This window comes from Actinospineispora eucalypti (assembly GCF_039543365.1).
GTDB classification, from domain to species: Bacteria; Actinomycetota; Actinomycetes; order Mycobacteriales; family Pseudonocardiaceae; genus Pseudonocardia; species Pseudonocardia eucalypti.
Window position 1 is genome coordinate 278,205 of record NZ_BAABJP010000004.1, and the last position, 57,671, is coordinate 335,875.

Genomic DNA, 57,671 nt, shown 5'->3' on the forward strand with positions numbered 1-57,671 from the left:
ACGTGGCCTGCGCTCAAGGCCCCTGGCCGCGAGCCGCCTTTAGCTCTGCGTGGACATACGCAACGGCGGCTAATCGGAACCCACTTGTCGTGACAGTTGAGGTTAACGTGACGAGTGGGATGCGTGTGGAGCCTGTCGAGACGTCGGGGACCGTTCCGTGGCTTGCGCCGGGAACGAGGACCGCGCCAAGTTCTACCTGAGAGACAGTGATGATCTTGGAAAGGTCTCCGGCGATGAACTCGGCGTGCAGCGGGTCGGTGAACACGGACTACCCGGCCCATCACCCCACCGGACCAACCACGCGACCAGATGTCCGCTTCATGGAATCGGTCATCTAGGTCCACGGCGAGCGGCTGACGTGTGGCGGCCCTCGTCACGCGGCGTTGCCAACCGCCGAGCCCACGTGGGCAATTCCACGGCGGGTCCTCATCAAGTGCGACACCATTCTGGTTCGATCTCAAAAAAAGTCAGTCTCGTGTCGACCTCGATGAACCGAGCGGGCCGAACCCGACCGACACCGGTCACACCCGGTAGCAAAGCCGGCGGCCGGGAACGGAACCGCGCCAGGGCGACCATCACTCCGCCGTCCCGGTGAAATGTCCCGGCTTCGGGCGCGCTTTCAGACGCGGGCGAGCTCGATCGGCAGGCCGTCGCGCATCCGGGCGAACCCGCGCCAGAGAACCTCAGGGGCGTGACCCTCGGCCAGCCGCCACCGGTAGCGCCGCAGAACCTGGTGCATGACCGCCTTCATCTGCAGCGTGCCGTAGTGCAGGCCGATGCACTTGTGCACCCCGCCGCCGAACGGGATCCAGGCGTACTCGTGCGACTGGTCCTCCCGCCGGTGCGGGGCAAACCGCTCCGGGTCGAAGGCATCCGGGTCGGACCAGTACTCGGGCAACCGGTGGTTCACGAAGGGCGATACCACGGTCACCGTCCCGGCCGGGATCTCGTACCCCAGCACGTCCGCGTCCTCCACGGCCGTGTTCGGCAGCGCGTACACCGGCGGCAACAACCGCAGCGACTCCTTCATGACCAGCTCCAGAGCGGCCAGCCGGCCCAGCTCGGCGGCCCCGGGCCGGTCGGTGCGCAGCGTGAAGGACTCCTCCCGGCACCGTTCCTGCCACGCCGGATGTTCCGCCAGGTACCGGATCATGGTCACCAGGTTGATCGACACCGGGTCGAACGCGGCGAACATGAGAAAGACCATGTGGTTCACCACGTCCTCGTCGGAGAAGCCCTGGCCGTCCCGCCCGGTGGCCCGGCTGAGCACCGCGAACAGGTCGGACCCGCCCCGGGCGCGCACCACCGGGGTGCGGTCGGCGAACAGCTCCTCCAGCCGGCGTCGCCCGGCCATGCCTCGAGACCAGGTGCCGCCCGGGTACTCGAACCGCAAGGTCGCGCCGGCGGCCGCGACGCAACGCAGGAACGCCCGCTCGATCTCCGCCGCCTCGGCCCCGAGGCCGCCACCCATGAACACCCGCACGCTGGCCCGCAGCATCGTCGCGCGCACCGCACTCTGCGCGCGGAACCACGGCGAGGGCTTCCAGTCCGCCAGATCCTCCGCCAGCACGGTGTACAGCTGGTCGAGGTAGCCGCCGATCCGGTCCCGGGTGAACGCCTGCTCCATCAGCGCGCGGTGGGCCAGGTGCTCCTCGAAGTCGAGCATCAACAGGCCCCGGGCGAAGAACGGTCCGCCCCACAGTGACCACGCCCGGCCACTGGCGAAGAACCGGTCGCGGCCGCCCAGCACCGCCTTCGCCGCGTCCCCGCCCACGGCCAGCGCGGAGGGGTGCCCGACCAGGGTGAACCGGGAGACGGGCCCGTACCTGCGGTACCGGTCCATGTAGAAGCGGGGCGGGTTGGTGAGCAGCTGCGCGGTGTGCCCGATGATCGGCGGTCCAGCCGAACCGGGCAACGGAACCGTCCGCACTCGCGCCACACCCGCCTCTCAGGCCGCAGAACTTTACAGCAAAGGATACTTAATTACCTCCAAGGTTCGCCCGGCGGACGGGCAACGCGCCGGCACCGGCGCCGGCCGGCCCGGCCGCCCGGGCCGGCGAGGGCACGTTGACGGCACGTTGATAGGGCGTTGATACCTGGGTAGTTCCATCGCCGGCGGTAGGTCGGAAAGAGCCCGAACACAAGCTGTCGGAGTGGCTCACGCCGAAAGGGTGTACGATGCCGAACGATGCCGACCCGGTCGCGACAATTCAAGCTCTCAAGGCCGTAGGAATAGACTTCAGTGTCCGCGAGACGGACCTGAGGCAATGGCTGGAAAATAGAGAGTTCACACCGTATCCGGCCGTTGCCGAGGCCCTGCTGAAGTTGCTCGAAGGCCGCGAGCTGCGGCTACCGGTGTTCATCGACGTGATTGTCTTCAACTACGAGAACTCGCCGGGCGCACCGTCTCCGCGTCGCCTCGAGGATGTGAGATTCGCGGTCCTGGAAGTAGCGGTGGTTGACGGTTTCAATAACCGTCACGGAGAGCACAACGCCGGCTTCGGGTCATTGTTGAAGCCGCTGGACCACGGCGGGCCGGACCACAATGGGCGGGCATCCGTCGCGCTTCAGTCCTACAACTTTCCCGACCGCTATGTTCGCCACGCCAACTTTATGGGCGAGTTGACGCCCATTGTTGGCGACCTCGATCGCCGTGACGCCACCTTCGCCATGGTCCCGGCGCTGGCAATCGAGACCGCCGGGCCTTTCCTCGTGTCGTTTCAATCACTCAACCTTCCGGACCATTTCCTGCGACACCAGGGTCTGCGAATAAGGCTGGACAAGCGCACCGATGATCCAGTCATGCGCGATGACGCATCATTCTTCAGGTTCAAGGGGATGGCGGACCCCGCCGGGGCGACGTTCGAGTCTCGCAATCTTGAAAGTCACTTTCTGAGGCATCGAGACTCTCACCTCTTCGTCGAGAGGATCGACCCGCAAAGCGATCAAGATCGCAAAGATGCGACCTTCAGAATTGTTGACGGATTTCTTCCACTGCCGCCCGAGTACTGCCAGTTCTCGGAAGAGCCGTACTCCATCTATGCCGACAAGGTTCCCGTGACCGACGCCGACGTGGTCAACACGGCGCACGCGCTGCTCTATCTCGTGAACAAGGAACGCCTGCAAGCCGGCCTGCCGGCGCTCTGTTACCAGGGCAAACTCGCCGTCGCCGCGCGAGCGCACTCCGAGAACTGGGCGACCGACCCGGATCGCGGGTGCCCGCCTCACAACCCTCCGTTGGGATGTGGCCACTGGGACTCCCGGCAGGGATTCGCATGGCCCGAGGACCGCTTCAGCAGGTCGGGCTATGAACCAACCGCGACCGGCGAAAACACCCAGAACGGCGGAGGGCGGAGCGACGGTACGAACGTCGTGCCGGCCGGATGGACCTGGGGCACCCCCCAGGCCGCGGTCTACTGGTGGATGAATCACGATCCGGAAAACAACTACGCCAGGAACGGGCATCGGGCCGCTATTCTCAATCCGAACTTCAAAGATGCGGGCCCCGGTGTCGGCCGCTACGTCGATAGATTCGGCAACCGTGCGGCGACATTCACCCTGATGTTCGGAGCGCGGTGATCGGACCGTCTCATAATTTGGATGTGCAGTTATGCGCCCGCCGCAAAAGAGTGCACTTGATTGCCGCCCACTTAACCGCGCCTGGTCGGCCCACCCGGACGTGGGTAGCGTTACACCAGTGGGTGACGAGGAAGGCGTTCCCGGCCTGTGCGGACGTGACCGGGAACTTGCTGAGCTACTCGCCGCCCTGCACGCCGCCAACTCACGAACACGGGCGGTATTCGTCGGCGGCGCCGCCGGGGTGGGCAAGACACGACTCGTCAGCGAGCTGGTCGGTATCGCGCGGCAGCGCGGTACCACGGTTCTCACCGGGCATGCCATCGACATCGTCGATGCGCCGCCCTTCTGGCCGGTCGTTTCGGCGATCCGCAACGCCGCGCGATCGGAATCCGATGACGCGACCGCGTCGCTCATGAACCGGTGGCTCGCCGAACTCCCGCTGGCCGCCGGGCTGGACGACTCCGGCCTGCGCCCCTCGATTCGCCTGCTCGACTCGCTGCACCAGCTCATCGTCGAACTGGCCGCGGTGCGCCCACTGGTCCTCGTCGTCGAGGATCTCCAATGGGCCGACCGGTCGACCCGCGACCTCCTGGTCTATCTCGTGGCCAGCCTCAGCCACGAGACAGTGCTGATCATCGGGACCTACCGCGACGACAGCCCCGGGCAGGCGTCCGGGCTCAACGCCGTGCTCGCCGAGCTTCGCCGGCAACGAAAAGTGTCAGGATTGGAGCTCGGGCCTCTCACTCGGACGGCGCTGGCCGAGCTGCTTACCCGGTGGGCGCCGGGGCACCCAGGCTTGGAACCACTGGTGTGGCAGCGTTCCGCCGGCAATGCCTTCATTGCGGAGGAAACGGTCCGCGCAATTCTCGGTGGAGACACGCTGGGACTGCCGACGACATTGCGTGAGGTCGTCCTGAGCCGAATTGCCATGCTTTCACCGTCGGCGCAGAGGGTGACGCAGGCAGTGGCCGCCGGCGTCGGCCCATTGCCGCACGCTCTTCTCGCCGAAGTGCTCGACCAACCGCCGGCAGTACTTCTCGAGTCGATAAGGGAAGCGGTCAAACAGGGTATTGTCCTTGTCGACGAGGACGGAGACGGATACCGGCTGAGGCACGGCCTGATGACCGAGGTCGTCGTTGCCGATCTGCTCCCCGGCGAGCGCATCGAGATCCATCGCCGCTATGCGCTCGCCCTGTCCGGTAAGAGCGAACCAGCGCAGCCGGGGTTGGCCGCGCGGCTGGCGCACCACTGGTACGAGGCCGGCGACCCGAGCCGCGCCCTGGCGGCCACCGTCGCGGCCGCGCGGGCGTCGGAGCGGGTCCACGCGCACGCCGAGGCAACCCGGCACTGGCAGCGGGCGGCCGAACTGGTCGTTCGGGTGGCCGCGGCCCCCAGGGCCGTGCAGCGGTCGGAGTGCCTGGATAGGGCGGCCCGCGCGGCGGAGCTCGCCGGGGACCACGAGTTGGCCGTCGACATTCTCGACCAGTTGCTCTCCGGCCAGGAGACGTCCGGCGGTCTGGCCTCGGCCTTGCTCACCGCACGCAAGGCGAGCTCACTCGCCGCGGCCGGCCGAGCCCACGATGCCCGGGAGGCCTACGGCGTCGCCGTCGCGCTGCTTCCCGGGGAGGGCGCACAGGCGGAGCGTGCGCAGGTGCTCTCGGGCTACAGCGTGGCCCTCCTGCAGGCCATGGATTTCGCCGGCGCACGGACCGCCGCGTTCGCGGCGCTCACGCCGGCCCGAAGCGCCGGGGCCAGCACGATCGAGGCGAAGACCCTGGCGGTGCTGGGCTTCAGCCAGGCGTACCTGGAGGACCCGGTGGCGGGCTCGGCGGCGCTCGCCGAGGCGCTGGCCGTCGCGGAGCGGACGGGCGAACCGGCAGCGATCGGAGAGGCCCACCTACGCCGCGTGGAGCTCCTGACCGGCCCGCTGAACCAGCTGATCGACGGTGTCGAGTGCGCCCGGCAGGGCGTCGTCCGCATGCACTCCCTCGGGCTGGCGCGCACCGCCGGGGTAACCCTGCTCACCCACGCCGCGAACGCTCTCTTCCGCCTCGGGCGCTGGGACGAGGCACAAAGCACGGTTGCCGAGGCGTGGGCGCTCGCCCCCTCGGGGGCCGCAGCGCTCGAGGTGCGGTTGGCGCGCAGTCGACTCGACCTTGGCCGCGGCCGGCTGGAGGCCGCGGCGGACGATCTCGAAGCGGTAGACCTCCTCGCCCGCTCGACGGCCGGACCTCGGCACCGGATACCTCTGATCGTCCTGCTCGCCGCGCTCGAACTGTGGCGGAAGTGCCCGGCCGAGGCGCTGCGGCACATCGAGGAGGGGCTCACCGTGGCGGAGGCCGGCGCCGATGACATCTGGTCGCTCGCGCCGCTGGTCTGGCACGGAACCCGGGCGTGGGCCGACACGACAACCTCGGGCCTGCCTCCGCCCTCGCCGATCCAGATCAGGCGCCTCAAAGACCATCAGGCCGAGCTGGCACGACGCGGGAGCAACGCTGTCCCGGCGATTCGGTCGGTGGTGGAGACGTTCACGTTGATGTGTGCCGCCGAGACGGCGCGGGCCGAGGACAACCCCGATGCCGGCGCCTGGGAACGAGTCACGGAGCTGTGGGAGCGGCACCACCAGCCCTACCCGGCGGCGTACGCCCGGTTGCGGCGCGCGGAGGCGTTGTTGAGCCGGCACTCGCGCGCCGCCGCCGCATCCGACGACCTCCGGAACGCCGAACGAATCGCCCGGCGCCTGGGCGCGGAACCACTGCTGGCGGACATCGTCGACCTCGCGGCCCGCGCCCGGGTCTCCCTGGACGGGCCCGTACAGCCCGAGAGCCGGGTACCCGCCCAGAGACGCGTCGGCCGCGGCCCGTTGGACGCGCTCACCGCTCGTGAGCTCGAGGTGCTCACCGAGCTCGCCACCGGGTTGACCAACCGGGAGATCGCCCACCGGCTGTTCATCAGCGAGAAGACGGTCGGGGTGCACATCAGCCGGATCTACATGAAGATCGGGGTGCACAGCCGCGTACAGGCGAGCGCCGTGCTGCAGCGGTCACGCCCGGCGTCAAAGCCGCGGTGAGGCTTCCACCTCCGCCTCGATGAGCAGGCGCAGTTGCCGTAATGCGCGCGCACGGGTCGGCCCGATGCTCCCGACGGGGATTCCGGTCCGGCGGGAGAGCTCGGCGTAGGCGGGCGGATCGTCCTCGAACAGGAATCCGAGCAGCATGCCCGAGCGCGCCGGAAGCGACGCCATGAGCCGCCGTAGTCGTCGAGCGGTGTCGGCGTCCACCGCTCGTTGTCCGACGTTGCAGGTCGGGTCGGGACGGTCGGCCGCCGCGTCGGTGTCGAACGGACACGATCTCCGCTGATCGCTGAGGATCCGGAGGCACTCCCGCCGCGCGGTCGTCATCAACCACCCGGCCAATGCCTCCGGCTCCCGGAGCTGCCGGTGACGCTCGATCATCCGCAGCCACGTCCGCTGAGTCACATCCCGAGCGTCGGCCTCCTGGAGGCGGTAGCTTCCGATCGTCGCCGCGACGGCCGGTTCGAAGCGGTTCACGAGCTGTTCCCAGGCGTACTGGTCGCCTCCCTCCGCCCCGCGAAGCAACTCGGTCGTGGTCGGCGTCCGCGACAGCCCGGGGTCGATGGCAATCATGGCGGTTCTCCTGGCCTTCGGTCGGTTTCGACGCGAGACCAGCATTGACCGGAATGGCCGTCGAAGCGTCAGGTGAACTACCTATCTACGCCGCGATTCACACCCTACGCCGACCTACGTATTAGCCGATCGGACTGACCATCACCTTGGTCATGCCGGCGACACCACCTTCTTTCTCGAGCACGATCTCCCTGAATCGCTCTCGCCCGAACACCCGGCCGGGGAGCCCGAGGATTCGCTCAGGAACCCAGACCGATCGCTGCAGCAGCGAACGACCGGTCAAAATCTGGGCCACTTTGTACGATTCCCAGTTGAGCTTCTCCCGCACGACTTGTTCCTGCTGGTCGTCGGTCGCCGCCGCGAACGACATCGCGTCCCACCAGACACGCTCCCGGTAGTGGGCGAGGCCGGCCTCACTGATCTTCTCGTCAAGCCCTCCGAGCGCATGGTCGATCAGCGCGATTCCCTGGCCGTAATCCCTGGCCAGAACGTCCTGGATAGGACCGAGCGACCGGATGAGCAGGTTATTGACCTGGTCGTGGTCGAACTTCCGTCGGTGCAGCGCCAGGTGGCTCGCGGTGTCCCCGTGCTCCTTGAGGTTCGCCGCGACGGCGTACGGCAGGTCGTAGTTGATGTGCGCGTTGATGCCCAGGAGCGCGTTCTGCACGACCGTCGGGCTTCCCTGTACGGCGGTTCGGTGAGCGATCTTCCAGGCGCGCTCCACATCCGGGTTGGGGTCGCGTTCAAAGGTGCTGAGCGACCGGAAGTACAAGCTGGCGAACAGCCCGGAGAGTCTCGCGATCCACGGCGGATCCAGAAAGATCTGCTTCTTGTAGTCGCCGAGCTGGTTGACTGCGGCGTGCACCTCCAAGGTCATGATGTAGTAGAGCCGCAGGAATATCGCCCGATTGTCGTTGCGCTCGTGGAAGTGGTCCAGGGCGGCGCGCATGCAATGGAGGGCCTCGTCGATGTCACGAGGGCGCTGCGCGGCAATATCGGCTGAATTCATCGTTGACGCCTCATTCTGTGTTCGAAACCTCGCTCAGCCCGAGCGTCCGCTACCGGGGCTGGTTGCCACGAGCCCCACTACACCTCCCAGCGCTGTTGTCGCGAGCGCCAGCGGACCTTCCGCGGCCTTTCCCTGGTAAAGCAGTAGAAAGGCCATGAAGCCAAAGATGAAAATGGCTGCCGCGAGAGTCGCGACGACTATGTACCAGAGGGTCTGTCTCGTTTTCCGATCCGGTGTGCCGAGGAGGCCGTCGGCCACTTCCGCCCGCTGCTCCGTGGCTAGCGCGTTGACCGCCGCTACCGCGGCATCCTTCTGTTGTTTCGGGGTGTCCAGGTTTCGCACGACGGTTGCGACCAGGTCCTGCTGCTGCGCCGGCTCCAGTTTCTGCGCCGCGAGGTCCGCCAAGGACGCCGCCGACTCCGCTCCCAGCAGGTCCGCATGCTCAGTTGGGCGCTGGTCCGGCCGCGTGGACCCGTTTCCCTGTTCCGGCATGGCTGCCTCCTCTCGATCGTCCGCGGTGTGCTGACCGTTCAGGGGGTCGGGTCCGGTTCGTGCTGGACCCCGACCGATCCGGGTGGGGAGTTGTCGGGGCAGCCGTCGCTGATCCACTGACGGATGAACGAGACCCGTTCGGCGGGCACGGGCGGGCGAAGTCGCGGCATCCGGGTGCGGGGTACGGGGTCGGACAGGCGGGCGATGAGCGGCGCCGCGTCGGGGTCGGCGACGACGCCGCCCTGGTCCTCCATGACGGGGGGCGTGCCGAAGAACCGCAGGGCGAGGAACCCATCGCGGGTCGTCCCGGCCCAGAGGTTCCCGTGGCGGCCGATGGTGAACCCGCGCACGGCCTCCTCGAGGATCGTGACCACCTTCGCGAAGCCGGTGGGGAGGTTTTCGGGCGGGATCCCCTCGCCCCGGGCGAGCGAGGACATGACCGCTTGCGCCCGGAGGTCCGATTCCACCATGTGCTCGAGAAACGGCTCGGCGTCGATGGGCGGGAGCTCCTCGCGGACGAGCCGCACCGAGGCGAGGGAGACGTCCAGGTGCCTGCGCCAACGTTGTTCCTCGCCGTCCGGCAGGTTCAGGGTGTACGGCAGCTCGAACGGCGGACCCGCGTGGGTGCCGGTGGCGGGTTCCTCCTTGGGCAGGTTCACGAGCTTGCCGGCGATCTTGCCGAGGTACCGCATCTCGTCGAACGCGCCGACCAGCAGCAGTCCGCGCGCCGTGCGGTCGCCGAGGCGCGGGCCGGGTGCGGAGGAGTACACGGGTTGGTCCAGCAGCAGGAAGTGCGCCAGCTGTTGCAGCAGCATCCGGTAGCGGAGGTTGAACAGCCGCGCCCACGCCCGCGCTCGCCGGTGGGTGATTCGGCCCGGGTCGAGTTCCTGCCCCGCCCCCGGCGGGCTGGTGTTCGGGTTGGTCGCCACGGGGTGGGCGACCTGCGCGCCGGCGTCGACCAGCGTCGAGACCCTCTTGTAGATCTCCAGGAACCGCTCGAAATGTGACTCGGTCCCCACCGGGCCGAGGTCGGAGCCCTCCCCCTGCTCGCCGATCTTGGAGACGGCCTTCCTCGCGGCGTCGCGCAGCGGGCCCGGGTCGGTCTCGGGGAACGACTCGACGATCAGCTTCTCGCCGGCGGCCGCCGAGCGGGGCTCGAACCCCCAGTCGTCGAACGTCGCGTGCCGCCCGCCGGTGTCCGGCCGGATGTCGGCGTCGGCGAGGCCGGTGGCGAACAGGTGGTCGAGGCGTTCGAATATGCGCCCGACGTGGCGAACCTCCTGCCCGCCGTTGGCCTTGACGGCATCCTCGCGGATCCGCTCGACGAGTTCCGCGTCCCCCGCCGACACGGTGTCCGGCAGCGGCATCGGGCTCTCCGCGATGACGTACTTGGCCAGCGAGTCGAGCGACAGGGGTTCGAGCGCGAACCTGAATGGCGAGACGTCGGTGGCGCCCGCCGACCGGTTCCGGTCGAGGTGCACCTGCCCACCGACCAGGTGCAGGAGGTTCTGCACGGTGGCCAGGTGTCCCATCTCCTCCCGCGCGATCTGGGTGAGCAGGTCACGGATCTCCCGCAGCTGCTGCTCATGGGGACCGGCGACGACCCGTACCGAGTAGGCCGCATAGAGGTACTGCACCATCAGCGCGTGCTCGATCTCGGCCGCCGCGGTGAGCAGGAAGACGGCCTCGTCGCGGGGCTCCAGCGGCGGGTCGTGCAGCGAACCGGACGGACCCGCCTCCGGTGCGACGGACGCGTTCGAGGCACCGTCGCGACCCCGCGACGGCACCGGCGTGATCGAGCCCGGGGTGAAGAACCGTGTGTCCACTGTGCGCTCCTCGGGTAGGGCGGGGCGGTCAGGCCGCGGTCCGGTGCCGGCGGCGCCAGAACGCGCTCTCGGGCCACCGCCGCTCGCGTCGGTAGTGCGCCAGACCGGCCGCCACGTGGGCGCGATGACCGGCCGCCGTGTCCGCCGCGAACGCGGCCAATGCGCCCCCGCTGTCCCGGTCGAGCACCGCCTCGGCCGCGCGGATCGCCGAGGTCAAAGCCACGGTCAGCCCCTGGCCGGAGAGCGGGTCCAGCGTTCTGGCCGCGTCGCCGACCGCGACCCAGTCGCGCCCGGCGCAGAGCTTGGCGACCCGGGCGTCGGCGGGCGCGAGATGGCACGTCGACTCCCCGACCACCTCGGCGACGAGGTGGGTGTGCGACAACGCCCGCGCGCGGAAGCGGCGACGTTCCTCGGACCCGGCCGGGAGGACGTCGGCGTCGGTGAACAACGCGGTGACCGCGCGCCCGCCGGGCAGCGCCGCCGCGTACCACCACCCCTCCGGGCATGCCTCGATGAGGGTCCTCGGGTCCGGACGGTGCGCCCGTCCGAAGCGAACCAGCCCGACCAGCCGGTCATCCCCTCGCTGAGGACCCCCGTACCTGGAGGCGACGCGAGCCCCCCGCCCGCTCGCGTCGACCAGGAATGGCGCGCAGACCGTGCCGCGTTCCCACCGCACGGTCCAGCCCGGGTGCTCGCGGTCCACCCGCGCCGCCCGGGGCAACGCCAGGATCCGGGCACCCTCGGCGCGAGCCGCGTCGAGCAGCATCGAGTCGAACCGGTCCCGATCCACATGCCACCCCGTGCCGTGCGGATCGACGATGAAGTCGTTCTCCCGGGGCCGGCCGTCTCCCCAGGACGCAACGGTGCCCGGCGACGCGAGGTGGCCGGCGGCCAGGAACGTGTCCCAGACACCCAGCGCCACCAGCGGCCGGATCACCGAGGGCGGCAGGGTCTCGCCGATTCGGGGGCGATGCCGCCGGTCACGGGTCACGAGCACCACCGATCGGCCGCCCCGGGCGAGCGTGACGGCCGCGGCGGCCCCGGCCGGACCGCCGCCCACGACCACCACATCGGCGATGACGCCCGTCGAGGTCACGGCCGCCGTCGAGTGAACTGTGGGTCCCGGTCGACCTCGACGAACACCGTCTCCGCGCCGGCCTGCCGGGGGACGATGAACCCCAGCCGCTGCACGTTGTCGACCATCTCCTGGAACGGGCCGATCGGGGCCTCCCAGTCCGCGACGCTCCCGGGAACGTCGTGCGGGTCGGTCATCACCCGGTCGGGCCGCTGCGACGGCCACCAGTCGCCCTCACAGGCCCGGAAGTCCGCCTGCCACGGCACCGCCATGATCTCGGTCAGGCAGCCGGGGTAGACCTTCCCGGTGTTGGTGCGGTCGAGGCGGAACGGCCGGGAGTAGATGTCCGGGTCCTTGAGGTTCAGGCCGCCCTCGATACCGGGGAAGAAGTTGTTCCCGGTGCAGCGCTCGAGGGCCGCGCGGTCCAGCAGCCTCGGCACGGTCTCGGCCGCCGCCGGCGCGCCGAGGTCGCTGACGAAGTCGCCCGCCACCCACTGGTCCAGGTAGGTCCGGAGGAACGCCGGGAGCTCGAACATCGTCAGATCCGGGTCCTTCACCCTGGCCGCGACCTGTGCGCGGATGCGCTGGTTGGCCGGGGCGGGATCGGCCAGTTCGTCCCACTTCAGTGGCACCAGGCCGGCCCACTGGTCCCAGTCGTCCACCCAGCGCAGCGCCACCGTCCGCTCGATCATCGGCTTGATGTGCCGGACGAAGGACGGGCGGGTCTCGGGCCGGAGCGCCCCCTTAGTGATGCCGCACTGGAACGCGATGTCGTAGAGCGACACGGTGGCGTCGATGCCCGGCGCGAAGTCGGGCGGCGCCACCACCACCCAGGCCTGCTCGTGCACCGCGACGGGCTTCTGGCCGGGCAGCGTCACCGACGCCGAGACCGGGCCGTCGGACACGTCGTCGTGCCAGCGGTCGTTGTTGGCGAAGTTGTCGAGCGGCGCGCCGGGCGGCACGGAGCCACTGGCGCCGCGGCCGCCCAGCACGATCAGCCGGCCGGCCTGGTCCGTCCGGATCTCGCCGAGGTAGACCTGCTTGCCCAGGAAGGTCCCCGCCAGGGTCTCCGGCCCGTGGTCGGCGCCCGCGACGGTCACCGGCCGGGGGCTCCTGATGACCAGGCTGTCGCGGTTGGCCACGGTGCGGTTGCGCCGCGCCGCCGGACCGGCGACGTGGTCGAGCGCGGCCTTGCGGTTCACCAGGTCGACGCTCCACTCCACGTGGGCCTCGGCCCCGACCTCGCCGATCAGCTCCAGGTTCCCCGAGATGTCCTGCTCGTACTCGAACACCCGGAACCGGGCCGCCTGGCGCTTGATGCGGCCGTCCTTCTTGTAGGCGGTCACCGCCGTTTCCGCACCGCCCGGGCCGATCTCGACGCCCGGTGAGCCAGGGATCTCCGGACCGAGGAAGAACGCGGACTGGTGGTTGCCGACGCGGGCGACCCCGATCGCGGGGTGGATCTTGTAAACCGTGCCCATGGTTCTTCTCCCTCAGGAATCGGTGTGTCGGATCGTGAGCGACCGCCCCGCGGCCGAAGGGACTCTCAGGACGGTCGCCTCGACGGAGTCCGCGAACGGCCGGGAGAACGGGTACCCCATGTCGCGGGTGTCGGGATAGCGGTCGACCGCGCCGCAGAAGCTCATCGAGCCGCATTCGGCCGACGGGCGCACCAGGTCCCGGACCGCGTTCGAGCAGAACACGACCAGCCGGTACGGCATGCCGTCCTCGGTCCCGCGGGGCAGCAGCAGCGTGTAGGGCCAGCCGCGGTCGCAGTAGTCGGGATCGTTCGGGTCGGCCGCGCCGTCCAGGACGGACTGCGGGTCCGGCGGAAGGGCCAGCGCGCGCGCCGGCTTGTGGTGAGTCACGAAGATCGCCAGCGCCTGTGCGACCAGCCCCGCGGCTCGATCATCGTCGGCATTGAGGGTCCTCTCCGGGTTCGCCGACCTCCGGTCAGCGTGTGAGCTGGGTGATCTGGCTTTCCGAGTGGCCGTCGACGGTGACCCGCAGGAGGAAGCTGCCGGAAACCGGCCGGCCGGCCGCGTCGGTGGCGTCCCACCGCGCCGTGCGGCGGCCCGGCACCGGCTCCTTCTCGTCGACCAGCCGGCGCACGTGCTCGCCGAAGCGGTCCCAGAGGTCGACGGTGAGTTGCTCGGCGCCATCGGGCACCGACAGCGACACGGTGAGTGGCACCCCGGTGCGCAACGGGGCGTTGTCGTCCAGCAGCAGCAGTTCCTGCTGTGGCGCGACCGGTCGAGGCGCCGCTACCGGTTCGGCCGAGTAGCGGTACACCGTTCGGCCCGAGGCGTAGCCGACGGACCGCGGGCCCCGGAAGAACCGGAACCGGTTGATGAACCGGCCGATCTCGTTGGCATTGCGCCAGGTGGCGCCGCCGTCGGTGGTCGCGCTGCTGAAGCCCTCCTGGAAGGTGTCGGAGCCCCAGCCACCGACCCAACCGGTCTGCTCGTCCAGGAACCCGATGCCCTCGAGGTTCGCGTTGCCCTGCTGGTCGTGGACCTCGATACGTGTCCAGGTGCTACCGCCGTCGGTGGTCTTGAGCACCGCCGCCCGGACGAAGCTCTCCAGCGCGACGTAGCCGACCCGGTCATCGAGGAAGTGGATCTTCCATCCCCACTCGCCGAGCGGGAGCTCGGCGTGCAGCGGGGCCAGCTGGTCGGTCCAGGTGCGACCGCCGTCCTCGGTGCGCAGCACCACCGCGCGTACGTCGTCGCGCGTCGGGTTCGGGACCGTTGCCCGCCCGCCCACGACCCACCCGTGGTCGGCATCGGTGAAAAGGGTGTCGACCAGCAGCGAAGCGTGCTGGGACATGTCCCACGCCTGCCAGGTGGCCCCGCCGTCCACGGTGCGCATCATTCGCGCCGGCCGGTCCGGGTAGTTCGTGCCGGAGGCGTACACGACCTCGCCGTCGACCACCGAGAGGCCGCAGACCGCCGACGGCGCGAGCGGCGGGAGGTCGCCGACCAGGTTCCAGGTCAGGCCGCCGTCGGAGGTCTCGTACAGGCGTCGACCCGCGGTGAGCGTCCCGACCCAGCCGCGCGACGGGTCGGCGAAACCCACGCAGCGGAGGTACACCCCCGGTGCGTGGAACTGCTCCTGCCAGGTGTCGAAGCCGTCCGTGGTGTGCAGGATCTGGCCGTTGCTGTTCACCGCCCAGCCTTCGCGCGGATCGAGGAACCAGATGTCGTCCGTGCGCGAGCTGGCGATGGGAGCGTTCGTCGTGTGCCAGGTCGGCGCCACGCTCGGCACATCGCTGTCGGGGCAGCCGTCGTCGATCCACCGCTCGATCTCGGCGATGGCCTCCGCCGGCACCGGCTCCCGACCGGAGGGCATCCGGTTGAACGTCGCGTCCGGCGGCGGCTCGGGCAGGTCGGCGCCGAACGGGGCCTGCCCCTTCAGCGCGCGCACGAGGTTCGAGCCGGCACCGTCGCCGACGACCACGAGGTCGTTGCCGAACACCGTGGTCGTGACGAACTCGTCGCGGGTGGTGCCGCGCCAGAACGCGCCATGGAACCCGACCGGCGCGCCCGGCCCGCCGACCGCCCCGTCGAGGATCTCGAGCACCCGCTGGAATCGGTTCATGACTGCCCCCGGCCGCCGTCGGAATCTGGGTTCATCAGGAGGAGCGCTTGCGCTTGCCGCTTGATACCTGTCGGGGGCGATCGGCACCCGCGCCGTTCACGAAGATCGTCCGGGTGGCGTCCTCGACCGGCTGGGCGGTGCGCAGGCCACAGTCCTGCAGCGTGTGCTGGTGAAGCAGCACGGAGTCCGGTGACGGAGCGATCTCGCGCCAGGCGAAGCAGGCCCTGATGATCGCCTGGTTGGCGCCGCCGCTCACCGTCCGGTCCGCGCGCACCAGCGCCCGCAGCACGTCGTGGTAGGTGAGGAAGTCCGGGGAGAGCGATCCCCAGGTGACGGCGAGCAGGCGGCCGAGGTAGTCGCGCGCGTTGAGCAGCGCCCGCTCGAACTCCTTCTCCTGCCCCTGGTAGGCGGCCTCGAAGTCGGCCTGGATCTGCCGCAGGTCGGTCACGCTGCCCGGTAGCTGCGTCGACCGGTCACGCAGGTCGGCCGTGATCAACCCGTTCTGGACCAGCTCCTGCTGGAAGACCTCGACCATGGTGTCGAAGATCGCCCCGGTCAGCGGGAGCGACCGCTCGTGCGGCTCGGGTCCTACGTCCGACATGCGCCTGGAGTTGAACGCCACGCGGATCTGCCGGCTGTCCGACAGCTCACCGACCCGGTCGAGCCCGTTGACCGTCAGCAGGTTGCCCTTGGTCGTCCCCAGGAGGTGCTTGACGAAGCTGTCGAAGTGCAGCAGAGCGACGATCGCGGTGAGGTCGCCACTGGACTCCTGCATCCCGCCGTAGTCGATGCCCTCATCCAGCGGGCTCGACGGCACCCCGACCTCGCTGAACACGATGCTGTGGCCCAACTCGTGCGCGAGGACGTCGAAGTTCTGGCAGTAGGGCCTGGTGTGGTCGATCGTGCCGCCCGGGGTTCGTCCGTAGCCGAACTCGAGGAAGCCGAACCCGGACTGCGCGTTGTCCCACTCGATGAGGGGGATCAGTTCCAGCCGCGAGAAGGTGGCGTCGAAGTGCCATTCGAGGTGGTGCCCGAAGTAGTCCTCGAAGATGTCGAGGACCCGCCGGACGGTCGCGTACATCGTCGCGGCCGAGAACTCGCGGCTGTCCGGGTCGAGGTGGGTGAAGTGGCCGTCAGGGCCCGGTGACACCGGTGGACGGGCCGGGCCACGATAGGGCGGCCGGGTCAGCCGGTTGTAGGGAAGCTTCTCGACGGCGTCGACGACGAACATGCGGTCGTCGGCGGGGCCTGGCTGCATCTCGGCCGGAGGCACCGAGACGATGACTTCCTCCGGCTCGGGGAAAACCGGGGTTCCATCGTCCTTCGTCAGGAATCTGGGCTGCGGGAAGATCAGGAACCGGGTGCCGACGTTGGCTAGTTGGGCATCGAGTTGCTGCGACATCACGGTCTCCTTCTTGGGGGCTCTCGGGTCTTCCCGGTCCTAAGAGCCGCCGCGACCCCCGGCTGATACAGCGTTGGGCCGGCTCGGACGACATCGCTCGCGGACCCGGATCACGGCTCCGCCGGCGGGCATCTGGCCGTTGACGTATCTGCGGGCCGCCGTTCCGCCTCTTCCTGAGGCCCGACATCGCGGGACGAGCAGAAGGGAACGCTGGAGATGGCTGATCAGGAGTGGGTGTACCGAAACTTCACCCCGGCGGAGGGAGCGACAGCCGCGATCAACTTCTTGAACCAACCCGAACGGCAAGGCGGCGGCGAGGCGAGTGCATCGCTTCGAAACGATCAATCTGTCGGGGTTTTCTATCTTGCGCCGGGCAGTTTGGGCAGCGGGACCCAGCAGGAATGGATCTATCGGGAATTCACCGCCGCCGAGGGACCACAAGGCGCCGCGAACTTCCTGAACCAACCCGCACGGCAGGCGGCCGGAGAAGTGACGGCGACCGCTCGTGGGGACGGGTCCGTGGCGCTGTTGTACCTGGCACCGGGCAGCTTGGGCAGCGGAACCCAGCAGGAATGGATCTATCGGGAATTCACCGCCGCCGAGGGACCACAAGGCGCCGTGACCTACTTGAACCAAGCGGCGCGGCAAGGGGCCGGGGAAGTAACCGCCGTGGCCCGCAACAACGGTTCGGTCGCGCTGTTCTATCTCGCGCCGGGGAGCTTGGGAAGCTCGACCCGCCAGCAGTGGGCGTACCGCGAGTTTGCCGCAAGCGCGGGTCCCGCCGGCGCGGTCGCGTTCCTGAACCAGTCGCCGCGTCAAGGTCGTGGTGAAGCCAGCGCCTTCGCCCGGAACGACGGCTCGGTGGCCCTCTTCTATCTGGAGCCCGGAACGGGATGATCCGCGCACCGCGGGACGCCGGCTGATCACCGTCCGGTGGTACGGCGGAATGCCCGCTGGACCGGCAGAACACCGGTTCAGCGGGCATACCCCGGTGCCCGTGGAGAATCTGGTAAGACCTCAACCAGCAATTTCATGCACCTGATGTGGCCAACGCCGTTGGACAGTCACTGGCGTCGCGTCCGCGGATGACCGTTTGACGGGCTCGTATCGATCGGGTGATGCGAGTAAATTTCCCGCGCACAACGGGTGGATCCGTGGGTGTGGGTGGAGGGCTGGGTGTGGTCGAGTCCAATTACTGTCGGCGTGGCAGGGGCAAACCCTTGGTGCTGGTGCACAGCCTTGGCCAACGCTGGCAGATCTGGCGACCGGTGATAGATCAACTCGCGGAACACCACGACGTAATCGCGGTTGATCTGCCCCGAATGGGCCGGGCCCCTGTCCCCCACACCGCCAGCGAAGATGGCATTCGCGCCTTCGGCATCCAATCGCTGAAACGAGTCTTCGAACGTCTCGAGGTACGCCGTCCACACGTCGCCGGCTGTGGGCTCGGCGGGATGCTCGCCGTCGGCGCCGCCACCACGGGGATCGTGTCCTCCGCAACCGCGCTGTCGCCAACCGGTTTCTGGACGCCCGGACAACGCTGGTGGGTCATCACGCACCTACGCATGTTCCGGGCCGCCGCCCGTCTGGCTTTGGCCACTGATCCGCCGCTGGCCGAGATCAGCTTCGTGCGCAACCTGATCATCTCTCGGCTGTGCGTACGTCCGAAGCGGATGGACCTCGCCGAAGCGCTCGCCAACCTGGCCGCCATGCGCGATACGCCGGCGTTCAGCGAGGCCATGGCCAGTGCCCGCCAGTTTCAGTGGAAAAGTGAACCCAAGCCGGTAGTTCCCCTCACCGTGGCCTGGGGAGCGCAGGACAAAATGATCTCGCCCAGCCAAATGGTCAATGCCCGGCTCCGGCTGCCGGCCGCCGACTTTGCCCGGCTTCCCGGCTGCGGACACCTATCGATGATCGATGACCCCGAAATGGTCGCCTGGGTCATTCTGCGCAACTGCGCGCGAGGCGAAGACCGACTCACCACCCACCCGCCGTTGAGCTGACACCACGTCGGCCAGGTTCAGCTCGAGGTGGGGAAGAAGAAAGTTCGACGAGTACGAACCAGGCCACGCTCGAACTCGTACCAGTCGGCGAAGGCTATTTGAATCATGTCGCCGTTACGCAACACTCCGCTGAAAGTTCCCCAGCAACAACCTACGGACTCGCTCGCTATGATCGCACGAACATCATGTTCCCCGGCGCTGATCTGGCGAGTCGTCTTGTAGAAGTCAACGAATTCCGTTCGACCGTTCATTTCTGAATATCCAGGTCGACTGTAGAAAACAGCTGGGCTGAGGAGGCCCCGCAGAGCATCCCAGTTCCGGCGATCAATAGCTCGGTATATCGCCATTATTGTGCCCTCTATGTCGGTCACCCGCGCGTCGCTCACAGCGCGGCGACGGCTTCGAGCTCGACGTGCACGACCGGGCTGACGAAGGCCGCGACCAAGGTCGTGCGGGCCGGCCCAGGTTCTGGCCACACGGACAGGAAGACCTCGTTCCACGGGCCGAACAGCCGCGCCGAGGACAGGTACGCGGTCAGCTTGACGACGTCGGCCACCTCAGCACCGGCCTCGGCGAGAGTCGCCTCGAGCACCCTCACCGCCTCGCGGATCTGTTGGTCGGCGGGGACGGTCCCGCCGTCGGTCATCGCCGTCAACGCGCTCGGCGAGATCAGTCCCGAGGTGAAGACGAAACCGTTGGCGGTGACGGTGGCCGGCAGCATCGGGGACTGGCCGGGCGTCCGGATCAGGCTCGGCATCGGCGATCAGCTCTCCCATTCCACCGATGAGCGATCGAGGTCGGTGATATCTCCCCGGCCCAACAGGATCAGCACGGTCTCGATCTCCCGGCGGAGCAGCTCCAGTACCTGATAGGCGCCGTCCTCTCCGGCCGCGGCGATCCCGTAGGCCGAGAGCCGCCCGATCAGCACCGCGTCCGCCCCGAGGGCGACCGCCTTCACCACGTCGCTGCCCCGCCTGATGCCGCTGTCGAGCACGATCGCGCCTCGGCCGCGCGCGGCGGCGGCGATCGGTTCGAGGGCTTCGATCGTCGAGCGCACACCGTCGAGCTGACGCCCGCCGTGGTTGGACACGATCACTCCGGCGGCACCCGCGTCGAGCGCCGCGACCGCGTCCTCGGCGGTCAGGATGCCCTTGGCCAGCCACGGCAGCGGGTAGTCGGCGAGCAGCTCGCTGAGCTTGTCCCAGGTCCAAGCCGGCTGCGTGGCCGGGTTGAGCCGCGCCAGTGCCTGCTCCATGTCGATCTCCGCGTCGGGCGGGTAGTTGCCGGAGACGACGCGCTTGTCGACCCTGAACTCGTTGAGCAGGAAATGTTCCCGCCAGCCGGGAGTCGGGCAGTCCAAGGTCAGCACCAGGCCCCGGTACCCGGCGTCCACGTACCGCTGCACCATGGACCGGAAGTTCGCCTCGGTGCCCATCGGGTGCAGCTGGCCGAATGCCGCGCCCTTCGGCGCCGCCGTCGCCAGCTGCTCGGCCGAGAACGTCCCTGCCTCCGGCACGACGCCACAGATCCCGAACCGCTCGTTGGCGCGAGCCACCGCCCGATGGCCCTCGGGATGGAAGTAGCCGTCCGAACCGAACGGTGCCGTCATCACCGGGATCCGCAGATCGACGCCCAGCAGCGACGTGGCGGTCGACGGGTGCGGTAGGCCCGACATGACCCGTGGCACGAACCGAATCCGGTCGAATGCCGACCGGTTGCGCCGGACGGTGAGCTCCGACCCGGAGCCGCCCTGCAAGTACTCGGTGATCACCCGGTCCAGACTCCACAGACCGGCCCGCTCGATCTCGCCCAGCGTGCGAAGGCGCACCTGCGGCGCCAAACCCTCGTGGCTGCTCGTCACCCTGCTCTCCTTTGAATGGCAGTCGGTGTGTTAGCCCTGCGCGACCAGGGCGCGGATTTCTCGTTCGAGGTGCGTGGTGAACGTGGCCATCTGGCCGTCGAAATAGAAGTGCCCGCCCTCGAGCACGTGTACGTAGCCGTGACCGGTGGTCAGCTCCGGCCATCCGTTGAGCAATGCCGCGGGGACCCCCGAGTCCTGCGCGCCACCGAACGCGACGATTGGGCAGCGCAGGAGCCGACGCGCACCGCTGTATTTGTATGAGGCGGTCATGACCCAGTCGGACCGGCACGCGTCGAGAATGAGGCCGAGCAGATCCGGGTCCTCCAGCGCGACCCGGTCCAGGCCGCCGCGGCCGAGCAGCCCCGCCACGAGCTCCTCGTCGCTGGGTTGGCGCAACAAGTGGCTGTAGTGCGCCGCCGGAGCCGCGGAGGGGAAGAAGCCGCCCGGCCCACGCTCCATCTGCTCCAGTTGCCAGCAGATCTCGAACCCCACGAGGCCCCCGAGGCTGTGCCCGAACACGAACAACGGTCCGGGCTCACCCGCCAGGACGGCGGCCAACGGGTTCGCCAGCTCGCTGATGTCGGTGGCGTGCTCCTCCAGGAAGCGAGTGCCGCGGCCCGGATACTGCGCGGCCACGAGATGGATATCGTCGGAAAACCACGGTGCCCACCTCACGTATCCCTGTGCCATTGCACCTGAATGAGGCAACAGCACCAGGGTCGCAATCGCCCGCGGCGGTCGGGGACGAAGTTCCCACAGCCAGGTTCCCGCCGAATCCACCGAAACCAGGTTCTCGCTCAACTTACCGGACCCCAATCCGTCAAGAGGTAAAGGAGACTGGCAGATCCTCTATCCCCCACATGAAGTTGGATCGCATTCGCCGTACTTCCCCGACAAGTTCCATGCGGGCCACACGTTCCGCGAGAACCTGGAGCAGCACTCTCAGCTCAACCCGGGCAAGGGTGGCGCCCAAGCAGAAATGCGGGCCAATTCCGAACGTCAGATGCCGGTTGGGCGACCGACCGAGGTCGAATCTGTCCGGATCCGCGAATACCGTCTCATCACGGTTGGCCGAAGAATTCCAGATGGCAACCGCCTGGCCGGCCCGCACGAGTTCGCCGCCGACCCGCACGTCCTTGGTGGCCACCCGCATCACGTGCAACGCCGGAGCCGTGTATCTGAGGACTTCCTCGACCGCGGAGTCGATTCCCACCTCGCCGTTGCGCAGCCGCTGCCACTCGCCGGGGTGATCGATCAGCGCCAGCAGGCCCGCGGCCGAGGCGTGCCGCGTGGTCTCGTTCGCCCCGGTGAGCAACCCGTCGCAGTTCATCAGAATTTCCGCGTCCGTCAGTGGACGGCCATCCATCTCACCTTCGACGAGGGCGCTGATCACGTCGGTTCCCGGCTTGCGTCGACGCTGCTCCACAAGCTCGTTGAAGTACAGAAAGATCTCGGCGTGTGCCTCGGTCCTCTCCATCTCCCCCGCCGGGCAACGGATGCCGGCGCCGACCGACGCCCCGAAGGCCTTGCTGGTCAGCTCGATCATGTTCGAGCGATCCGATCTTGGAACGTCCATGATGTCGCAGATGATCGCCGCCGGGAGGATCGCGGCGATCTCACTGACGAAATCGACCCTCGCCTTCTCCAGCGCGGCAATCACCAACGGCTCGACCACGGAACGCATGGACGCATCGAGCGCGGAAACGACACGGGGCAGGAAAGCCGTGTTCATGACCTGCCGAAGCTGTTGATGAACCGGCAGATCGGTGACGATCAACATCTTGCCCGCCGCCGCGCTGACCGCGGCCGGATCTGAGTCGATTCGCATACCGAGCTCAGAGGTGAAGGCGTCGGTGTTCCGGTAGACCTCGAGCGCGGGCTCGTAGGCCATGACGGCCCAAAATCCGGGACCGGGCGGGTGTTCGTTCCAGAAAACCGGTGTCGTGGCGCGCAGCTTCGCCCACACCGCCACGGGGTCGCCCAGCTCGTAGAGCTCGGGATCCGCGATATCGCTAATCACTGTTCAGTGATCCTTCCGAAAGGCGAACACCTCATAAATTTCCGTACCGCTGAGCAGGTCGTCCTGCTCCAACTCCACATCGAAGCCGTGCGCCTCCAAGAGCCCGGTGAACGACTTCAGGGCACCATTGATGTCGTGCACCTCGGCGACGACCTGCCGCACCTTCGGCCAATCCTGCTCGCGGAGCCCGCGCAGCACATCCAGTTCGCTCTTTTCGACGTCCAGCTTCAATAGGTTGATGCGCTCGACGCGCCGCGCGGCGATCACATCGGAGAGGGTCTGCACCTCGCAGCCAACGACAACGCTTTCGTGCCGTCCCACGAGCATCTCCCGGACATCTTCCTCGTCAAATCCGCTGCGAGTCAGGTAAGAACGAGTCAGGGATGCCTCCGCCTCGACATCCGCATAGAAGCCGGACATCACGGTGGAGTCGGGGTAATAGGTGAGTTGGCCAATGCCCGAGCGGTCCCCGAGCGCACACCGGGTCGAGCTGGCAATTATACCGTGCATCGTCAGGTTCGCCGTGAGCGCCGAGTACGGCTCCGGCGCCGGCTCGAAGGCATGGAAGACCAGTCCCGGACACTCGAGGTGAAAGAACAACGCCGCCATGCCGATATTCGCACCAACGTCGAAAACCGTGTCGCCCGCGTTCAGGGACAGCCTTTCGTGCGCGTAACAACGTTCGGTGAAAATATCCCGGTAGAGCAGTGCCGTCTCTCCGGGGCTCAGCTGCTGAACAAACAGACCATTAGGAAGTTGCATCTCATACATGAGCACGTTACTTTCGGAGGCTTAGTGGTCGCATATCGGTCCAGTTTCTATCGACGTACGCTACGCACTCGATTTCGGTGCCGCTGTAGCCGGCGGGCCGCCACCCAACGGGCGGCGGCAGGTCGGACGGGAAGAGACCGTACTGCTCTTCTGAATTGATCAGAACTGTCCATTGCCGAGAACCGTTGTGCTCCATAGAGCTCCTCCGCTATGACGAATGCAGCTGACGCAGCACCGTGCGAAAAGTATCGTGAAACCCTCGTAGGATCTCCCGCTCATCGCTGAACTCAGCCGCGATGCGGATCGCGCCGTGCAGCCCGGCCACATCTTCAGTCAATTTCAGATGAAAGGCACCCCGGGCCGGTTCACGGTCCGAATCCGGCTCGTTCACGGACACCAAGAATCCCAGTAAAACATGCCCCGAGGAATCCGGCTCCAAATCGGCCGGGATATCTCGCGGGAAGTCATCGTGCGAATACGCCCCGACGATCCCCGATCGGACCGATGCGACCGCTGTTGCGAGGGTTGCATCATACGAAGCAACTCTCATCAATACCGTGGCCGGCGATCGGCCGGACGACTGGCCAACTCCGGTGGATGCTCCGATCACGAGCTCGCGGGCCATGACGTGGTCACCGAGTGCGACACCGAACGCGGCGACGTACACCATGAATGGCGTCACCCACTCGTCGCGGGCAAAATCCCGCACTGCTTCGACCACGCCGGGCGGCACATCGAAATCACCGAACGGAAGGCCCGCCGACAGAGGACCCGACGCACTCCACAGTGGTGGCACCTCGGAAAAGTCCCTCGGGTCGCTCAGCAAACCGCGCCAGTAGGCCCGGTCGGCTTCCGGGTCGTGCCGGTCGCGGATGGCGCGGGCCACAACATCATCGAGGAAGACCCGCAACACCGGTGACTGGAAGAGACTACTGACCGGAATCTGGACGCGCAGGGTCGAGCGAAGTCGTGCGATCAGCCTGCTGGCCAGCAAGGAATGTCCGCCCAGGCTGAAGAAGTTGTCGTCGGGGCCAACCTTTGGTACCCCGAGCGTGCCCGCCCAAAGTGCCGCGACGAGCGTGTTCACCGGATGATCGAGGGCGGACACCGGTTCCGCCGCCGGTGCCCGCTCACGCAGGGCGGCGCCGTCGAACTTCCCGTTCACGGTGAGTGGGAATGAGTCGACCCGGGAAATCGACGTGGGAATCATGTACTCGGGCAGCCGCTTCTTGAGCAGGTTGATTACCTGCTCGTCGGTACCAGCGAAATTTCCGGGCCTAACGGCTGCCACCAACTTGGCGTCGCCCTGATGAGCCTTCGCCAGGACCACCCGGGCGTCCTCGACTCCGTCAATTGTCCGCAGCGCGCTCTCGATCTCTCCGAGCTCTACCCTGCGGCCCCCGATCTTCACCTGATCGTCGATCCTGCCGCGGAACTCATAACTCCCGTCGGGGCGCTGGCGAGCAAGGTCACCCGTGCGATACAAACGGCTTCCGGCCGGCCCCCATGGATTGGGTTGAAAACGTGCGGCGGTCAAGCCGGGCCGGCCCAGGTACCCCCTGCTCACTCCGTTTCCGCCGATACACAGTTCACCAACGTCGCCCGGCGTGACCAGGTGTCCCATGGCGTCGACCAGATAGACGCTGCAGCCGCTCCGTGCACGACCTATGCCGGGCTCCTCGGTGAACCGCGTCAGCACCTCGGAGAGGGTGGCCCACACGGTCGCTTCCGCCGGCCCGTATGCGTTCGAGACCGGCACCGTCCTGGACCAACGCTTGGCCAGGGACGCATCGAGCCGCTCCCCCACCGAGATGACGCTCGTAAAACGCATTTCCGACGGATCGAGCACATCAAGGATGGAGGGCACGAGCGTCGCGACGCAGTTCTCGATGCCGGACAAGTCATCGGGGCTGTCGGCGTAGTGCAACGGAGCACCGTGACCGACCGCCATCAGCATCTCCCAGATCGATGCGTCGAAGCCGATCGGTGCAAAACCGAGAACGTTCGACCCGGCCGGGACGAGCCCGGCCTCACGTTGCGCACGAACGAGCTCAAACGCATTGCTGTGAGAGACCATCACGCCTTTGGGACGCCCCGTGCTACCCGAGGTGTAGATGACGTACGCCAGGCTGTCGGCGGACTGCTCGAATGCCGAGCTCCACGTCGGATCCGGTTCGGCGGATTCCTGGTCGATCAACACGGTCGCCAATGAGCCGGGCACCAGATTTCGGTTCTGAGTATCCGTCACCACCGAGGTGAGGTCGGCGTCCCTGGCCATCCAGTCAAGCCGCTCGACGGGATTCGCCGGGTCGAGCGGCAGGTAGGCCCCACCGGACCGCAATACGCCGAAGAAGGAAACGACCAGATCCACGGACCGCCGTACGCACACTCCGACCGGCGTTTCGGGACGCACGCCTCGAGACCGCAGCAAACCCGCCAACCGAGTGGCACGGCGATCAAGCTCACGATATGTGAGTGACTCATTTCTATCGCGCACCGCGATGTCCGTCGGCCGTTCCGCGAGCTGGTCCTCCAAAATGCTGTGAAGCATTCTCTGCCTAGTCAGGCGCATCTCTTTTTTCCTCCGCAAAAGTCGTGACCCGGAGCAACTGGCCACGATCTGGTGTGTCCTGGGGGGCGTAAGGTGCGGATGTCAGGGGGGTTATTTTGTCGAAATCGAGCGACTTGCCTTAGTCTCGCCCGACTGCCGCTTCCGCGTCAACGCCATCATCTGGCGTGCAACTTGTCCGGGATTTCAGGAATGGTCGTACGGGCACCTGAGGTCGTGAGTCGCTAAATTCACCGACAGCATGTTCAGTCGGCGAGTACTTTCACCGCCCGAGTTGGGCCCGCCAGCAAGGTGAGCGCGAGCGTGACCGCGGTCGCGGCGGCGCTCACGATGACGCAGGCGATGAACCCGTTGCGGAGGTCGTGTGTCGTCCCGAGCAGGGGGCCGAAGGTGGCGACGCCGATGGCCGCGCCGACCTGGCGGGCGGTGTTGAACGCGGCGGATGCCGCGCCATGCAGCGGGGGTTCGACGGCGGCGATGGTCTGGGAGATCATCGTTGGGGCCAGCAGGCCCGCGCTGAACCCGGCCGGGACCAGCGTCAGAACCAGCGGCCAGAGCGCGGGTACGGTGCTGGCCCAGGCCACGGCGAGGAACGTGAGGGACAGCGCCGCCTGGCCGATCCCGAGGACCGCGCGCCGACCGAAACGCTGGGCGCACGGTGCCGCGCACAGGGTGCCGACGGCGATCAGCCCGGTCAACGGAAGGAACAGCAAGCCGCTGGCCAACGCACTGAGGCCTCGGCCCTGCTGGAGCATCAAGCCCATCGCGAACAGCAACCCGTAGAACGCGAAGTTGAACAATGCCCCCTGAGCCGTGGTCCTGACGAACCCGCGGTCGGCGTAGACGCCCACCGGGAGCAGCGGTGCCGGCGCCGATCGCTCGGCCAGGATGAATCCGATGGCCCCGGCACCCGCCAGACCCACCGAGGCGAGAACGGCGGGGCTGCCCCATCCCCGGTCCGGGGCTTCGATCAGCGCGAACACCAGGCCACCGATCAGCACGGTTGCCGTGCCCATGCCGGCGAGATCGAGGTGACGATCCCGACGCGGTGTCGCGGGTATCGAGGAAATGCTCCAGACGATGGCCGGGATGCCGATCACCACGTTGACCGCGAAGACGGCCCGCCAATCCGCGACCCAGACGAGCGCCCCGCCCAGCAACGGCCCGGCGGCCATACCCAGACCCGCCGCCGTGGCCCACCAGCCCACCAGCCGATGCCGCAACCGCTCGTCACTCGCGCTCGCCGTCGCCAACACCAGCGCGCTGGGCAGCAGCAGCGCCGCGCCCGCTCCCTGGGCCAGGCGCGCGAGGTTGAGCACCAACATCGACCCCGCCACCGCGCACACCGCCGAGGACGCCGTGAACACCAGCAGGCCGCCGACAAACGCCCGCTTCGCGCCGAGGGTGTCCGTCAATGCGCCGGCGCCCAGCATCACCGCCGCGAACGACAGAGTGTAGGCATTCAGCACCCATTCGAGCTCCGGTCGCGACGCCTGCAGATGCGCGCCCAGCTGCGCCAGCGTGAGGTTCACGATCGTGCCGTCGACAAAGGCCATAAAGGCCGCGAGCAGCGCGAGTGCGACCACACCCCGCCGGTTTTCGATAATCACGGAACGGCTCCGTCGTTCTGCCTCTGTTGGGGCACTTCGGTTGTGCCGTGTTGGCCGGCTTGCTCACCAGCGCCCTGAAGCATTTCCCCGAAAATCTGCCATGCCATCGCGCACTCGTAAGCCCCCTCCGCCGCCAGGCTCGCGAGGTGCGCGGGCACATTCTCGATGAGCGCGTCACGCTCCCGCACAAGCGCCACACTCATGTCGAGGAGCCGAAGCAGGACCCGGCCCAATTCGGTGTGCCGCAAGCACGGATCATTGCGCAGCACCTGCACCACCGGGACGACGTCTCCGGTTCGTTCGACTTCTCTCCGACCGTGCGACTCCCGCGACGAACCCTTGACGCGCCGAAGGTTGGCGGGCACCGGATCCTTGCCCTGATTCATCCGGTCCCGTACGTCTCGAACCGTTCCCGGCGAGATCCCGGCCGCCCTTGCTATTTGACGCAACGACGCCGTGGGGTCGTCCATGAGCAGCTTTTCGGCAAGTCGTCGTCCGTTCGCGCTGTTAAGTGGACGAGCGCGGCCATCGCGGCCGATTCGGACGTGCAACTGGTCGTCTTCTCCAGTTGCACACCGACGAATCTCCCCCACCGTCTGATGAGACAGGCCGACGGCCAGGGCGACAAGCCGATCGGACCACAGCGGGCGAGAGGCGAGGATGCGCGCGGCGGCGGCCGTCCGATCGCGCAGCGTCAACGGGAGTCCATGCGTGGTGTTGGCATGAACGGCGAGTACGAACGCATCCTGGTCGCTGCCGTGGAAGTACTGCACGTCGATCTCCGTCTGGCCACGCAACACCGCGGCGCGAAGTCGATGAATACCATCGACGACACGCATCGTCTGGCGGTGCACGATGATCGGCGGCAACGCACCCGCTACCCCGGCCAGCATTCGAACGTGCGCGTCATCGATCCCCGCGGTCCGGGGCGACACCGAAACTGACAGCTGACCAATCGGAACGGTCTCCACACCAGACTTGTCGCCCAACAAGTCAGGCGACAGTTCCGAGGATCCAGTAATCAGTTCATCCTCCAACCAGTGAAGACTCGGATAAGCACCATGAACTCGGACGAAATCGGGCGCCAAAGCACCAGGTCGGCAGCCACAAGTCCGATTGTGACCACATCGTCGACTCAAATCCGAAGAGGCCGTTTAAGGATACCAAACACCCACGATACGTCAAGCAGAATTCAGTATGACCATTGGGTCACACTGCTATCTCCCGTCTCATTTTTCACTAATTCAGTCCGCCCGCTCCCGCTATATTGGAGAACCGTTGCGTACGACTTGAATATGTTGTTCACGGCCTATTTCCGTTGCTCCGCCGCAACTGCCGTCAGAGACGGCGGAGTCCGCTGAGGACCCTTTCCATCAAGGCCAGGGCGGGCACATTGCCATTGCCACTGACAGTTTGATGCACAATGACCAGATCGAGGCCGGCCATGTCCCCCAACAGGACTTTCGCCACGCCCAATGGAACTTCCAGCAGCGCCGCCACCTCGGCGACCGAACGCGGCCGGGCACACAGGTCGGCAACCGACCGGTACTCGAACGACAACAGCGCCAGCTGGTCCCGTCCCCGCGAGCTGGTCGACACCAGGGTTTCGATCTCCAGGTGGTACTGGGACTTGGTGCGGCCCATGGTCCAGGCATAAGGCCGCACGGCGGCCGACGCGGAGCCGTCCACGGCATACCGGTGATCCTCGTCCGCGGTCGCCAGGTGAGTTCCCGCCGGCGCGTCGAGCGGGTCGAGTCCAGGCTGGTAGTACTCCGGCTCCGCCTGGTAGTACTCCGGCTCGGGCTCCGGTTCCTCCTGCCGGTGGGCACGCCGGCGACGTCTGTGCCCGCGGTTGCCGTCAACCGAGAACCCGTTCATGACGTCAGCGAACGACGGCCCTGCTGACCGGCGCTCGCGGTCGTCCGGAACGCTGGTCATCCCCGCTCCTCCCCCTTAACCGCGCGGAGTACGGGGGCCTCGTGTCGGCCGCACGCCGCACCACGGTGAGCTCTCCGGCGGCCGGGTGGAGGTCACGCGACGGACTCCTGCTTCGTCGACTCGGCCTGCTCGGCCTGCTCGGCGATGTCCTCGGCGGGCCCGCGTGGCACCAGGGCGATCAACAGGGCACCGCACAGGGCCGGGACGGCGAAGCCGTAGAAGTTCCACTCGAAGCCGATCCCGGCGGCAAGCACCCAGCCCCCGAACAGGGGCCCCACGATCGCACCGGCTCGACCCATCCCCAGCGCCCAGCCCAGTGCACTGGCGCGGACCGGGGCCGGATGTTGTACGGCCACATAACCGTTGACCAGGATCTGCGTTCCGACGCTGCCCAGCCCGGCCACGCCGACGGCCACGAACAACAGCGTCGTGTCGACCGGCTGACTGAGCACGACCAGGCAGGCTGTCGCGAGCAGGAACGCCGACACGGTGACCGGCTTCGACCCATACCGATCGGCCAGAGCCGACGCCACGACCGTGCCAGCGATGGCGCCGAGGTTCAGCACCAACAGGAACGTCAGCGCGGAGCCGAGCGGATATCCGGCCTCGCGCATGATCTGCGGCAGCCAGGTGTTGAGGCCATAGACCAACAACAACCCGCAGAAACTGGCCGCGCCGAACAGCAGCGTCGCACGCAGGCGGTCACGGTGGAACAGGGTGGCGGGCCTGGACCTGCCCACGGCCGCCGCACGCTCCCGTTGCAGCGCCGGCAGGTCGAGGCCGTACTGGGCGGCGAGGACCTCGGCCTCGGCCACCCGCCCCCTTGCCAGCAGGAAGCCCGCCGACTCGGGCAGAAACCTCCAGGCCAGCGGGAGCACGACCACCAGGGGCACCGCACCGATCGCCATGAGCGGCCGCCATCCGTAGCCGGGCAGCAGGAGCAGCGCCAGCAGGGCCGCGAGCACGCCGCCGACCGAGTAGCCGGCGAACATGATCGCGTTGTACAGCTGTCGCCGAGCCTTCGGCGCGTATTCGACGGTCAGCGCGATGGCCGACGGGATCACGCCGCCCAGGCCGAGCCCGGCCAGGAATCGGAGCAAGCCCAGCAACCCGGAGGTTGGAGCCAGAGAGCAGCCGACCATCAGCGCCGAGAACCACGTGATGCCGAGCAGCATGACGGACCGGCGACCGAGCCGGTCGGTCAGTGCGCCGGCTCCGAGCGCCCCCACCAGCATGCCCGCGAGCGCGTAGCTTCCGATTGCTCCGGCCGAGGCAGGCCCCAGGTTCCAGCCGGGTTCGGCGAGCAGGCTCGGCATGGCCGAGCCGTAGACGATCAGGTCGTAACCGTCGAAGACGATCGTCAGAAAACACAGCGCGACCACCATCGGCGCCGACCGCGCCGGGGCACTCTTCGCCTGTCGCACCCAGAACACGCTCCTCGTTCGCGAGATCTTCCGCGTCCTCGGCGGAATGCCGACAATATACTACATCCAGGAAACGACCGTCTACGAAGTGACACACATGATGTGGCCTTAGCCGGCCTCTTGCTCCGCCGCCACCGCCACATCCAGGACCGACCCGACATACGCCTCCGCCGCCGGCCGGAGCAGCCCGTGAGCCTCGAGAAACACTTCATGCGCACGGCGGCCGTGCCAGCCGACGGGAAGCAGCTCCGGCGGAAGGTCCGGGTCGCTGAAGGGGAAGCCGCGATAGTCGTCGATCAGTTTCATCCGCTCCACCAACGCGTCGGCTCCGCCCAACTCTCCGGCCCGGTAGGCCACCAACCGGGGGCGGTAGACCTCGAGGTACTCGACGTAGGCGCGGTCCAGGGCCTCGAGATCCCATGCCCGGGAAACGATCGAGCGGTCGGCCTCCAACCCCATGGAACGGGCACGGAAGACGTCCATTTGAACCGACGGCTGGTCGGCAAACGCGGTGAGGACCTGCTCCCGCCGATCGTGCGGGCTCAGCCAGATGGCGGCGGACAACGGCCCGAAACCGAGCCAGGACAGCTTTTTCCGCAGCTGGTCGCGCAGTGTCCGTTCCATCTCCGGAACCGAATAGATGACCATGTGCCACTGGCCGTCCCACGGCCCGAAAGGCCGGTTGAAGATCCGGTCGGACCCCTCGTCGAGAAGCTTCCACCCGGCGTCGGTCACGGTGTACACCGTTTCCCGGCCCTCGCGGAGGCTCGACAGCCATCCGTCATTGCGCAGCCGCATCGCCACGACCCGCACGGTTGTCTCGGGAATGTCGAAACAGCGCATCAGCGACACGAGATTGCGCAGCCGCACCTCGCCACCGCGGTGCCGCAGGTAGCCGGCGAGGATGTCGAAAACCAACGACCTTGCTTTCACAGCCACCTCCGCCGCCCGCGCGAGGCCACTTCGCGCCGACCCACAGTTTTATGCCGTGCCGATGCCCGAGCAACGCAACCCGGCTATTCGACCCAGGTCCGCGTCGATGATCGTATCCCGCTGGCCCCAGGTGCCTCAGCCGTCACCGCGCGCGGCCGAGCGGCGCCGAACCCCGCGCGGGTTCGGCGCCGCTCATGAGTCACCGCCGGACGGGTCGGCGACTCAGCTCCTCGTCGGCTTGGGGTCACCGACGTTCGGCGGCAACCGCAGCGGCGGCAGGTCGCTCAGGGGCGCCTGCGGCACGTTGCCGCCGAGTTCCTCCGGGAACGGGGCGCCCTTCGGCACGTCCACTCCCTTCAGCACGTCCGGCGGGTTGTACGGCGTGATGCCGCGCCCGCCGGTTCCCTCGAACGTCTCGGAGCGGTCGCAGCCGAGCAGGTGCACGGTCAGCCGCCGGTTGGTCTTGACGTTCAGCTCCGCGTCGCAGCCGATCTCGGCCCGCTTCGGGTCGACCGTCACCTCGCTGATGTCGGTCGACTCGATGTCCAGCGCGTTGCGGACCGGCGCCTTCTCCGGGGCGTCGAGATGCCGGTACTCGCGCAGGTACGGGTTGGCCGGCAGCGGATTGCCCGAGCCCACACCGATCCTGGTGCGCTTCTTGGCCGGCACCGGCGCGTCCCGCAGGCCCATGCCGTGGGAGATCGCATCGATCTTGCCGATGTCACCCTTCTTGGACTCGATGCCCGACAGCCAGTAGGCATGGTCACCGACCAGGCCGAACTTCGGATCGTCCATGTAGGTGTTGCGCACGTACGTGACGTGGTGCGGGTTCTCCGCTCGCGGCTTCCGCCCCATCCAGTCGGAGACCATGTTGAACATGCCGTTCTTGCACATGATCAGGTGCTCGGACGGGGCGCCCATCCAGGTGATGGCCTCGTAGTCGAGGTCGCTCTTCGCGTACGCGCTCGCCCGCTCGCGGGTAATCGAGATCGGGATGAAGTCGCCGGGCAGGCCCTCCATCCACTCCATCACGGGCTGGTTGCGCCGGCTGGGCAGCATCGGGGTGAGCTTGGAACCCGGCTCGTGCTTGGTCACCGTGTCCACCGGCAGGACGTCCGCCACCCCGTTGAGGCCGGGGAACGACGGCGCCACGTCCAGGCCGTCGCAGATGAAGGCGTGGCTGAACACGTCCGGGAAGGTCAGCGAGATCTTGTTCGCCGAGTAGGCACCGCTGGAGAAGCCGCCCATCGAGGTGCGGTCCGGGTCGAGGTCGTAGTGCCGCCGGGCGTCCGCGAGAGCCTCGAACAGCGCGGCCCCGTTCTGTCCGTAGCTCCAGTTCTCGTTGCCCCGGGCGTCCACGTCGATCACCATCGTCGGGTTGCCCTTGAGCCCGGCGAAGTGGCGGTACAGGTCACCCTTGTGGCCCGCCACGTTGTCCCCCGGGCGCAGCGCGTACCCCTGCATGTACAGCATGGACGCGTAGCCACCCTTCGGCGGCGCCGCTTCCGGCACGTACACGCTGTAGCGCTGCATCCGGCCGGGCAGGTCGGGCACGCACTCGTCGCGGCACGGCCAACCGAACTGCAGGCTGAACCGGCCGTCCTGTCCCTTCCCGGTACCGGTCTGGATGCCGCCCTGCTGCGTGCCGGCACCCGGCGGCGGGCCACCCGGGTCGCTGGGCAGCCGCCGGCCCTGCGCGTACTCCCACTTGCTGGCGAACAGCCGGGTGAGATAGCCCCTGGTCGGGGTCTCGCTGTCGTCGTCGACGCCCTTGGCCAGCTTGTTGAAGTCGACGTCGGCAAAGAACTCGCTCAGGTTGCCCTTGGCGATCGCGCGGCGCTGGTCGTTGTCCAGGTAAGGCGACTCGAACGGTTCCTTGAACCGGAACGCGGTGTCGAAGAACGCGGACGGGCTGGAGTCGCCGAGCACCGCGCCACCCGGATGGGTCTTGTCGGCGGTCGCCCGGGGGACCAGGTACTGGTCGTCGTCGCGGTCCCACAGCCCGGCCGCGGCCGCGATGCGTTCCTTCCCACGCGGGTTGAACACCGAGTGCGGCACCCGGATCTCCACCTGGCGACGCTCGGTGTCGACCTGCACCGTCGGCTTCTCGCCCAGTGTGTCACCGGAGGCCGCATCGACGATGTCGCCCTTCGAGCCGTGCACGGTCACGAACTTCTTGGCCGGCATCACCGTGTTGGCGCCGTGCGGCACCTCCATCGGCTTGTCCGAGTCGCCCAGCGCGAGGGTCAATCCGAAGAGGTCCGGATCGGTCATGGTGTTGAAGGTGATCCGGAATGCCGTGTCCGAGTCGAGCGGCTTCACCCGAATCTCGAGGATATCCGCGGCGTTGCGTCGGTAAGCCGGATTCTCCGGATAGGTGTAGTTGCGCAACATGGTGTCGACCGGCCACCGGTATTGGTTGCCGCCCCCCTGGTCATCGTAAATGCAGCCCTGGTGGACGTACTCGCCCTTGTGATAGGCGCTCGCGTGGCAGATGCCGATGGGTCTGGCTTTCCAGATCCCGGCGTTCTCCTGCTGCTTCGCCTTGACGGAATCCGCATACAACAGCGAAGGACCGGCCCGGCGTTCGCCGGACCCCCCTCCGGATTCATCCGCGAACACCGGGCGCGCCGCGAGCACCAACACCAAGCCCGCACCCACCACACCGACGAGCCCCAACACCCCGAGCTTGCTTCGCCGAAGCAACGCAAGCTCACCTCCTCATGTCCCTCATGGCCCGGCTGCCATCTGCCCCGGTTTGATCTCACGGGCACTGCCGGACCGGCCTGGTTCGATCAACGCCTCCCGAGGTTCGAAGTTACGAAAATTCGCCGGCCGACTTTAATACGACACATGTGAGTGCCCGGATCGGTCGCGCCCTACAGATCCGCCACCTGGAGCCGCATGGTGAGCATCTGCAGGACATCGCGGAGTTCGGCGACCTCGGTCCGGGTCAGCCCGGAGGCCCGAGCGATCGCGATGGGCACGCCCTCCGCCTCGAGGCGCAGACGGAGGCCCACCCGGGTGCCCCGCACCTCGACGCTGCGCACGTCGTCGACGCTACGACGCCGACTGATGAGACCCGCCCGCTCGAGTCGGGCGAGCAACGGCGAGAGCGTCCCCGAGCTGAGCTGGAGCCGATCACCGAGCTCGCCGACGGTCACCACGCCCCGCTCCCAGATCACCAGCATGACCAGATACTGCGTGTGAGTCAGCCCGAGAGAGGCGAGCTGCGGGCGATAGGAGCTGTTCATGGTGCGCGACGCGGTGTAGAGCGCGACGTAGAGCTGCGCCTCCAGCCCCATGGGCTCTCGCCTGGCGGCCGACTCAGGCTCGTGCACATGGGGCGAGTCTTGACGACGCGCCACGCTCAGCACGTCCCTCGCGCCGACTTCGGCACGACCGGCGCCGAAGTCGCGCCCGGGTGGCGGGCCGCCACCCGGACAGGGGTCAGCTTCGCGCTGGAACTCGTTTCACTTTGGATGCTTGGCGTTGCAAAACACATAGTCATGACCTCTCGGGGGGAGCGATACGCCTGGCCGGGATGGACATCCAACCGACACAGATTAGGTAACTGTTACACCCCTTACGAGTGAACGCAAAGGTCGCGCCCGACACGTATGAATGATGAGAACATCATATATCGATCGCGTACGTGGCCTAAACTAACCCACACAGGTGATGTACGGCGCACATGTTGCACACAGCGCTACCGGCATCACTCAGGCAAAACATCTTCTGAGACGCGGCGCTCGATATTTCTGGATTGCCTCGACCGTCGTGACCCTGTCGCACAACGGGTCGTTGACCGCTCGCGAAAGGGGGCGACCAAAGTCCCCTGATCGGGTTTCTTCCCGGGTGGAACGGCGTCGGCCCCCGGGACAGGACAGCAGAAGGGCCTGACATGTATTCAGCGACACCGCCGGCCGCCGGAATCGGTTCGTCGGCACTGAACATCAGCATCTTCGCGGTATTCGCTGTCGTCACCCTGGTCGTCGTCCGGCAAGCCGGCAAGGGCAACCGCTCGGCGGCGGACTACTACTCCGCCGGCCGAACATTCACCGGCGCACAGAACGGGGTCGCCCTTGCCGGAGATTTTCTCTCCGCCGCGGCCATCCTGGGCATCTCGGGCGCGATAGCCTTCTACGGCTACGACGGATTTCTGTACTGCATCGGCGCGCTGGTGGGCTGGCTGGCCGCGCTTCTCGTCGCGGAAGCGATCCGCAACGTAGGCCGTTTCACCATGGGCGACGTGCTGAGCCTGCGGCTGCGCGAACGCCCGATCCGTGCGGCCGCCGCGCTCTCCACGGTCATCGTCGTGCTCTCGTACCTGTTCGCCCAGATCGGCGGTGCCGGCGTCCTCGTGGCCCTGCTGCTAAATATCACAAGTCAGGCTGGCCAGGCTCTGGTGATTATCGGTGTCGGCATCCTGATGACCCTTTATGTGCTCATCGGTGGGATGCGCGGCACGACCTGGGTGCAGATCATCAAAGCCGGCCTGCTGCTGGTCACCACCTTCGTACTAATGACCTGGGTACTGGGCCGTGAAGGCTTCAATTTCAGCGCGGTGCTAGGTGCCGCCATCGAGCGGAACCCGCACGGAGAGGCAATCCTCATTCCCGGTCTGCAGTACGGGGGGAGCTCGACCTCCACCCTGGACTTCTTCTCCCAGGCAATGGCGTTCGTCATGGGCACGGCCGCGCTCCCGCACGTATTGATGCGGTACTACACCGTGCCGGACGCGCGAGAGGCGCGCCGATCCATCTCCTGGGCGATCTGGCTCATCGGGGCCTTCTTCACGGCCGCAATGGTGGTCGGTTACGCGGCCGGCGCCATGGTCGACCCGGCCACGATGGCCAGCGCGCCGGGCAAATCGAACGCGGCGACACCGCTGCTCGCCTATCGACTGGGCGGCGAGATCCTGCTGGGCATCGTTTCGGCCGCCGCCTTCGCGACGATCCTCGCCGTGGTCGCCGGGCTCACCATCGCCGCATCGACCTCGTTCGCGCACGACGTCTACGCCAGCATCATCAAGCGCGGCAGGGCCGAGCCGCGCAAGGAAATCATGGTCGCCCGGGTCTCGGCGCTGGGGATCGGCGTGGTCGGGATCGCCGGAGGGATCCTCGCGAAGGACCAGAACATCCTGTTCATGGTCTCTCTGACGTTCGCCGTGGCGGCCTCGGCCAACCTGCCGACGATTCTCTACTCACTGTTCTGGAAGAGGTTCTCCACGGCGGGGGCACTGGCCAGCATCTACACGGGTCTCATCTCCTCGGTGACGCTGATCGTGCTCTCCCCCGCGGTCTCCGGCGGAAAGACATCCATGCTCCCGAACGCCAACTTCCAGCATTTCCCGTTGAGCAACCCGGGAATTGTGACCATTCCGCTGTCGTTCCTGCTCGGATATGTTGTCTCGCTCCTGTTCCCGGAGAAAGCCAGCCAGGATCGGCACGCGGAAATGCAGGTCCGAGCCCTGACCGGCGCTGGGAGCGAAGCCGTTGCCCAGGCCGCGGACCATCTGCCCGAACACGGGAAATTCGACGAATATGACGACGACCTCGAACCGCGGCGCGATGCATCGGCACGCCCCGAGCCGGTCGGTGCTCTCAAGGCCAAGGCGGTGCCCGATGCGGGTGAGGCCACCGAGTTGGTGTTCACCGTCGCCGAAGTGGAAGCCATCGCCCGCCGCGTGACACGAGAGTCTTCGGCCTCCGCTTAGGCCGACATCCGCGCACATTGAGCCGGAGGAATTCGGGAAATGACCGTCCAAAACCATCTCACCTCGCCAGCCAGCGTATACCAGCAGATCTATGAGAGCGACGAGTTTGTCGAACTCAAGCGCAGGCGACGGGGATTCGTTCTGCCGATCAGCATCCTGTTTATTACTTGGTACGCAAGCTACGTCGGGCTCGCCTGCTACGCGCCGCAGTTCATGGCGGTGAAAGTCATCGGCAACATCACCGTGGCACTGGTAGCCGGCATTCTGCAGATCCTCAGCACGCTGGTGCTCGCCACCTTGTACGTACGATTCACCAACCGGGAAATCGACCCAGAAGCCGCACACGTACGCCGCATGGTTGAACAGGCCCGACGCGGAGAAAGTGAGCAGAAGCTGTTCGGCGGCAATCGATAATGGACGGTCCTGGTCTTTTGCCGGCTCTCCCTGACCACTATCAACGGGCGGTTTTCCGCGGTGCGCCGATTTCAACGATTTGCTGGAGACTCCCCATGGAACTGGTATTCGGGCGACGTCGAACGCCATGTGTGCCGCCTGCGCGATACCGGCGGCGCGGCCGGCGCCCGGGGCCGGCCGGATCGTGTCGAGTACGCCGACTACCTGCTGGCGATCGGGTACACCGAGCAGGAGCTGCAGAACATGGTCGCGGCCCGGGCGGAGGACTGACGGTGCGCGCCGGACAGAGCGCAAGCGGGCGGTGCTGAGATGGGAGGCACCGAAACCGGCTCGATGCGGCTAGATCGGCTGCTTCCGACGAACTGGAACCTCCCGGTCAAGCTCGCGGCCGTACTGGCCGTACCGATCGTGCTGGCAATGACGTTGGGTGTGTTGCGAGTCGCCGGCGACGTCGACGACGCGACCGCGATCGGCCACCTGGACCGCTACCTGGCGGCCGGTGACCGGGTATCGGCGCTCGTCACGGACCTGCAACACGAGCGGTACCAGGCGGCCGTATTCGTTGCCGGCGCTCGAGCCGGCGATCAGGCACCCCTACGGAACGCATTCGCCGCGGTGGACGCCCGGCTGGCCGACGCCAAGGCCATGATCGGTGACGCCTCCGCGCTGGGCAGCGGCCCGCGCGCGGTCTACCAGCAGATCACCGACCAGCTGTCCCGGCTGGACGCCTTGCGCGGCCGGGTGACCGACACCCGCCCAGACATGCCGAACGGGGCCGCCAACCGCGCGGACCCGCTGATGGTCAACCACTACACCGGTTTGATCGGCTCGATGCTGATGTTCGAGGCCGCGCTGGGCCGCCAGACGGGTACCCCGGTCTCGGCCGGGCTGGCCTCCGAGGTGACCGCGTTGGCCGCCGCCCATGAGCAGATCTCGCTGCAGCAAGCGGTGATCGCCGGAGCGATCACTCGGGGCGAGATGCTGCCGGTGGATGCCGACATGGTCCGCGGCTCCGATGCACGCCTCTTCACCGCAATCGACCAGCTGCGCATCGGCGCGGCCGGCGGTCGCCGCGAGCTGCTCAAGTGGACCGAGAGCGCCGCCGTCCGAAAGCGGGTGCGACTCAAGCAGACGGCGCTCAACGAGGCGACGCCCGCCCGGGCCGCAGCCGAACGGAAGGCTCCGCGCAACCAACTCGGCGTCGACCGGGCCGAGTGGGATGCGGCGCACGACACCGAACTCGCCGACCTGCGGGGCACCGAGGCCGGCGTGCGCGCGGAAATCAAGGCGAACGGACTCGAGCGGCAGGAGCGAGCCAGAAGCGCCGCCGGAATCAACTCGGTGATCCTGCTGCTCGGTTTGCTGACCACGGCCGCTGTGGTGTACCTGATCGGCAAGTCGATACTCAACCCGCTGCGGATACTGCGCGGCACCGCCCTGGAGGTGGCCAACCGCAGGCTGCCGGAAGCGGTGCGGAGAATGCGGGAGGGCAAGGCCCCGGACAGCGCGGTGACGCCGGTGCCGGTGGCGGGCCGCACGGAGGTCGGCCAGGTGGCCCGGGCGTTCGACAAGGTGCACAAGCAGGCCGTCCGCCTAGCCGCCGAGCAGGCCGCCTTGCAGAACAACGTCAGCGGCATGTTCGTGAACCTGTCGAGGCGTAGCCAAAGCCTCATCGAGCGCCAGCTGCGGCTGATCGAACAGCTCGAGCGCAACGAGCAGGACTCCGAGCAACTGGCCAACCTCTTCCAGCTGGACCACCTGGCCACCCGCATGCGTCGCAACAGCGACAACCTGCTGGTCCTCGCCGGCAGCGAGCTCACCCAGCGGATGCACCAGGTGGTACCGGTGGTCGACGTGCTGCGCGCGGCCGTTTCGGAGATCGAGCAGTACAAGCGGGTGGTCGTGCAGCCCCCACCGGACGCGCGGATTCTGGGCCGGACGGCCAGCGACCTCGTGCACCTGGTGGCCGAGCTCCTGGACAACGCGACGAACTTCTCGGCGCCAGACACCCGGGTTCTGGTCAACAGCACCCGGAACACGGATGGGTCCGTCCTGCTCGAGATCTCCGACGAGGGCGTCGGCATGTCGCCCAAGGAACTGGCCGCCGCCAACCGTCGGCTGTCCGGGACGGTCTCGATGGACGTGTCCACGTCGCGCCGGATGGGCCTGTTCGTGGTCGGCCGACTCGCCGCCCGGCACAGCATCCGCGTGCGCCTGGCCAGCGCGCACACCACCGACAACAAGCAGTCCGGCACCACGGCCTACGTCCACGTGCTCGCCAACCTGGTGGTCGCGCCGGCGGCCACCACCGACCCACCCCCCACGCAAGAGCACCGCCCCGAGGGCAGCGAGCAGCCACGCAAGGCCGCGCAGACGCAGAACGGCACACACACCGCGGACCGGAAGCCGGCAGAGACCCGAACGGCACGCCCGGCACGGACCGCGGTCAACGGCTCGGGCGTCCACATGGCGCTTCGGCCGGCGCTACGCGTCGACCAAGCCCTCCCCGAGCGGCGGAAGCGCGCGCCACAGCGTCCACAGCCGGTGCCGGTGAACGCACCGGATCCGATCGTCGCCCCCGACCCGCCCTCGATGCCGAGCCCGGTCCACACCGAGCCGGCCGCGTCCCCGCCGGAGCCCTCCGAGACACCGATCTACACGCGGATGGAGTCCGCCTGGTTCCGGTCAGCCGGACGCGAAGCACCCGACCCCCTGACCCCGCAACCCACCAGGTCGGGCACGAACGGCGCCGAACCGGCCGCGGCGACCGTGCTCGGATCGGCCGAGGCCGACGATCCCGGCCAGGCCAGAAACGGCGCCACCCCCGAGCAACGGTCCCCGGAATGGGGCGCGTCGCACGCGCTGCACCCGATGCCGGAAGCCCCACCCTCCGGACTCACCGATTCCGGACTGCCCAAGCGGAAGCCGGGCTCACAACTCATTCCGCGCGGCGCGCATGCCCCGACGGATGCGAAGCCTCGCGAGGCGCCCGCCCGTCGCGCAGAGCAGGTCCGCAGCCAGCTCACCAGCTATCAAAAGGGGCTCCGGCAGGGCCGGGCCGGTCACCGCAAACCCGAGCAAGCCGAGTCCGTACACGTCCCACCCCACCCCCGAGGAGCCCAAAGTTGAACGAGCGGAGCGAGTTCGGCTGGTTGCTCAACCACTTCGCCGAGCAGACCCCCGGTGTCGCACACGCCATCGTGGTCTCCACCGATGGCCTTTTGCTGACCGCCTCACCGGGTCTGGCCCGAGATTACGCCGACCAACTGGCGGCCGTCACCTCCGGGCTCGTCAGCCTGACCGACGGAGCCGCTCGCTGTTTCGAAGCAGGCCGGGTCGTGCAAACGGTCGTCGAGATGGAGCGCGGTCTCGTGCTGCTCATGTCGATCAGCGACGGTTCCTGCCTGAGTGTGCTGGCGTCGCCGACCTGCGACCTCGGCCTGGTCGCGTACGAGATGACCATGCTCGTCGACCGGGCGGGTCAGCTGCTCACGTCCTCGCCGCTGCACCCGGTCCGATAGGGCGCCACCGACAGGCGGGTGAACCACGATGTCGACCGTGCCCAATGGGCACCACGCGAAGAACGTCCCGACCTTTGCGGACGTGCTGGACGGCTATCAGCTCGAGGACACCTGGTGGTCCCGGCGGACCGGCCGACACCGTCGGGTCGAACCGGATCACGGATCCGAGGACTGGGCAGAGTGGCAAGATCAACTGGAGGTGGAGACGTTGGTGTCTACCAGCCCACGTGGCCGCGAGCAGCTGATCGTGCTGCGCCTCGAGCAACGAGCGGTGGTCGAGCTGTGTCATCTGCCCCGCTCGGTGGCCGAGGTTGCCGCGGTGCTGCGGCTGCCTCTGAGCTCAACCCGAGGCTTGCTCGACGAGATGGCGGGCCGGGGCCTCGTCGCCGTGCACCGGTCCATCGCCGCCCAAGGCGGTATTCCTGATCTCATGTGGATGGAAAGGGTACTCAGTGGACTCCGCCAGATATGACCACGAGCCCGAGGCAGTTCCCGCCGCGACTTCCGCCAAGATCATTGTGGCGGGTGGTTTCGGGGTCGGGAAAACGACGTTCGTCGGATCCGTCTCAGAGATCGTCCCGCTGACCACCGAAGCGGTGATGACCGAGGCGAGCGTTGGCGTCGACGATCTGGAGTGCACGCCCCAGAAGCACACCACGACCGTGGCGATGGACTTCGGCCGGGTGTCGCTGGAGTCGGACCTGATCCTTTACCTCTTCGGCACTCCCGGACAGCATCGGTTCTGGTTCATGTGGGACGACCTCGCCCGAGGCGCTATCGGCGCGGTAGTGCTGGTGGACACCCGCAGGCTGGCTGATGCTTTCGCCGCCGTCGACTTCTTCGAAGACCGCGGCCTGCCCTACGTGGTGGCCCTGAACCGCTTCAACGGCCAGCTGGCACACGAAGTCGAGGACGTCCGGGACGCCATGGCGATCAGCTCGATCGTACCGATCGTCAGCTGCGACGCCCGTGATCGGGCATCCACCAAAGAAGCCCTGATCGAGCTGGTCGAGTACGCGATAAAGAAGCGGCTGACGCCGGCCAGCCTGGCTTGAGCGCCGACGCGGCGAACTCGTCAGAGATCTCGAATCGGGACTCGGCAGTCATACTCCCCGGTACGACGAGCGGCCAGCGAGCAGATTCCTGAAGTTGGCCGCATCGACCGCTGCGCCGGTGCCAAGTCCGGTGGGTTGCAGATCGAGGATTGGCAGCGAGCCGAAGACCGCTGGCGGATCGTTCGCGGCGCGCGAGTTGGCCGAGGAGCGGCTCAGCGGCACTGACGGCCGCACTCTGTCGTTGAGCAGGACCGCACACCCATCGATGCTCAGAGGGGCTAGCCCAATCGAGAGCTGTCGGCCTCTATCGATGCCGGGCTGACCCGGGCGGACGGACACCGGAAGGCGGTGGCACGACTTCGCGGCGCAGAATTTTTCCGGTAGGACCTTTGGGAAGGCTGTCGACGAGCCAGATTATGCGCGGGTACTTGTACGCCGCGAGCCGGCCGCGGACGAAGTGTCTGAGTTCGTCCGGATCAGTCGTTTCGCCTGGTTTGAGTGCCACGGCGGCGCCGATCTCCTCGCCGAGCTCGGTGTGCGGGATTCCGACGACCGCGGCTTCGGCAACGGCGGGGTGCTCGTAAAGGACTTCCTCGACCTCACGCGGGTACACGTTGTATCCGCCGCGGATGATCAGGTCCTTTTTGCGGTCGACGATGGTGTAGTAGCCGTCCGCATCCTTGGTGGCGATGTCACCGGTGCGGAACCAGCCGTCCGGGATGGCCACCGCGGTGGCTTCCTGGCGGTTCCAGTAGCCCTTCATCACGTTCTCGCCGCAGATGGCAATTTCACCAGGCTCGCCGGTCGGGACGTCGAAGCCCTGGTCATCGACGGTGCGCAGTTCGCAGCCCCGGACCGGGAGGCCGATGGTCCCGGGCCTGCGCTCGTGACCGGGTTGGTTGAAGCAGGCGATCGGGGCGGTCTCGGACAGGCCGTAGCCCTCGTAGATCTCGCAGCCGAAGCGCTCCTCGAAGGCGTGCAGGATTTCCACCGGCATCGCGGCACCACCAGCGATGCACGTGCGCAGCGAGCCCATCTCGGCGACTTCGGCGTCGACGTGATGCAGCATCGCCGCGTACATCGTGGGAACGCCCTCGAACACGGTGACCCGGTCGCGGCCGATGACTTCCAACGCCTTGCCGGGGTCGAATCGAGAGATGAGGGTCAGCAGCGAGCCTGCCAGCACCGCGGCATTGAGGCCGCAGGTCAGGCCGAAGACGTGGAACAGAGGCAGGCAGCCCATGATCACGTCGCCGGGGCCCGCCTCGATCAGCGTCTCCACAGTTGTGGAGGCGTTGGAAGACATGTTGTGGTGGGTGAGTTCGGCGCCTTTGGGGCTGCCGGTGGTCCCGGAGGTGTACAGGATGACCGCGGTGTCGGCGGGGGCCCGCTCCACGGGCTCGGTGATCGGCGACCCTCCCAACTCGGTGGGTCCCGTCGCCGGAACGACTATGCCGGTGATCCCGGCGGCAGTCGCGGCCTGGCGCACGACGTCGCCCCCACCGTCCCAGCCGTAGACGATCTTCATCCCGGAGTCTTCCAGGTAGTACCGCACCTCGCGGTCCTTGAGTAACGGGTTCATCGGCACCACGACCGCTCCGGTGAGTAGTGCGCCGTAGAACAGAATTGGGAAAGCTGGCACGTTCGGAAGCACCAGCCCGACCCGATCGCCCGGTACTACGCCCCGGGACCGCAGGTCACCGGCGACGGACGCCGCCGCGTCGTGCAGCTGAGCGTAGGTCAGCACGCAGTCGTCGAGCTTCACGGCAGGCCGATCACGGTGCGTCCGCACGGTAGCGATGAGGTTCGCGGCCAAGTTCGACATAATCGACTCCAGGAAATCCCGCATTGCCCAGTATTGCCCGCTGCCACAATTGACCAGAGGGTAACTTCAAGTGGATCTGAACAGCGAATCCACGCAGTGTAAAAAGAGCGTCAACTCGCGTATCAGCCAGCAATTTCGAGTTTTTATTGGGCTCGGGTTCCGATGCCAAATACCGAGCGCAGCCACACCGTAGCTATTGTCTCAGCTATGTCCTCAGTGTGAATCGCATTTCCACTGCGCATGCTCATCAATCCTAGGTTCCGTTCGCCCATCCACATCAGCGCCGCCGCCAGCGCTCGTGCGGGTGGGCCGCCGACGGCCACCCCGGTCGCCCGGTCGCGCTCGATGGCCGCGGCCGCGGCCTCGATGAATTGACCCAGGATCGATTCCCACTGAGACCGCAGCTCGGGTTCGGCTCCCACAGCGTCTCCGACCTCCCGCAGAATGTGACCGTGCCGATCCCATACGGCCACGACCTCGGCGGCGGCTTGCTCGATCGCCTCCTGCGGTGCCATGTCCGCGGGGCGTTCGAAGATGAACCGTGAGGCGGTGAACACATCTTCGGTGACGGGTCCAAGCATCGCGAACAGAACTTGCCACTTCGACTCGAAGTAGAAGTAGAACGACGACCGGGACAGACCTGCCCGCTTGGCAAGGTCGTCGATGGAGACCGCGCGGAGCGGCGTGTCACGCAGCAGCTCGTACGCGCCGTCGAGGATCGCCTGCTCGCGCCGATCGCCCTTCGTGGGCCGCCGCCTCCCGACGCGAACGTCCGGCCAGACAGGACCGGATGAGGAAGTAGTCGCCACCGTTGCATGGTAGTCCACTCCCTTATTCGCCGCTTCCATTGCATCCTTGGACCGTGGCGGTACGCAACAAACCGCGGAGTCCTACAACTCCTCCGGGTCGGCGACTTTGATTACGAGCTTCCCCCGACTCTCGCCGGAAAAAATGGCGTTGAGCGTCTCGCGGGCATTTTCGAGACCTGCCACCACCGTTTCCTCGTAGCGTAGTTTACCTTCTTCAAGTGCCACGGCGATCCTGCCGATGACTTCGCTGAATCGGTCGACGTGATCGGAAACGATGAATCCGGTGAGCTTCACCCGCTGCATGAGCAGCTGGTTGAGGTTGAGCAACGTTTCTTGATAACCCTTCGCGCCGTAACCGTTGTAGTCGGCGACCATTCCACACAACGGAATACGCGCCCCCACGTTCAGCCGACCCAGGACGTGGTCCATGATCTTGCCGCCCGCGTTCTCGAAGTCGACATCGATTCCGAGGGGCGTGGCCTCGTCGAGCTGTGCCCGCCAGTCGTCGGCGTGCCGATCGACGCAGGCGTCGAATCCGAGCTCCTCGACCACGTATCGGCATTTCTCCGCGCCGCCCGCGATACCCACCACCCTGGCACCGCGCTGCTTGGCCAGCTGACCGGCGATGGACCCGACAGCGCCGGCGGCGGCGGAGACGATGAACGTTTCGCCCGGCTTGGGGTCACCAATCTCCACACCGATGTAAGCCGTGATCCCGGTGTGCCCGAGCACGCCGAGGAACGTGTGCAGAGGTGCGGGCAGCGGATCGGGGAGCACCGTGAACGATGCCTCGGGTCTCGAGTCATCGGCCAAGCAGTAGTCCTGCCATCCGGTGAATCCTTGCACGAATGAGCCGGTCGGCAGGTCGTCGCGGCGTGATTGAACGACCTGCCCGACTCCGACGCCGCGCATAACAGCGTTCAGCTCAACGGGAGGCATATAGCCTCGGGTGGAGCTCATCCAGACGCGGCTGGTGGGGTCTACGGACAGGTAGAGAGTGCGAATGAGCGCCTGTCCTTCGGTGAGCTCCCCGACAGGTTCTTCGAGCCACTCGAGATCCCGGTCGCGGACCGGGCCGCGAGGCCGGCTACGGAGCCGGTAGAGCCGGTTGACCGTATTTTTCACCGTTTCTCCTCGGCCTTTTGTCTGAGCACCTGGACCGCCAGCTTGTGACTCGCATCCATATTTCGACGGCGGTCAGTTGTCGGCGGCCATCTTTGCGAGGTTCAATCCCGGGATGATCGAATGTCCGCCATCGACATGAAGTTCCAGCCCGGTGGTCCATCGAGATTCGTCGGAGGCGAGCCACAATACCGCCTCAGCCATCGCTCGCGGCGGCAAGAGTCCTACGTTCTGCAACACAGTCCAGTTTTTTGCGCCTTGGAGGTCTTCTTTTGTTCCCTGGCCCTCTCCCCGACCCGCGCAGAGGTCGTAACCGCCTTGCCAGTCCAACCCCTTGGTGTCGGTGGGTCCGGGTAGCAGGGAATTGACACGGATGTTGTACTCGCCGAAGGCTAGGGCGGCACTCTTCGCCAGCCCGAGCGCCGCATGCTTTGATGCGACGTAATGTACGTAGCCGGGGGCGCCCTCGACTCCGTTACCAGAAGCGGTGACGACCACTGAGCCTCCACCAGCTTCCTTCATGTGTGGAGTGACGGCTTTCAGCGTTCGCCAGACTCCAAGAACGTTGACATCCAATACGTCCCAGAATTCTTCTTCGGGAATCTCCGCGAAGGGACGAACCGTCCACACGCCAGCGTTTGCTACCGCGACATCGATGCGACCGAAGCGCTTCATCCCCTCGGCCACCAGCTCATCCAACGACTTCTGCTGGCGGACATCTCCCTCGTGCGCAAGGATCTGGCGGTCCAGCGCCTCGACTTCCTTGACGGTTTGCTGAAGGTCTTCGGGAGAGCCTAGCGGGTAAGGAATCGCGCCCTTCTCCGGGCAGTCAATGGCAAGAATATCGGCGCCTTCTTCCGCAAAGCGCACGGCGATTGCTCGGCCTTGACCTCGTGCCGCACCGGTCACTAGTGCGACCTTTCCGTCCATACGTCCCATCGCTTACTCCTCCTTGAGTGGTTGATGCTCCAGAACGCCAATCGACTCTGCCGAGGGCGTGATCAGTTGCAGGAGCACGTCGATCCCGGGTGGTTCGGTCCACACATGCATCGCGCCGGCGAGTTGGATGGGCGCCGCGATGGGTTCGGGACGACCGGGGCCTCGGATCACACAACCCGACAGCTCCGGCCCACCAGGTCCCCGCAGTCGTAGAGCCACATGATCGAGCGCCGCGGGGCGGGCACCGAGGGCGCGATCGAGAGCGGCCTCGTCATGCAGCGTGTACAGCTCGATCGCGGCCCCGGCAACGTCGAGGAATACCGCGCTGAGCTCAAGATCTGGCGCCTCGAACCGCCGGAAGACATCCACGTTGAACCTGTCGACCCATGCCGCCACAGCCGAAGGAAGGTCACGTACGAGCACGCCGACATGGTCGAGTTCCGGGCTGTCTGTGCGCTTGTCGGCGTTGGTTGACTGGCCGGCGCTTTCGTTGCCGGCCGGTGTGCGCGATTGCATGGACTACTTGCCCGAGGCCACGAAGTGCGGGACAAGACCAGGAGCCGGCTCGGTCCACCGCTGGGTGACTACCTTCGCTCGCGTGTAGAACCGGTAGGCGTCGTGGTTGAGGCCGTCGTCGCCGAATCGAGAGTCCCCCCATCCCCCGAATCCGAACCAGGCGGTCGGAAGTGGGATGGGCACGTTGACGCCAACGCTGCCGGTACTCACACCTCGGGTGAACCGCCGCGCGGCGGGCCCACTGGTGGTGAAGATCGATGAGCCGTTGCCGTAGGAGTTGGCGTTGACTATGTCGAGGGCTTGATCCAGGTCGTCGGCGCGCACAACGCTGAGCACCGGACCGAAGACCTCCTCTCGGTACAGCTCGCTCGCGACGTCCACGTGGTCGACCAAGCTGGGGCCGATGAAGTAGCCAGGGCCTGGGGCAGGTAGATCGCGACCGTCCACGACCAGCTGCCCTCCTTGCTCGGCCGCGCGCTGGAGCGCCCCACGGACACGGTCGAGGGCGGCACCCGAAATCAGCGGACCCATGTCAGAGTCGGGCCCGGTACCGGGCCCGACTTTCAAGGAAGCGACCCGCTGGGCGGTCTTGGCGGTGAGCGTCTCCGCCGCCTCGCCGACGGCGACCGCAACGGTAACCGCCATGCAACGCTGTCCGGCAGCGCCGTAGGCGGCCGAGACCAGGGCGTCCGCCGCGGCATCGAGGTCGGCGTCGGGCAGCACGACCATGTGGTTCTTGGCACCGCCGAGAGCTTGGACCTTCTTGCCGGCCGCGGCCCCTCGCCGGTACACCTCCCGGGCAACCGGGGTCGAGCCGACGAACGACACCGCCGCGACGTCCGGGTGGTCCAGCAGTGCGTCGACCGCCTCCTTGCCGCCGTGGACAACGTTGAACACGCCGTCGGGCAGGCCAGCGTCGTGCAGCAAGCGGGCCAGCCGCACTGGCACGGTGGGAGCCTGCTCGCTTGGCTTGAGGACGAAGGTGTTTCCGCAGGCGAGCGCGGCGCTGGACATCACCACCGGAATCATGGCCGGGAAGTTGAACGGGGTGATGCCGGCGCACACGCCCAGCGGTTGCCGGAACGAGTAGGTGTCTACGCCGCCGGCTACCTGGTCGGCGTACTCGCCCTTGAGCTGCTGGATGACCGAGAGGGCGACGTCAACAGCTTCGATCGAGCGAGCCAGTTCACCCCTGGCGTCCGCAAGCGTCTTGCCCTGCTCGCTGGTGATCAGCGAGGCCAACTCGTCGCTGTGCTCGAGCAGGAGTGCCCGGAACCGATGTAGCACCGCCGTCCGCGCGGTGGCCGGGGTGGCCGCCCAGGTCCCCGCCGCGGACCGAGCGTTGAGCACGGCTCTGCCCACGACGTCGGCGCCGCCCATTTCGACGGTCCCCACCACGCGTCCGGTCGCCGGGTCACGAATCTCGGCGCGCGGACCGTCCGCCGGCGCCACCGCGGCGCCGGCGATCCAATGTGGCACCGCTTCGAGTGCTAGGTCGATGGTCATTGCTGCTCCTTGATCCCTCGTCCGAGGCTCGGTCAGGCCTTCACGTCGCGGGGATGGGTGAGCTCCGGGAAAATCTCCACGCCGTAATTGACCCGGAGGTTCTCGGCCTCGGCCTGGAGCTGTTCCGGGGTCCGGAGCTCACGGTCCCGTGCGGAGTAGAAGTACTTGTCGATGCCCCCGTTGGGCTCGAAGCGGTCGACGTCCGGCCCGGGTACGAATACCACCAGGATGCGTGCCTGATCACCCACCACTTCGTAGGTGTGGCGCTCGTTCTTGCGCCCCCAGACGAACTGGCCCTTTTTGGCGCTGTACGAGCCTCTCTCGGTGTGAATCCTGATCTCACCATCCATGACGAAGAAACCTTCTTCCTCGCGGTGGTGGATGTGCCATGCGGGCTCGGTGCCGCGCTTCCAGTCGGTCTCGATCACAATCAACTGGCCGTTGGTGGTCTCGCCGGTCGCGTGAATCCAGAAATCGACACCGGTCATGAAGTCCCCGGTCATCGTGAAATTGATCTGGTCGCGGTGCGAAACGTAGCTCTCGCCATTGCGGGTATCAGCCGGTTGAACCTGCGCAACGTCCGATGTGGTCGCCATGGCATTCCTCCTCGTGTCGGTGCCGCGGCGACGGGCGAGGCCACGGCGTCTCCGGGGAGGAGGGTAGACGCACTGGCTAGTCTAGTCAACAGTGAGTCTAAAAATACTCGACAGACTGTCCACTCCAACTAAGATGCAGGTCAGCACCACCTTTCTGTACCGCTCCAAGCCTTCGGGCCGCACGTCCAGCAGACCTCGACCCTCCGGGACCGCACCTGTCCGGGTCGCCTCCAGGAGTCGACATGCTGTTGAATCTAGCCGACATCTAGTGCATTATCGATCCGCCCGGGTTCAGGCGAGCATCCCGGCTACAGCCAACGGAGGCGACGAAATGAGCACGCACAGTGACAATCGCAAGGTGGTGGAGCAGTTCTGGGCGGCGCTGGACGACGGTCCGCCTCGCGGGGCCGAACTGGAATCGTGGAAGAACACCTTTGCGGACGACGGAGTGTGGGAGATGCCGTTCGCGGGTGCTCCCCTTCCCCGATCCATCCCGGGCCGGCATCTGATCGGACACTTCGTCGACTGGTTCTTCTCCGCGGCGCCAGATCTGCACATCGTGTCGTCGATCGTGCATGAGACAACCGATCCGGAGCTGTTCATCCTGGAGCTGCGCGGCGAGGCGACTCTCACGCTGAACGGCAACACCTACGCAAACAACTACTGCACCCATATGCGTATCCGGAACGGAAAAATAGTGCTGTTCCGTGAGTACTTCGACCCCAACGAGGTCTTACGGGCCTTCGGGCGCGACGAAATCGCCAAGGGAATAGAACAGGTCATGGCCGCGGCTGGAATCCAGGCGGCCGCAACTCAGGAGGTTGGTCGATGAGGCTCGTACCGGAACTCACCTACACCGCCCAGCTCAGCCCTCCGCAGGTTGTCGGCCCGGGCCCCTACGGTCTCCGCCAGGTCCTCGCGGTGTCCGGCGGCAAGGTCGAGGGCGAGAGGCTCAGCGGAACAGCGGGTGAAGGCGGCGGCGACTGGATGCTGGTGGGGGACGACGGGTTCGCTCGGCTCGATGTGCGCGGGCAGTTCCGCACCGACGACGGCGCGGTCATCTACCTGAGTTACCTCGGGCTTTTCGAGATGAACGACGTCGCGCTGGCCGCGATCACCGGAGGTGCCAGCAGCACCGACTACGGAGACAACTACTTCGTGACGACGCCGCGCCTGGAGTGCGGGGATCCACGGTATGCGTGGGTGAACCAGAGCGTGTTCGTCGGGCAGGGACGCGTCCGGCCCGGTCCCACGGTGGAGTTCAGGGTCTTCCGGGTCGAGCCATGATCGACCCAACCTGGCACCGGTTCTTCGACGCCGGAGCGAGGTCATTTCCCAGCAGGCGTCCGCGATCATGAGTTCGCTGCATCCCCAGGTTCAACAACTAGTCGCGGCATTGGCCACGAAACCCCCCGCGGCCCCCTGGGAAGTTTCGATCACCGCGTATCGGGAAGCGGGTGAAAGGCTCGCGGTTCTGGCGGGCCTACCCGACGACGGATGTGCGGTGACGGAACTGGCCATCCCTGTCCGCCGCGGGTCGGTCAACGCCCGTCACTATCGTCCCCCCGGCGAGAGCGTGGGCCCGGCAGTGGTTTATCTGCACGGCGGTGGGTTCGTGCGGGGCAGCCTCGACAGCCACGACCGACTCTGCCGGGCTCTGTGCATGCGAGGCGGGCTGGGTGTGGTGTCCGTCGCCTACCGCCTGGCACCGGAGAATCAGTTCCCAGCCGCTCACAACGACGCATTCGATGCCCTTCGTTGGGTCAGCCAGCACGCCGGCGAGCTCATGATCGATCCAACCGCGCTCGCGGTCGCCGGGGACTCGTCAGGAGGCGCGCTGGCAGCGGCGACGGCACTGGCCACCCGAAGCGTCGGCCCACCGCTCAAGGCCCAAGGCCTGCTGTGTCCCGCGCTCGACGCCACCATGAGCAGCGGATCGGTAGATCGCTATCACGCCGGCCCGCTCCTCACCCGCGAAGGACTCGCCTGGTCCTACGACCAGTACGTCCCTGACGCCGGCGACCGGCGATCAGCCCAAGTCTCGCCGTTGTTCGAGGAGACTCTCGCGGCCGCGCCGCCCGCAATCATCATCAGCGCCCAGATCGACCCGGTGGCGGACGACGCACGTCGGTACGCCGAGGCCCTCGCCACGGCAGGGGTCGCCGTCAAGGCGCGCGAGTACGCCGGCATGCCTCATAGCTTCATGCTGCTCGCCGGCGTGCTCGAAGACGGCGAGCATGCCCTCACCGCGTTCGCTAACGACTTGGCGGAGCTTGTGAAATCGGGCCGAGCCGGTCCGGGGCCTTGCGCTAGTTAGATCTCCTCGGCAAGATCCGACCGACTCAGCCGCTCTTTAGCCCGTGACCACGAATTCGGCGCCGGCGGCCAGTGCTACCTCGGGGCCGAAGAGTCTGGCCGGGGTGAACGCGCCGGGGCGGCCCTCGCCCTTGGCCAGGCGCAGGGCAACCTCGGTGACGGCGCCGACCGTGAACTCCATGCCCTCGCCGGTGCGCAGCCAGCCCTCACGCACGCGACCGGACGGCCATTCGACTCGGGCGCGGCCCCAGGACGATCGGCGTGGGCGTTCCTTGGCCGTGGTCGCCGTGATGCGGGCGAGCCGCCGGGTGGCGAAGCCGGCCAGGCCGGGCAACCGCAGCGCGGCACCGATCGCCGGCAGAGCCGCTCGGACGGCCGGGTTGGCCGGGGCGAGAGTCGAGGCGCCGATCACCGACGGGGCACCGCTGGCCTGCCAGGCCGCAAAGAGCTCGCCACTGGCCAGGGACGCGGTGGTGACCACGTCGCCGTCGGGGGTGGTCAACCGTTCGGCGGCACCGCCGGCCAGGGTGCGCACCATCCGGCCGTGTCGCACCTCTCGGCCGCCGTCGAGCAACGCGTGCACGATGGTGGCCGCCAGGGCTTCGCCGAGGGCGCCGGGTTCGGTCGCGACCGACGCGATGGCATCGACGCGGACTCGTGAAGGCTTTTCCTCGTCCGCCAGCAGATGCAGCAGGATGCTCTCGGTCGCGAGCACACCGAAGCCCGCCCCGGAAACCAGCGTGCGACCGGTCGCCGCCGCTTCCCGGTCCATGTCGTGGAGCAGCTCGAACGTGCTCAGCTCGTTGGCGACGTCGACGTAGTGGGTGCCTGGCGGGCAGGCCCGCGCGACCCGCGGCGCCGTGACCGCGAACGGGCCCACCGTGTTGATCACGACGGCCGGCGCCTCGGTGGCCAGCCGCGCGCAGACCTCGTCGAGCGAGCCGGTCACCGCCCGGGCGTCCGGACTCACCTGGGTCAGCCGCTCCCGGCCGCGGCCGGTCACCACCACCTCGGCGCCGGCCTGCCGCAGACGCTCGGCGGCCTCCCGGCCGACCCGCCCGGTCGCGCCGAGCACCCAGATCTCACCCGTCATGTTCGCCTCCACCGGCCATGGCACGTCATGTCATCACGAACGTAGAGTACGACACGACGTGTCGTCACTAGAATTCGCCGTATGGGTCGATGGCAACCGGGTGCGCGAGAACGACTCGAGCAGGCCGCGCTCGATCTCTTCCTCGAGCAGGGCTTCACCGAGACCACCGTGCCCCAGATCACGGCGCGGGCCGGTCTCACCACCCGTACGTTCTTCCGGCACTTCGCCGACAAGCGTGAGGTGCTGTTCGCCGGCGAGGAGCTGGTGCCCGAGCAGGTGGCCCACCTCATGGCCCAAGCACCACAGTCGCTCGGCCCGATGGAACTGATCACCAAGGGCCTCGCCCCCACCGCTGCCGAGATCTTCCAGGGCCGCGGCCTCGACTACCTACTACGCCGACGGGCCGCGATCGATGCCGAACCCGCCCTGCATGAGCGCGAGCTGCGCAAGTTCTCCCTGATGTCGAAGGCCCTGGAGCAAGGCTTCCGCGACCGCGGCATCGACGACCTGACCGCCCAGCTTGCGGCCGAGATCGCCGTGACCACGTTGCGGATAGCGGTGACCCGCTGGCTCAACCAGCACGGCGACCCCGACCTCCCGACGACCATCAACCAGACCCTGGCGGCGATCAGACACCTGGCGAACACGCCGTCGGCTTAGGGCTTCTTAACCAACGGGCTGAGGACAAGCTCCCGCATCGGGAACCGCGTCGGCAGGCTCATCATGGCAGTCATGATCAGGACCTGGCTGATCGGCGAAACCGGCTCATTTCGCGCCGGCCATCCGCCTGTAGGCCGGATACAGGCCGCCACGCCGGATCGCCCAGCACCCTCAACGTCTACCGCGCGTTGGTGGACCGTAACTGCGGGCGCGCGGTCGCGGCGGAGTATGCCGGTCACAGGGCGGCGATCTGCACTGCCGTCGCCCCTGACGAGGTCTTCACCGTGCGCACGTACGCCACAACGCGCCAGCCTATGGACCCCGGCTAGTGCGCAAGATCAGGCCGCCCAACCAGCAAACCCGCCGGTCACAGCGGTACGCCCCCTCGACACCGGCCCCAGTGAGAAAGCCAGGTCGTTAGGGTGCGCCCCCGACGTCGGGTCCCTGGTAGCCGAGTTTTGATGTCTCGTCCATGCCGACCTCGTAGTCGATGCCGTCGCCGATGGTGTTGTGGTTGACCAGGGCGTTGGTCGACTTGTTCTGGAACGCGAAGGCTTTGGGTTTCGCCCCTTCGATCTCGTTGTCGGTGGCCTCGACCCGGGTCACGTCGTCGATCATCAGGGCCTGGTCGGCGTGGTTCTCGCAGTAGTTGTTGCGGAAGTAGAAGTTGCTCGAGGCGCCGACCCCGGAACCGTCCCCGGCGGAGCTGTTCGGCCCCTCCGCCATGAGGCAGATGTTGCTGATCCGTTCGCAGCGGTTGTCCGCGATCTGGATCTGTTCGCTGGCCACGTTGTCCTCGTCTGTGGCGAAGGTCTGCATGCAGTCGGCATGCGCGCCGCCCAGGTGCACGGTGTCCCGGATGGTGTTGTGCGTGATGGTGATGTTCTTGCCGAAGAACCGCAGGCCGTCCCCGTCCTTCCCTCGGGGGCTGAGCACCGTGTTGTTCTCGAACGTGATGAAGTTGCCGCGCAGCGAGGCGCCCGGCCCGATGGGCCGCACGAGGTTGACGCCGCTGATCTGCACGTAGTTGGCCTGCACGCTCAGCCCGCGGAGAATGGTGCGGCCGTCGCCGACCAGCTCGATCGGCTTGCCCACCGTGCCGGACCGCTTCAGCACCAGGCGCTTGCCGTGCAGGTCGCCGATCAGGCAGATCCGGGTCCCGGGCTTCGCCTCATCCATGGCCCGATCCATCTGCTCGGTGTCGGTCACCGTCTGCGCGCACTGCTTGGGCGCGGGCAGCGGCCGGATCGCGCCCCGGCCATCGGAAGCGGTGTGCGCGGGCAGCACGGGTCTGGGCCCCCCGCCGCACCCGGCGAGCACCGCTAGGCACAGCGGCACGACCAGAGTCGAGATCAGCGAGCGCCTCATTCCTCGCTCCCCCACAGCCCGATGATCACCACGTAGAGCATCAGGCCCGACCACAGCCCGCTGATCACGCCCAGGTACATGGCCGGAGCGGCCATGCGGGAGATGTTCGCCATCGACCGCGCCACGATGTGCAGCAACGCACCCGCCGCCAGCCCAGACAGCCCGATCTGCGCAAGCTCGTCGGACAGGAAGGTGCCGAGTACCGCGGCCCCGAAGACCGGCGCGGCGGCCAGCAGCGCCACCCGCGCCACCAGGCCACCCGGTCCGGTGGGCGCGTTCGCCGGTCGGGCGGCCCCCAGATCCATGCCGGCCAGCAACGCCTGCAACCCCACGCCCAGCGCGAGCACGATGGTCAGCGCGGTTTGCTTGTCGTCCCCGTAAGAGCCGATGGCCAGCGCGGCGAGCGCGCCGGACAGCCCGATCCCGATCGCCATGTGGTCGACCCGGCGGACGGTGTGCCGCACGCCCACCGGGAGCGCGACGGTGGGCATGGTCGCGATGTTGCCACCGACGGGCGGCGCCGGCGGCGTGCTCACCGGCGCACCATTACCCGTCCAAACCCGCGCCTGCCAGTACGGCAGCAGGAACCCGAGCAGCAGCGCCCCGAGCAGCATGCCGGCGTTGCTGGCCACCTCGCCGAGGTCCGCCATATCGTCCCGGAATTGCTCGAGGACGACACCGACCGGTACGAACCCCTGCCGCATAACTGCCCAGACCAGAAATAACAATCCGCCGCTGAGCGCTGCTCGCGGGAGGAACCCCGGGGGCTTTCTCCGCTTGAGGAACAACCCCGGTAGCACCGCGAGCGCCGCGATCAACGACACGGCGAGCACGCCTTCTTCGGACATTTCCCCACCCGTTGAGTGCTTGTTAAGAAATTGAATAACCAGCGTCAGCTCGGCATGCCGAGCTGGATATTGGGGAGCATAATCAATGCCAAAAAAGCCTGGCGCGGCGGATGGTTAAACGGGTTCACGGCCGTTATTCCAGATCACACCACGATCACGGCGACACGATCAGCGGTGGGACCACTTGCTGGCGGGGCATCCGTGCGTTCGGCGAAACGCGGGCACGCTCATCCGATGCCCGCTGCGCTCCCTCCGCGGTCACTGAGCCCGTCAGTCCCGCCCCAGGCGTGGGTTCGCGCCCGGTGGCCACACCGGTGACCAGGCCCTCGGTGCCGCCGCCATGGTGAGTGCGGGCTAGCTCGAGGCAGACCAGGAACCGCGCGGGAAGCGAGTGCTGGGTCGCCGCGACCGAGGCAGCGTCTCCACCAACTGCTCGCCCGGGAGTTCACGCCGCCATTCGGTGAGTACGTGAGGGATCCGGATGGCCAAGTCCGACCTGGCCGCCCGCCCGATCTAATGCCCGCACCCGAGACTCGGTCGAAGCCCACCCGACCATCGTGTTCGCCGCCCTCGCCGTCTCCCACTGGACCGAGCACACCATCACCGCCGCCGACCCGCCTACCCGCCGACGCCCACACCGCCCTCGAAGCCATCCGCACCCATTACGGAGGGCACTAAATCGAGCCAACTCGGGCCGACCAGCTAGCCAGCTGGCCCAGGTGAGGCTCACTCGATGGCACGACGCTTAGGCGGTTCTCTCACCGCGTCCCCACACCGCGCTATGGCCGGGCGTAAGAGTTGGCCATGGCGGAGTTACCGAACGCAGTACAACTCGTGCTGGCCGGGTTCACCGGACTGGCCGGGTAGGCATGGCCGTCCTGGAGCCCACGGTCGAGTTGGCCAGCGCGCCCGGTGCGGGACGTGCCGATCTCCCGACCCGGACGCGAGCTCATCTACCAGCCGAAATGGGACTTCGGTGCAGGGTTTGGAGCGGTTGGAATCGTCAGCTCGCGATCCACGCTCGTGGCCGAGGAGAAGCAGTGGTGGGCGGCGTATCGGTTGGGGCACGTTCCGGACCTGGGTGCCCCAACGTCAACGGGATCTTCATAACGGCAACCCGCATTAACGCGTTGTCGCCTTGCCGTCGACATGCCAGCGGCCGTGGTCGTCGACCTGCTTGGCAGGTTGTCAGCACCTTGGTTTAGGCGGGTTTGGCGGCGGCCGTCGGGTGTATTGGCCGCCACGTCGCTGGGTGGCCCGCGGGTCGGCCGGTCTGGTAGTCAGGTCCGGATCACGGTGTTCTTGAGGTGTTCGAGGATGTTGGCGAACCAATTTATGTGCTTGTTTTGCTTCCAAGGTTCTATTTCCGACCAACAGTCCTTAACGTTCCAAGTCTCGACACCATCGCTGAGTTCGTTATCGAGAGGAGCATTCTCACAGTTGGGATAGGCGCGGATATCGCTGCTCTGTCTGATATTCCCGCTTGCGACGGCTTGCGCGGCTCTTCGCCCAGCATCAAGCCTCTGGGTCGCGGATACCCTAATTGCACTGAGTCTCTGTTCAGCTTGGAAGTATCCGGCTGTGTAGACGCAGCCTCTGTCCTGCC

The 57,671-nt window shown here is 67.1% G+C and carries 51 protein-coding genes (1 of these 51 only partly in view); 15 read left to right on the forward strand and 36 right to left on the reverse strand.

Translation table 11 applies throughout. The features are described from left to right. Nucleotides 1-619 precede the first annotated feature (619 nt). A complete protein-coding gene (locus ABEB12_RS06430) occupies nt 620-1,930 on the reverse strand; it encodes a cytochrome P450 (RefSeq protein ID WP_185062835.1) in 1,311 nt (436 codons plus the stop codon). A gap of 248 nt (nt 1,931-2,178) precedes the next feature. On the opposite strand from ABEB12_RS06430, the gene ABEB12_RS06435 reads away from it, so the two are divergent. Next, the gene (locus ABEB12_RS06435) at nt 2,179-3,579 is read left to right on the forward strand and encodes an AbfB domain-containing protein (protein ID WP_185062836.1); all 1,401 of its coding nucleotides are present in this window, start codon (nt 2,179-2,181) and stop codon (nt 3,577-3,579) included. A gap of 118 nt (nt 3,580-3,697) precedes the next feature. After that, the gene (locus tag ABEB12_RS06440) at nt 3,698-6,649 is read left to right on the forward strand and encodes an AAA family ATPase (protein ID WP_185062837.1); all 2,952 of its coding nucleotides are present in this window, start codon (nt 3,698-3,700) and stop codon (nt 6,647-6,649) included. On the opposite strand, the gene ABEB12_RS06445 is transcribed toward ABEB12_RS06440, so the two are convergent. The 9 genes from ABEB12_RS06445 to ABEB12_RS06485 form a co-directional block, all read right to left on the reverse strand. Continuing rightward, the gene (locus ABEB12_RS06445; protein ID WP_185062838.1) at nt 6,635-7,225 is read right to left on the reverse strand and encodes a sigma-70 family RNA polymerase sigma factor; all 591 of its coding nucleotides are present in this window, start codon (nt 7,223-7,225) and stop codon (nt 6,635-6,637) included. The two genes, ABEB12_RS06440 and ABEB12_RS06445, sit on opposite strands and share 15 nt — an antisense overlap. Before the next feature lie 121 nt (nt 7,226-7,346). Next, a complete protein-coding gene (locus tag ABEB12_RS06450; protein WP_185062839.1) occupies nt 7,347-8,234 on the reverse strand; it encodes a DUF5995 family protein in 888 nt (295 codons plus the stop codon). A 33-nt stretch (nt 8,235-8,267) separates the two neighbouring features. After that, the gene (locus ABEB12_RS06455; protein WP_185062840.1) at nt 8,268-8,726 is read right to left on the reverse strand and encodes a hypothetical protein; all 459 of its coding nucleotides are present in this window, start codon (nt 8,724-8,726) and stop codon (nt 8,268-8,270) included. A gap of 38 nt (nt 8,727-8,764) precedes the next feature. Beyond that, on the reverse strand, nt 8,765-10,552 hold the full coding sequence (locus ABEB12_RS06460) for a ferritin-like domain-containing protein (RefSeq protein ID WP_185062841.1): 1,788 nt from the start codon (nt 10,550-10,552) through the stop codon (nt 8,765-8,767). Nucleotides 10,553-10,580: 28 nt separating this feature from the next. Next, a complete protein-coding gene (locus ABEB12_RS06465) occupies nt 10,581-11,648 on the reverse strand; it encodes an FAD-dependent monooxygenase (RefSeq protein ID WP_185062842.1) in 1,068 nt (355 codons plus the stop codon). Next, a complete protein-coding gene (locus ABEB12_RS06470) occupies nt 11,645-13,108 on the reverse strand; it encodes a LodA/GoxA family CTQ-dependent oxidase (protein WP_185062843.1) in 1,464 nt (487 codons plus the stop codon). Before ABEB12_RS06470 ends, ABEB12_RS06465 begins: the two co-directional genes overlap by 4 nt. Nucleotides 13,109-13,120: 12 nt before the next feature. Continuing rightward, the gene (locus ABEB12_RS06475; RefSeq protein WP_185062844.1) at nt 13,121-13,495 is read right to left on the reverse strand and encodes a hypothetical protein; all 375 of its coding nucleotides are present in this window, start codon (nt 13,493-13,495) and stop codon (nt 13,121-13,123) included. Nucleotides 13,496-13,580: 85 nt separating this feature from the next. After that, nucleotides 13,581-15,227, reverse strand: a complete 1,647-nt coding sequence (locus ABEB12_RS06480; protein ID WP_185062845.1) for a YCF48-related protein — start codon at nt 15,225-15,227, stop codon at nt 13,581-13,583. Between the two features lie 34 nt (nt 15,228-15,261). Continuing rightward, nucleotides 15,262-16,629 carry a gluzincin family metallopeptidase gene (locus tag ABEB12_RS06485; RefSeq protein WP_221498233.1) on the reverse strand — a complete coding sequence of 456 codons (1,368 nt, stop codon included), beginning with the start codon at nt 16,627-16,629 and terminating at the stop codon, nt 15,262-15,264. Nucleotides 16,630-16,845: 216 nt separating this feature from the next. Between ABEB12_RS06485 and ABEB12_RS06490 the strand changes: the two genes are divergently transcribed. Next, a complete protein-coding gene (locus ABEB12_RS06490; protein ID WP_185062846.1) occupies nt 16,846-17,526 on the forward strand; it encodes a hypothetical protein in 681 nt (226 codons plus the stop codon). A gap of 281 nt (nt 17,527-17,807) precedes the next feature. Next, nucleotides 17,808-18,632: an alpha/beta fold hydrolase gene (locus ABEB12_RS06495; protein ID WP_345702612.1), complete on the forward strand. Its 825-nt coding sequence runs from the start codon at nt 17,808-17,810 to the stop codon at nt 18,630-18,632. A gap of 17 nt (nt 18,633-18,649) precedes the next feature. Here the strand turns inward: ABEB12_RS06495 and ABEB12_RS42050 are convergent, their stop codons facing one another. From ABEB12_RS42050 to ABEB12_RS06565, 15 genes are all read right to left on the reverse strand, one after another. Further along, nucleotides 18,650-18,979: a nuclear transport factor 2 family protein gene (locus ABEB12_RS42050; RefSeq protein WP_425572220.1), complete on the reverse strand. Its 330-nt coding sequence runs from the start codon at nt 18,977-18,979 to the stop codon at nt 18,650-18,652. Between the two features lie 35 nt (nt 18,980-19,014). Continuing rightward, a complete protein-coding gene (locus ABEB12_RS06500; protein ID WP_185062849.1) occupies nt 19,015-19,389 on the reverse strand; it encodes a Rid family hydrolase in 375 nt (124 codons plus the stop codon). 6 nt (nt 19,390-19,395) lie between these two features. After that, nucleotides 19,396-20,493: an alpha-hydroxy-acid oxidizing protein gene (locus ABEB12_RS06505; protein ID WP_185062850.1), complete on the reverse strand. Its 1,098-nt coding sequence runs from the start codon at nt 20,491-20,493 to the stop codon at nt 19,396-19,398. 30 nt (nt 20,494-20,523) lie between these two features. Next, nucleotides 20,524-21,294 carry a thioesterase gene (locus ABEB12_RS06510; RefSeq protein WP_185062851.1) on the reverse strand — a complete coding sequence of 257 codons (771 nt, stop codon included), beginning with the start codon at nt 21,292-21,294 and terminating at the stop codon, nt 20,524-20,526. Nucleotides 21,295-21,313: 19 nt separating this feature from the next. After that, nucleotides 21,314-22,513, reverse strand: a complete 1,200-nt coding sequence (locus tag ABEB12_RS06515; RefSeq protein ID WP_185062852.1) for a cytochrome P450 — start codon at nt 22,511-22,513, stop codon at nt 21,314-21,316. A 3-nt stretch (nt 22,514-22,516) separates the two neighbouring features. Beyond that, nucleotides 22,517-23,284 (reverse strand): FkbM family methyltransferase, encoded by a 768-nt coding sequence (locus ABEB12_RS06520; protein ID WP_185062853.1) that lies wholly within the window; start codon nt 23,282-23,284, stop codon nt 22,517-22,519. Between the two features lie 7 nt (nt 23,285-23,291). Beyond that, nucleotides 23,292-23,480 carry an MbtH family NRPS accessory protein gene (locus ABEB12_RS06525; RefSeq protein WP_185062854.1) on the reverse strand — a complete coding sequence of 63 codons (189 nt, stop codon included), beginning with the start codon at nt 23,478-23,480 and terminating at the stop codon, nt 23,292-23,294. A 12-nt stretch (nt 23,481-23,492) separates the two neighbouring features. Next, nucleotides 23,493-25,856 (reverse strand): amino acid adenylation domain-containing protein, encoded by a 2,364-nt coding sequence (locus tag ABEB12_RS06530; protein ID WP_345702613.1) that lies wholly within the window; start codon nt 25,854-25,856, stop codon nt 23,493-23,495. Between the two features lie 242 nt (nt 25,857-26,098). Next, the gene (locus tag ABEB12_RS06535; RefSeq protein WP_345702614.1) at nt 26,099-27,463 is read right to left on the reverse strand and encodes an MFS transporter; all 1,365 of its coding nucleotides are present in this window, start codon (nt 27,461-27,463) and stop codon (nt 26,099-26,101) included. Then, on the reverse strand, nt 27,460-28,500 hold the full coding sequence (locus ABEB12_RS06540) for a ParB N-terminal domain-containing protein (RefSeq protein WP_345702615.1): 1,041 nt from the start codon (nt 28,498-28,500) through the stop codon (nt 27,460-27,462). The genes ABEB12_RS06535 and ABEB12_RS06540 overlap by 4 nt, the downstream gene beginning before the upstream one ends. A gap of 301 nt (nt 28,501-28,801) precedes the next feature. Next, nucleotides 28,802-29,401 (reverse strand): DUF742 domain-containing protein, encoded by a 600-nt coding sequence (locus ABEB12_RS06545; protein WP_185062857.1) that lies wholly within the window; start codon nt 29,399-29,401, stop codon nt 28,802-28,804. Between the two features lie 92 nt (nt 29,402-29,493). Next, nucleotides 29,494-30,786, reverse strand: coding sequence for an MFS transporter (locus ABEB12_RS06550; protein WP_185062858.1), 1,293 nt, complete (start codon nt 30,784-30,786; stop codon nt 29,494-29,496). A gap of 147 nt (nt 30,787-30,933) precedes the next feature. Beyond that, nucleotides 30,934-31,743, reverse strand: coding sequence for a PaaX family transcriptional regulator (locus ABEB12_RS06555; RefSeq protein ID WP_345702616.1), 810 nt, complete (start codon nt 31,741-31,743; stop codon nt 30,934-30,936). Nucleotides 31,744-31,980: 237 nt separating this feature from the next. Further along, on the reverse strand, nt 31,981-34,437 hold the full coding sequence (locus ABEB12_RS06560; RefSeq protein WP_185062859.1) for a hypothetical protein: 2,457 nt from the start codon (nt 34,435-34,437) through the stop codon (nt 31,981-31,983). Nucleotides 34,438-34,637: 200 nt separating this feature from the next. Then, nucleotides 34,638-35,063: a MarR family transcriptional regulator gene (locus ABEB12_RS06565; RefSeq protein WP_185062860.1), complete on the reverse strand. Its 426-nt coding sequence runs from the start codon at nt 35,061-35,063 to the stop codon at nt 34,638-34,640. A gap of 599 nt (nt 35,064-35,662) precedes the next feature. Between ABEB12_RS06565 and ABEB12_RS06570 the strand changes: the two genes are divergently transcribed. From ABEB12_RS06570 to ABEB12_RS06600, 7 genes are all read left to right on the forward strand, one after another. Then, nucleotides 35,663-37,477, forward strand: coding sequence for a sodium:solute symporter family transporter (locus tag ABEB12_RS06570; RefSeq protein WP_185062861.1), 1,815 nt, complete (start codon nt 35,663-35,665; stop codon nt 37,475-37,477). Between the two features lie 39 nt (nt 37,478-37,516). Further along, nucleotides 37,517-37,891 (forward strand): DUF485 domain-containing protein, encoded by a 375-nt coding sequence (locus tag ABEB12_RS06575; RefSeq protein WP_185062862.1) that lies wholly within the window; start codon nt 37,517-37,519, stop codon nt 37,889-37,891. A 129-nt stretch (nt 37,892-38,020) separates the two neighbouring features. Further along, nucleotides 38,021-38,161, forward strand: coding sequence for a hypothetical protein (locus ABEB12_RS06580; protein ID WP_185062863.1), 141 nt, complete (start codon nt 38,021-38,023; stop codon nt 38,159-38,161). A gap of 39 nt (nt 38,162-38,200) precedes the next feature. Next, on the forward strand, nt 38,201-41,020 hold the full coding sequence (locus ABEB12_RS06585) for a nitrate- and nitrite sensing domain-containing protein (protein ID WP_185062864.1): 2,820 nt from the start codon (nt 38,201-38,203) through the stop codon (nt 41,018-41,020). Further along, nucleotides 41,017-41,412, forward strand: a complete 396-nt coding sequence (locus ABEB12_RS06590) for a roadblock/LC7 domain-containing protein (RefSeq protein WP_185062865.1) — start codon at nt 41,017-41,019, stop codon at nt 41,410-41,412. The genes ABEB12_RS06585 and ABEB12_RS06590 overlap by 4 nt, the downstream gene beginning before the upstream one ends. A 28-nt stretch (nt 41,413-41,440) precedes the next feature. Then, nucleotides 41,441-41,884 (forward strand): DUF742 domain-containing protein, encoded by a 444-nt coding sequence (locus ABEB12_RS06595; protein WP_185062866.1) that lies wholly within the window; start codon nt 41,441-41,443, stop codon nt 41,882-41,884. Beyond that, on the forward strand, nt 41,865-42,467 hold the full coding sequence (locus ABEB12_RS06600; protein ID WP_185062867.1) for an ATP/GTP-binding protein: 603 nt from the start codon (nt 41,865-41,867) through the stop codon (nt 42,465-42,467). The genes ABEB12_RS06595 and ABEB12_RS06600 overlap by 20 nt, the downstream gene beginning before the upstream one ends. 304 nt (nt 42,468-42,771) lie before the next feature. Here the strand turns inward: ABEB12_RS06600 and ABEB12_RS06605 are convergent, their stop codons facing one another. From ABEB12_RS06605 to ABEB12_RS06635, 7 genes are all read right to left on the reverse strand, one after another. Further along, complete coding sequence (locus ABEB12_RS06605; RefSeq protein WP_345702617.1) at nt 42,772-44,316, reverse strand: long-chain-fatty-acid--CoA ligase; 1,545 nt, start codon at nt 44,314-44,316, stop codon at nt 42,772-42,774. 119 nt (nt 44,317-44,435) lie between these two features. Further along, complete coding sequence (locus ABEB12_RS06610; RefSeq protein ID WP_221498234.1) at nt 44,436-45,101, reverse strand: TetR family transcriptional regulator; 666 nt, start codon at nt 45,099-45,101, stop codon at nt 44,436-44,438. Between the two features lie 81 nt (nt 45,102-45,182). Beyond that, entirely contained in the window at nt 45,183-46,226 is a 1,044-nt protein-coding gene (locus ABEB12_RS06615) for a zinc-binding dehydrogenase (protein ID WP_185062869.1), read from the reverse strand. 72 nt (nt 46,227-46,298) lie between these two features. After that, complete coding sequence (locus ABEB12_RS06620) at nt 46,299-47,162, reverse strand: mycofactocin-coupled SDR family oxidoreductase (protein WP_185062870.1); 864 nt, start codon at nt 47,160-47,162, stop codon at nt 46,299-46,301. A gap of 3 nt (nt 47,163-47,165) precedes the next feature. After that, nucleotides 47,166-47,678, reverse strand: coding sequence for a VOC family protein (locus ABEB12_RS06625; protein ID WP_221498235.1), 513 nt, complete (start codon nt 47,676-47,678; stop codon nt 47,166-47,168). A gap of 3 nt (nt 47,679-47,681) precedes the next feature. Then, nucleotides 47,682-49,184, reverse strand: a complete 1,503-nt coding sequence (locus tag ABEB12_RS06630; RefSeq protein ID WP_185062871.1) for a CoA-acylating methylmalonate-semialdehyde dehydrogenase — start codon at nt 49,182-49,184, stop codon at nt 47,682-47,684. A gap of 32 nt (nt 49,185-49,216) precedes the next feature. Next, a complete protein-coding gene (locus ABEB12_RS06635) occupies nt 49,217-49,780 on the reverse strand; it encodes a cupin domain-containing protein (RefSeq protein WP_185062872.1) in 564 nt (187 codons plus the stop codon). 331 nt (nt 49,781-50,111) lie between these two features. Here ABEB12_RS06635 and ABEB12_RS06640 point away from each other — a divergent pair, with 331 nt between their 5' ends. From ABEB12_RS06640 to ABEB12_RS06650, 3 genes are all read left to right on the forward strand, one after another. Further along, nucleotides 50,112-50,612 carry a nuclear transport factor 2 family protein gene (locus tag ABEB12_RS06640; protein WP_185062873.1) on the forward strand — a complete coding sequence of 167 codons (501 nt, stop codon included), beginning with the start codon at nt 50,112-50,114 and terminating at the stop codon, nt 50,610-50,612. Next, complete coding sequence (locus ABEB12_RS06645) at nt 50,609-51,067, forward strand: DUF3237 family protein (RefSeq protein ID WP_185062874.1); 459 nt, start codon at nt 50,609-50,611, stop codon at nt 51,065-51,067. Before ABEB12_RS06640 ends, ABEB12_RS06645 begins: the two co-directional genes overlap by 4 nt. Nucleotides 51,068-51,284: 217 nt before the next feature. Continuing rightward, complete coding sequence (locus ABEB12_RS06650; protein WP_221498236.1) at nt 51,285-52,097, forward strand: alpha/beta hydrolase fold domain-containing protein; 813 nt, start codon at nt 51,285-51,287, stop codon at nt 52,095-52,097. Between the two features lie 36 nt (nt 52,098-52,133). Here the strand turns inward: ABEB12_RS06650 and ABEB12_RS06655 are convergent, their stop codons facing one another. Beyond that, entirely contained in the window at nt 52,134-53,189 is a 1,056-nt protein-coding gene (locus ABEB12_RS06655; protein WP_185062876.1) for a saccharopine dehydrogenase family protein, read from the reverse strand. 81 nt (nt 53,190-53,270) lie between these two features. On the opposite strand from ABEB12_RS06655, the gene ABEB12_RS06660 reads away from it, so the two are divergent. Further along, nucleotides 53,271-53,849 carry a TetR family transcriptional regulator gene (locus ABEB12_RS06660; protein ID WP_185062877.1) on the forward strand — a complete coding sequence of 193 codons (579 nt, stop codon included), beginning with the start codon at nt 53,271-53,273 and terminating at the stop codon, nt 53,847-53,849. A 417-nt stretch (nt 53,850-54,266) separates the two neighbouring features. On the opposite strand, the gene ABEB12_RS06665 is transcribed toward ABEB12_RS06660, so the two are convergent. The 3 genes from ABEB12_RS06665 to ABEB12_RS06675 form a co-directional block, all read right to left on the reverse strand. Further along, on the reverse strand, nt 54,267-55,217 hold the full coding sequence (locus ABEB12_RS06665) for a right-handed parallel beta-helix repeat-containing protein (RefSeq protein ID WP_185062878.1): 951 nt from the start codon (nt 55,215-55,217) through the stop codon (nt 54,267-54,269). After that, entirely contained in the window at nt 55,214-56,065 is an 852-nt protein-coding gene (locus ABEB12_RS06670; RefSeq protein WP_185062879.1) for a hypothetical protein, read from the reverse strand. The genes ABEB12_RS06665 and ABEB12_RS06670 overlap by 4 nt, the downstream gene beginning before the upstream one ends. Nucleotides 56,066-57,345: 1,280 nt before the next feature. After that, nucleotides 57,346-57,671 carry the 3' end of an NUDIX domain-containing protein gene (locus ABEB12_RS06675; protein ID WP_185062880.1) on the reverse strand. Its footprint extends 478 nt past the window's final position, so 326 of the gene's 804 nt are visible here — the last part of the coding sequence; the start codon falls outside the window, past its right edge — the gene reads right to left on this strand; its stop codon occupies nt 57,346-57,348.

Excerpts from the sequence above, each read along its gene's own strand:
- ABEB12_RS06435 (WP_185062836.1), top strand. The coding sequence starts at position 2,179 with ATGCCGAACGATGCCGACCCGGTCGCGACAATTCAAGCTCTCAAGGCC.
- ABEB12_RS06445 (WP_185062838.1), bottom strand. The coding sequence starts at position 7,225 with ATGATTGCCATCGACCCCGGGCTGTCGCGGACGCCGACCACGACCGAG.
- ABEB12_RS06450 (WP_185062839.1), bottom strand. The coding sequence starts at position 8,234 with ATGAATTCAGCCGATATTGCCGCGCAGCGCCCTCGTGACATCGACGAG.
- ABEB12_RS06455 (WP_185062840.1), bottom strand. The coding sequence starts at position 8,726 with ATGCCGGAACAGGGAAACGGGTCCACGCGGCCGGACCAGCGCCCAACT.
- ABEB12_RS06470 (WP_185062843.1), bottom strand. The coding sequence starts at position 13,108 with ATGGGCACGGTTTACAAGATCCACCCCGCGATCGGGGTCGCCCGCGTC.
- ABEB12_RS06480 (WP_185062845.1), bottom strand. The coding sequence starts at position 15,227 with ATGAACCGATTCCAGCGGGTGCTCGAGATCCTCGACGGGGCGGTCGGC.
- ABEB12_RS06485 (WP_221498233.1), bottom strand. The coding sequence starts at position 16,629 with ATGTCGCAGCAACTCGATGCCCAACTAGCCAACGTCGGCACCCGGTTC.
- ABEB12_RS06490 (WP_185062846.1), top strand. The coding sequence starts at position 16,846 with ATGGCTGATCAGGAGTGGGTGTACCGAAACTTCACCCCGGCGGAGGGA.
- ABEB12_RS42050 (WP_425572220.1), bottom strand. The coding sequence starts at position 18,979 with ATGGCGATATACCGAGCTATTGATCGCCGGAACTGGGATGCTCTGCGG.
- ABEB12_RS06500 (WP_185062849.1), bottom strand. The coding sequence starts at position 19,389 with ATGCCGAGCCTGATCCGGACGCCCGGCCAGTCCCCGATGCTGCCGGCC.
- ABEB12_RS06520 (WP_185062853.1), bottom strand. The coding sequence starts at position 23,284 with ATGTATGAGATGCAACTTCCTAATGGTCTGTTTGTTCAGCAGCTGAGC.
- ABEB12_RS06525 (WP_185062854.1), bottom strand. The coding sequence starts at position 23,480 with ATGGAGCACAACGGTTCTCGGCAATGGACAGTTCTGATCAATTCAGAA.
- ABEB12_RS06530 (WP_345702613.1), bottom strand. The coding sequence starts at position 25,856 with ATGCGCCTGACTAGGCAGAGAATGCTTCACAGCATTTTGGAGGACCAG.
- ABEB12_RS06545 (WP_185062857.1), bottom strand. The coding sequence starts at position 29,401 with ATGACCAGCGTTCCGGACGACCGCGAGCGCCGGTCAGCAGGGCCGTCG.
- ABEB12_RS06550 (WP_185062858.1), bottom strand. The coding sequence starts at position 30,786 with ATGGTGGTCGCGCTGTGTTTTCTGACGATCGTCTTCGACGGTTACGAC.
- ABEB12_RS06565 (WP_185062860.1), bottom strand. The coding sequence starts at position 35,063 with ATGGGGCTGGAGGCGCAGCTCTACGTCGCGCTCTACACCGCGTCGCGC.
- ABEB12_RS06570 (WP_185062861.1), top strand. The coding sequence starts at position 35,663 with ATGTATTCAGCGACACCGCCGGCCGCCGGAATCGGTTCGTCGGCACTG.
- ABEB12_RS06575 (WP_185062862.1), top strand. The coding sequence starts at position 37,517 with ATGACCGTCCAAAACCATCTCACCTCGCCAGCCAGCGTATACCAGCAG.
- ABEB12_RS06585 (WP_185062864.1), top strand. The coding sequence starts at position 38,201 with ATGGGAGGCACCGAAACCGGCTCGATGCGGCTAGATCGGCTGCTTCCG.
- ABEB12_RS06595 (WP_185062866.1), top strand. The coding sequence starts at position 41,441 with ATGTCGACCGTGCCCAATGGGCACCACGCGAAGAACGTCCCGACCTTT.
- ABEB12_RS06605 (WP_345702617.1), bottom strand. The coding sequence starts at position 44,316 with ATGCGGGATTTCCTGGAGTCGATTATGTCGAACTTGGCCGCGAACCTC.
- ABEB12_RS06620 (WP_185062870.1), bottom strand. The coding sequence starts at position 47,162 with ATGGGACGTATGGACGGAAAGGTCGCACTAGTGACCGGTGCGGCACGA.
- ABEB12_RS06625 (WP_221498235.1), bottom strand. The coding sequence starts at position 47,678 with ATGCAATCGCGCACACCGGCCGGCAACGAAAGCGCCGGCCAGTCAACC.
- ABEB12_RS06630 (WP_185062871.1), bottom strand. The coding sequence starts at position 49,184 with ATGACCATCGACCTAGCACTCGAAGCGGTGCCACATTGGATCGCCGGC.
- ABEB12_RS06635 (WP_185062872.1), bottom strand. The coding sequence starts at position 49,780 with ATGGCGACCACATCGGACGTTGCGCAGGTTCAACCGGCTGATACCCGC.
- ABEB12_RS06640 (WP_185062873.1), top strand. The coding sequence starts at position 50,112 with ATGAGCACGCACAGTGACAATCGCAAGGTGGTGGAGCAGTTCTGGGCG.
- ABEB12_RS06645 (WP_185062874.1), top strand. The coding sequence starts at position 50,609 with ATGAGGCTCGTACCGGAACTCACCTACACCGCCCAGCTCAGCCCTCCG.
- ABEB12_RS06655 (WP_185062876.1), bottom strand. The coding sequence starts at position 53,189 with ATGACGGGTGAGATCTGGGTGCTCGGCGCGACCGGGCGGGTCGGCCGG.
- ABEB12_RS06660 (WP_185062877.1), top strand. The coding sequence starts at position 53,271 with ATGGGTCGATGGCAACCGGGTGCGCGAGAACGACTCGAGCAGGCCGCG.
- ABEB12_RS06665 (WP_185062878.1), bottom strand. The coding sequence starts at position 55,217 with ATGAGGCGCTCGCTGATCTCGACTCTGGTCGTGCCGCTGTGCCTAGCG.
- ABEB12_RS06670 (WP_185062879.1), bottom strand. The coding sequence starts at position 56,065 with ATGTCCGAAGAAGGCGTGCTCGCCGTGTCGTTGATCGCGGCGCTCGCG.